Annotated in this window: 52 protein-coding genes and 1 tRNA gene (2 of these 53 only partly in view); 26 read left to right on the plus strand and 27 right to left on the minus strand. The window is 68.0% G+C overall.

The genetic code is table 11. The features are described 5' to 3' along the window. On the plus strand, positions 1 to 334 hold the final stretch of the coding sequence (locus CHB86_RS05310; RefSeq protein ID WP_089231970.1) for a DUF4386 domain-containing protein. 347 nt of this gene lie to the left of the window's left edge; only the last 334 of its 681 coding nucleotides appear in the window; the start codon falls outside the window, past its left edge; it ends in the stop codon at positions 332 to 334. 3 nt (positions 335 to 337) lie between these two features. Here CHB86_RS05310 and CHB86_RS05315 read toward each other — a convergent pair whose 3' ends face one another. The 3 genes from CHB86_RS05315 to CHB86_RS05325 all read right to left on the minus strand — a co-directional run bounded on the left by CHB86_RS05315 (position 338) and on the right by CHB86_RS05325 (position 5,476). Further along, positions 338 to 3,490, minus strand: a complete 3,153-nt coding sequence (locus CHB86_RS05315; RefSeq protein ID WP_089231972.1) for an efflux RND transporter permease subunit — start codon at positions 3,488 to 3,490, stop codon at positions 338 to 340. Positions 3,491 to 3,494: 4 nt separating this feature from the next. After that, positions 3,495 to 4,652, minus strand: coding sequence for an efflux RND transporter periplasmic adaptor subunit (locus CHB86_RS05320; protein WP_089231973.1), 1,158 nt, complete (start codon positions 4,650 to 4,652; stop codon positions 3,495 to 3,497). A 170-nt stretch (positions 4,653 to 4,822) separates the two neighbouring features. Continuing rightward, positions 4,823 to 5,476 (minus strand): Hint domain-containing protein, encoded by a 654-nt coding sequence (locus tag CHB86_RS05325; RefSeq protein ID WP_089231975.1) that lies wholly within the window; start codon positions 5,474 to 5,476, stop codon positions 4,823 to 4,825. Positions 5,477 to 5,731: 255 nt separating this feature from the next. Between CHB86_RS05325 and CHB86_RS05330 the strand changes: the two genes are divergently transcribed. Continuing rightward, positions 5,732 to 5,983 carry a hypothetical protein gene (locus CHB86_RS05330; RefSeq protein ID WP_089231976.1) on the plus strand — a complete coding sequence of 84 codons (252 nt, stop codon included), beginning with the start codon at positions 5,732 to 5,734 and terminating at the stop codon, positions 5,981 to 5,983. Here CHB86_RS05330 and CHB86_RS05335 read toward each other — a convergent pair whose 3' ends face one another. Beyond that, a complete protein-coding gene (locus tag CHB86_RS05335; protein WP_089231977.1) occupies positions 5,984 to 6,718 on the minus strand; it encodes an RlmE family RNA methyltransferase in 735 nt (244 codons plus the stop codon). 118 nt (positions 6,719 to 6,836) lie between these two features. Then, the gene (locus tag CHB86_RS05340; RefSeq protein WP_089231978.1) at positions 6,837 to 7,949 is read right to left on the minus strand and encodes a Ppx/GppA phosphatase family protein; all 1,113 of its coding nucleotides are present in this window, start codon (positions 7,947 to 7,949) and stop codon (positions 6,837 to 6,839) included. A gap of 247 nt (positions 7,950 to 8,196) precedes the next feature. Between CHB86_RS05340 and CHB86_RS05345 the strand changes: the two genes are divergently transcribed. From CHB86_RS05345 to CHB86_RS05380, 8 genes are all read left to right on the plus strand, one after another. After that, the gene (locus CHB86_RS05345; protein WP_089231979.1) at positions 8,197 to 8,493 is read left to right on the plus strand and encodes a virulence factor; all 297 of its coding nucleotides are present in this window, start codon (positions 8,197 to 8,199) and stop codon (positions 8,491 to 8,493) included. Positions 8,494 to 8,519: 26 nt separating this feature from the next. Then, entirely contained in the window at positions 8,520 to 9,446 is a 927-nt protein-coding gene (locus CHB86_RS05350; RefSeq protein WP_089231981.1) for a methylenetetrahydrofolate reductase, read from the plus strand. An 8-nt stretch (positions 9,447 to 9,454) separates the two neighbouring features. Beyond that, the gene (locus CHB86_RS05355) at positions 9,455 to 10,114 is read left to right on the plus strand and encodes an HAD family hydrolase (protein ID WP_089231983.1); all 660 of its coding nucleotides are present in this window, start codon (positions 9,455 to 9,457) and stop codon (positions 10,112 to 10,114) included. Beyond that, positions 10,111 to 11,091 (plus strand): methyltetrahydrofolate cobalamin methyltransferase, encoded by a 981-nt coding sequence (locus CHB86_RS05360; protein WP_089231985.1) that lies wholly within the window; start codon positions 10,111 to 10,113, stop codon positions 11,089 to 11,091. Before CHB86_RS05355 ends, CHB86_RS05360 begins: the two co-directional genes overlap by 4 nt. Positions 11,092 to 11,126: 35 nt before the next feature. Continuing rightward, positions 11,127 to 11,360 carry an N-(5'-phosphoribosyl)anthranilate isomerase gene (locus CHB86_RS05365; RefSeq protein ID WP_089231986.1) on the plus strand — a complete coding sequence of 78 codons (234 nt, stop codon included), beginning with the start codon at positions 11,127 to 11,129 and terminating at the stop codon, positions 11,358 to 11,360. A gap of 67 nt (positions 11,361 to 11,427) precedes the next feature. Next, positions 11,428 to 13,461 (plus strand): ASKHA domain-containing protein, encoded by a 2,034-nt coding sequence (locus CHB86_RS05370; RefSeq protein ID WP_089231988.1) that lies wholly within the window; start codon positions 11,428 to 11,430, stop codon positions 13,459 to 13,461. Between the two features lie 58 nt (positions 13,462 to 13,519). Beyond that, a tRNA-Gly gene (locus CHB86_RS05375) sits at positions 13,520 to 13,593 on the plus strand. Positions 13,594 to 13,674: 81 nt separating this feature from the next. Next, positions 13,675 to 14,148 carry an acyl-CoA thioesterase gene (locus CHB86_RS05380; RefSeq protein ID WP_089231989.1) on the plus strand — a complete coding sequence of 158 codons (474 nt, stop codon included), beginning with the start codon at positions 13,675 to 13,677 and terminating at the stop codon, positions 14,146 to 14,148. 93 nt (positions 14,149 to 14,241) lie between these two features. On the opposite strand, the gene pgi is transcribed toward CHB86_RS05380, so the two are convergent. The 3 genes from pgi to zwf are packed head-to-tail and all read right to left on the minus strand — an operon-like array spanning position 14,242 to position 17,975. Further along, positions 14,242 to 15,843 carry a glucose-6-phosphate isomerase gene (gene pgi / locus CHB86_RS05385; protein ID WP_089231991.1) on the minus strand — a complete coding sequence of 534 codons (1,602 nt, stop codon included), beginning with the start codon at positions 15,841 to 15,843 and terminating at the stop codon, positions 14,242 to 14,244. 9 nt (positions 15,844 to 15,852) lie between these two features. Continuing rightward, positions 15,853 to 16,524, minus strand: coding sequence for a 6-phosphogluconolactonase (gene pgl / locus CHB86_RS05390; protein WP_089231993.1), 672 nt, complete (start codon positions 16,522 to 16,524; stop codon positions 15,853 to 15,855). Next, on the minus strand, positions 16,521 to 17,975 hold the full coding sequence (zwf, locus tag CHB86_RS05395; RefSeq protein WP_089231995.1) for a glucose-6-phosphate dehydrogenase: 1,455 nt from the start codon (positions 17,973 to 17,975) through the stop codon (positions 16,521 to 16,523). The genes pgl and zwf overlap by 4 nt, the downstream gene beginning before the upstream one ends. A 364-nt stretch (positions 17,976 to 18,339) precedes the next feature. Between zwf and CHB86_RS05400 the strand changes: the two genes are divergently transcribed. Both CHB86_RS05400 and CHB86_RS05405 read left to right on the plus strand, forming a co-directional pair. Then, complete coding sequence (locus CHB86_RS05400) at positions 18,340 to 18,825, plus strand: lytic transglycosylase domain-containing protein (protein ID WP_089231996.1); 486 nt, start codon at positions 18,340 to 18,342, stop codon at positions 18,823 to 18,825. Between the two features lie 38 nt (positions 18,826 to 18,863). Beyond that, positions 18,864 to 19,340, plus strand: a complete 477-nt coding sequence (locus CHB86_RS05405) for a GNAT family N-acetyltransferase (protein ID WP_089231998.1) — start codon at positions 18,864 to 18,866, stop codon at positions 19,338 to 19,340. Between the two features lie 61 nt (positions 19,341 to 19,401). Here the strand turns inward: CHB86_RS05405 and CHB86_RS05410 are convergent, their stop codons facing one another. From CHB86_RS05410 to CHB86_RS05420, 3 genes are all read right to left on the minus strand, one after another. Further along, on the minus strand, positions 19,402 to 20,007 hold the full coding sequence (locus CHB86_RS05410) for a biotin transporter BioY (protein WP_089231999.1): 606 nt from the start codon (positions 20,005 to 20,007) through the stop codon (positions 19,402 to 19,404). A 69-nt stretch (positions 20,008 to 20,076) separates the two neighbouring features. Beyond that, positions 20,077 to 20,502 carry a DUF6314 family protein gene (locus CHB86_RS05415; protein ID WP_089232000.1) on the minus strand — a complete coding sequence of 142 codons (426 nt, stop codon included), beginning with the start codon at positions 20,500 to 20,502 and terminating at the stop codon, positions 20,077 to 20,079. A 116-nt stretch (positions 20,503 to 20,618) separates the two neighbouring features. Then, positions 20,619 to 21,722 carry an alkene reductase gene (locus CHB86_RS05420; protein ID WP_089232001.1) on the minus strand — a complete coding sequence of 368 codons (1,104 nt, stop codon included), beginning with the start codon at positions 21,720 to 21,722 and terminating at the stop codon, positions 20,619 to 20,621. A 223-nt stretch (positions 21,723 to 21,945) separates the two neighbouring features. Between CHB86_RS05420 and purB the strand changes: the two genes are divergently transcribed. The 3 genes from purB to CHB86_RS05435 all read left to right on the plus strand — a co-directional run bounded on the left by purB (position 21,946) and on the right by CHB86_RS05435 (position 25,013). Next, entirely contained in the window at positions 21,946 to 23,253 is a 1,308-nt protein-coding gene (gene purB / locus CHB86_RS05425) for an adenylosuccinate lyase (protein ID WP_089232569.1), read from the plus strand. Positions 23,254 to 23,547: 294 nt separating this feature from the next. Next, complete coding sequence (locus CHB86_RS05430) at positions 23,548 to 24,756, plus strand: DMP19 family protein (protein ID WP_176442782.1); 1,209 nt, start codon at positions 23,548 to 23,550, stop codon at positions 24,754 to 24,756. A 68-nt stretch (positions 24,757 to 24,824) separates the two neighbouring features. Then, complete coding sequence (locus tag CHB86_RS05435; protein WP_089232003.1) at positions 24,825 to 25,013, plus strand: hypothetical protein; 189 nt, start codon at positions 24,825 to 24,827, stop codon at positions 25,011 to 25,013. 3 nt (positions 25,014 to 25,016) lie between these two features. Here CHB86_RS05435 and CHB86_RS05440 read toward each other — a convergent pair whose 3' ends face one another. Beyond that, the gene (locus CHB86_RS05440) at positions 25,017 to 25,247 is read right to left on the minus strand and encodes a (Na+)-NQR maturation NqrM (protein WP_089232004.1); all 231 of its coding nucleotides are present in this window, start codon (positions 25,245 to 25,247) and stop codon (positions 25,017 to 25,019) included. A 33-nt stretch (positions 25,248 to 25,280) separates the two neighbouring features. Next, positions 25,281 to 26,306 carry an FAD:protein FMN transferase gene (locus tag CHB86_RS05445; protein ID WP_089232005.1) on the minus strand — a complete coding sequence of 342 codons (1,026 nt, stop codon included), beginning with the start codon at positions 26,304 to 26,306 and terminating at the stop codon, positions 25,281 to 25,283. Positions 26,307 to 26,583: 277 nt separating this feature from the next. On the opposite strand from CHB86_RS05445, the gene CHB86_RS05450 reads away from it, so the two are divergent. The 7 genes from CHB86_RS05450 (at position 26,584) to CHB86_RS05480 (ending at position 33,187) form a co-directional block, all read left to right on the plus strand. Continuing rightward, a complete protein-coding gene (locus tag CHB86_RS05450) occupies positions 26,584 to 27,933 on the plus strand; it encodes a Na(+)-translocating NADH-quinone reductase subunit A (RefSeq protein WP_089232570.1) in 1,350 nt (449 codons plus the stop codon). Between the two features lie 3 nt (positions 27,934 to 27,936). Continuing rightward, positions 27,937 to 29,148 carry an NADH:ubiquinone reductase (Na(+)-transporting) subunit B gene (locus CHB86_RS05455; protein ID WP_089232006.1) on the plus strand — a complete coding sequence of 404 codons (1,212 nt, stop codon included), beginning with the start codon at positions 27,937 to 27,939 and terminating at the stop codon, positions 29,146 to 29,148. Then, positions 29,141 to 29,950 carry a Na(+)-translocating NADH-quinone reductase subunit C gene (locus CHB86_RS05460; protein WP_089232007.1) on the plus strand — a complete coding sequence of 270 codons (810 nt, stop codon included), beginning with the start codon at positions 29,141 to 29,143 and terminating at the stop codon, positions 29,948 to 29,950. Before CHB86_RS05455 ends, CHB86_RS05460 begins: the two co-directional genes overlap by 8 nt. Next, positions 29,950 to 30,603 (plus strand): NADH:ubiquinone reductase (Na(+)-transporting) subunit D, encoded by a 654-nt coding sequence (locus CHB86_RS05465; RefSeq protein WP_089232008.1) that lies wholly within the window; start codon positions 29,950 to 29,952, stop codon positions 30,601 to 30,603. The genes CHB86_RS05460 and CHB86_RS05465 overlap by 1 nt, the downstream gene beginning before the upstream one ends. After that, entirely contained in the window at positions 30,603 to 31,211 is a 609-nt protein-coding gene (gene nqrE, locus CHB86_RS05470; protein WP_089232009.1) for an NADH:ubiquinone reductase (Na(+)-transporting) subunit E, read from the plus strand. The genes CHB86_RS05465 and nqrE overlap by 1 nt, the downstream gene beginning before the upstream one ends. Positions 31,212 to 31,224: 13 nt before the next feature. Continuing rightward, on the plus strand, positions 31,225 to 32,445 hold the full coding sequence (gene nqrF, locus CHB86_RS05475; protein ID WP_089232010.1) for an NADH:ubiquinone reductase (Na(+)-transporting) subunit F: 1,221 nt from the start codon (positions 31,225 to 31,227) through the stop codon (positions 32,443 to 32,445). A 220-nt stretch (positions 32,446 to 32,665) separates the two neighbouring features. After that, entirely contained in the window at positions 32,666 to 33,187 is a 522-nt protein-coding gene (locus CHB86_RS05480) for a CBS domain-containing protein (protein WP_089232011.1), read from the plus strand. 203 nt (positions 33,188 to 33,390) lie between these two features. Here CHB86_RS05480 and CHB86_RS05485 read toward each other — a convergent pair whose 3' ends face one another. The 9 genes from CHB86_RS05485 to CHB86_RS05525 all read right to left on the minus strand — a co-directional run bounded on the left by CHB86_RS05485 (position 33,391) and on the right by CHB86_RS05525 (position 42,940). Beyond that, positions 33,391 to 34,437, minus strand: coding sequence for a Gfo/Idh/MocA family protein (locus CHB86_RS05485; RefSeq protein WP_089232012.1), 1,047 nt, complete (start codon positions 34,435 to 34,437; stop codon positions 33,391 to 33,393). Positions 34,438 to 34,528: 91 nt separating this feature from the next. Then, complete coding sequence (locus CHB86_RS05490; protein WP_089232013.1) at positions 34,529 to 35,563, minus strand: trans-3-hydroxy-L-proline dehydratase; 1,035 nt, start codon at positions 35,561 to 35,563, stop codon at positions 34,529 to 34,531. After that, positions 35,563 to 37,608: an NADH:flavin oxidoreductase gene (locus tag CHB86_RS05495; protein WP_089232014.1), complete on the minus strand. Its 2,046-nt coding sequence runs from the start codon at positions 37,606 to 37,608 to the stop codon at positions 35,563 to 35,565. The genes CHB86_RS05490 and CHB86_RS05495 overlap by 1 nt, the downstream gene beginning before the upstream one ends. A gap of 94 nt (positions 37,609 to 37,702) precedes the next feature. Next, complete coding sequence (locus CHB86_RS05500; protein ID WP_089232015.1) at positions 37,703 to 38,836, minus strand: ABC transporter permease; 1,134 nt, start codon at positions 38,834 to 38,836, stop codon at positions 37,703 to 37,705. Next, positions 38,833 to 39,765: an ABC transporter ATP-binding protein gene (locus CHB86_RS05505; RefSeq protein WP_245837756.1), complete on the minus strand. Its 933-nt coding sequence runs from the start codon at positions 39,763 to 39,765 to the stop codon at positions 38,833 to 38,835. The genes CHB86_RS05500 and CHB86_RS05505 overlap by 4 nt, the downstream gene beginning before the upstream one ends. Next, a complete protein-coding gene (locus CHB86_RS05510) occupies positions 39,762 to 40,718 on the minus strand; it encodes an HlyD family secretion protein (protein ID WP_089232016.1) in 957 nt (318 codons plus the stop codon). Before CHB86_RS05510 ends, CHB86_RS05505 begins: the two co-directional genes overlap by 4 nt. Further along, a complete protein-coding gene (locus CHB86_RS05515; RefSeq protein WP_089232017.1) occupies positions 40,715 to 41,377 on the minus strand; it encodes a CerR family C-terminal domain-containing protein in 663 nt (220 codons plus the stop codon). The genes CHB86_RS05510 and CHB86_RS05515 overlap by 4 nt, the downstream gene beginning before the upstream one ends. A 118-nt stretch (positions 41,378 to 41,495) precedes the next feature. After that, positions 41,496 to 41,813, minus strand: a complete 318-nt coding sequence (locus tag CHB86_RS05520; protein WP_176442783.1) for a c-type cytochrome — start codon at positions 41,811 to 41,813, stop codon at positions 41,496 to 41,498. Between the two features lie 284 nt (positions 41,814 to 42,097). Then, positions 42,098 to 42,940: a c-type cytochrome gene (locus CHB86_RS05525; RefSeq protein WP_245837758.1), complete on the minus strand. Its 843-nt coding sequence runs from the start codon at positions 42,938 to 42,940 to the stop codon at positions 42,098 to 42,100. Between the two features lie 235 nt (positions 42,941 to 43,175). Between CHB86_RS05525 and CHB86_RS05530 the strand changes: the two genes are divergently transcribed. Continuing rightward, a complete protein-coding gene (locus CHB86_RS05530) occupies positions 43,176 to 44,468 on the plus strand; it encodes an O-acetylhomoserine aminocarboxypropyltransferase/cysteine synthase family protein (RefSeq protein ID WP_089232019.1) in 1,293 nt (430 codons plus the stop codon). 39 nt (positions 44,469 to 44,507) lie between these two features. Here the strand turns inward: CHB86_RS05530 and CHB86_RS05535 are convergent, their stop codons facing one another. The 3 genes from CHB86_RS05535 to CHB86_RS05545 all read right to left on the minus strand — a co-directional run bounded on the left by CHB86_RS05535 (position 44,508) and on the right by CHB86_RS05545 (position 47,191). Next, positions 44,508 to 45,122 (minus strand): hypothetical protein, encoded by a 615-nt coding sequence (locus tag CHB86_RS05535; RefSeq protein ID WP_089232020.1) that lies wholly within the window; start codon positions 45,120 to 45,122, stop codon positions 44,508 to 44,510. 11 nt (positions 45,123 to 45,133) lie between these two features. Then, a complete protein-coding gene (locus tag CHB86_RS05540) occupies positions 45,134 to 46,360 on the minus strand; it encodes a hypothetical protein (RefSeq protein WP_089232021.1) in 1,227 nt (408 codons plus the stop codon). Between the two features lie 96 nt (positions 46,361 to 46,456). Next, complete coding sequence (locus tag CHB86_RS05545) at positions 46,457 to 47,191, minus strand: SIMPL domain-containing protein (RefSeq protein WP_281251210.1); 735 nt, start codon at positions 47,189 to 47,191, stop codon at positions 46,457 to 46,459. A 164-nt stretch (positions 47,192 to 47,355) separates the two neighbouring features. Between CHB86_RS05545 and CHB86_RS05550 the strand changes: the two genes are divergently transcribed. Further along, a complete protein-coding gene (locus CHB86_RS05550; protein ID WP_089232022.1) occupies positions 47,356 to 50,475 on the plus strand; it encodes a hypothetical protein in 3,120 nt (1,039 codons plus the stop codon). A 262-nt stretch (positions 50,476 to 50,737) separates the two neighbouring features. Next, a complete protein-coding gene (locus CHB86_RS05555; RefSeq protein ID WP_089232023.1) occupies positions 50,738 to 52,672 on the plus strand; it encodes a cation:proton antiporter domain-containing protein in 1,935 nt (644 codons plus the stop codon). 136 nt (positions 52,673 to 52,808) lie between these two features. On the opposite strand, the gene cobT is transcribed toward CHB86_RS05555, so the two are convergent. Continuing rightward, a complete protein-coding gene (cobT, locus tag CHB86_RS05560; RefSeq protein ID WP_089232024.1) occupies positions 52,809 to 53,837 on the minus strand; it encodes a nicotinate-nucleotide--dimethylbenzimidazole phosphoribosyltransferase in 1,029 nt (342 codons plus the stop codon). A 71-nt stretch (positions 53,838 to 53,908) separates the two neighbouring features. Between cobT and CHB86_RS05565 the strand changes: the two genes are divergently transcribed. After that, the gene (locus CHB86_RS05565; protein ID WP_089232025.1) at positions 53,909 to 54,664 is read left to right on the plus strand and encodes an adenosylcobinamide-GDP ribazoletransferase; all 756 of its coding nucleotides are present in this window, start codon (positions 53,909 to 53,911) and stop codon (positions 54,662 to 54,664) included. A 91-nt stretch (positions 54,665 to 54,755) separates the two neighbouring features. Here CHB86_RS05565 and CHB86_RS05570 read toward each other — a convergent pair whose 3' ends face one another. Further along, positions 54,756 to 55,066 carry the 3' portion of a CarD family transcriptional regulator gene (locus CHB86_RS05570; protein ID WP_089232026.1) on the minus strand. Its footprint extends 199 nt past the window's final position, so 311 of the gene's 510 nt are visible here — the last part of the coding sequence; its start codon lies beyond the right edge, outside the window; it ends in the stop codon at positions 54,756 to 54,758.

Below are 55,066 nucleotides of genomic sequence, written 5' to 3' on the forward strand. Positions count from 1 at the left end.
TCTGGCGACCACGACGCCCGGCGCGCCGCAGCCCCTCGCCGGCACGCTGCTGGCGCTGCACGGGGTCAGCTACGATGTCGGGCTGGCGTTCTTCGGGGGGAACTGCCTGCTGACCAGCGTGCTGCTCCGGCGCAGCCCGGCCTTTCCGGGATGGCTCGGCTGGCTGATCGGGGCAGCGGGCGTGGTCTATCTCACCGGGACGGCGCTGCGGCTCGTCGCACCGTCGATGGTGGCCCCCTTCGTCCCGGCCTACATTGTCCCGGCCGTGGCGGAGCTTGCCTTCTGCCTGTGGCTGCTGGCCGGCGGGCGGCGTGAGGTCGCCGCCCGGGCCTGAACCTCAGCCCTGTTCGGGTTCCGGCGCCGGTTCGGCCGGGGGCCGCCCCCCGAACAGGCGCTTCACCCGTTCGCGCATGTTCTGCAGCACCACGTAGAGCACCGGCACGAGGATCACGCCGATCAGCGTCGCCGCCAGCATGCCGCCGAACACGGCGATCCCGATGGCGCGCTGGCTTGCCGCGCCGGCGCCGGAGGCGGTAAGCAGCGGCACCACCCCGAGCAGGAACGACAGCGCCGTCATCATCACCGCCCGGAAACGCTGGTGCGCGGCCTCCGCAGCGGCTTCCAGCACCGAGAGCCCGGCGTCGCGCCGCTCCATGGCGAATTCCACGATCAGGATCGCGTTCTTCGCCCCGAGACCGATCAGCATGATCATTCCGATCTGGGTGTAGAGGTTGATGTCGCTCCCCGCGACCGCCACCGCCGCCACGGCCCCGAACAGTGCCACCGTCACGGAGAGCAGGATCGCCACCGGCATCGTCCAGCTCTCGTATTGCGCCACGAGGAAAAGGTAGCCGAAGAGGATCGCCATCATCAGGATCACCGTCACCAGCCCCGAGGAGGCAAGCTGCTGCTGCGCCGTGCCGGTCCACTCGTAGCTGTAGCCCGGCGGCAGCGCGGTGGCGGCCTCCTCCTGTAGCACGCGGATCGCATCGCCCGTCGACAGCCCTTCCGCCGGCACCGCCGTCACCGTGGCGGAGCGGAACAGGTTGTAGCGGTTGAGCAGCACCGGCCCGAGGATGTTCTCCACGTCGACCAGCGTCCCGAGCGGCACCATCTCGCCGGTGGTGGAGCGCACGTAGAGACGCGAGATGTCCTCGATCTGCGCGCGCTGATCGCCCTCGGCCTGGATCAGCACCTTGTAGACCCGTCCGAAGAGGTTGAAGTCGTTCACGTAGTAGGAGCCGAGATAAGCCTGCAGGGTCTGGAACACCTCGCTGATCGGCACGTCGAGCGACTTGGCCTTCTCGCGGTCGAGATCGACGAAGACCTGGGGCACGTTGGCCCGGAAGGTGGTGTAGGCCTGCGAGATCTCCGGCCGCTGGTTGACCGCATAGACGAGCCCGCCAAGCGCCGAGGAAAGATCCTGCGCCGAGCCGCCGCCGGTCTGCTGCACCTTCATCTCTACCCCGGCCGAGAGGCCGAGGCCGGAGATCGGCGGCGGGTTGAAGGCGATGACGCTGGCCGCGGCCTCCTGGTTCGCGATGCCGAAGATCTTCTGCAGGATCGCGTCGGCGTGGAGGTCCGACTCGGTCCGCTCGCCCCAGGGATCGAGGTTGACGATGATCATCGCGCCGTTGGAGCCGGACCCCGAGAGCATGCTGAAGCCGTTCACCAGCACGGTATTGGCCACGCCCGGGATCGCCTCGAGCTGGGTGTTGACCCGATCGGTCACGACCTCGGTCCGCGCCAGCGATGCGGCGTCGGGAAGCTGGACGTCGACGAAGAGCACGCCGTTGTCCTCGGACGGGATGAACCCCTTGGGCGTCGCCATGAAAAGCGATCCGGTCAGCGCGATCACCGCGCCGATCGCCACCAGGCTCAGAAGCGAGACCCGGACGAAGCGCCGCACGATACTGGAATATCCGTCCCGCACGCCGCCGATCCCCCGCTCGAAAACGGCGAAGATCCCCTTGGGGGGACCGCTGCGGGGCTTGAGCACGAGGGCGCAGAGCGCGGGCGACAGCGTCAGCGCGTTGATCGAGGAGATCACCACCGCGGTCGAGATCGTCACGGCGAACTGCGAATAGAGCCGCCCCGTGATGCCGGGCATGAAGGTCACCGGGACGAAGACGGCCAGCAGCACGAGCGTTGTCGCGATCACCGGGCCGGTGATCTGGCCCATCGCCTTGGCCGTGGCCTCGGGCGGAGACAGCCCCTCCTCCGCTATGATGCGCTCGACGTTCTCGACCACAACGATGGCGTCGTCCACCACGATGCCGATGGCCAGCACCAGCGCGAAGAGCGAGACGGTGTTCAGCGTCATCCCGAAGGCCAGCAGGAAGGCGAAGGTTCCGATCAGCGAGACCGGGATCGCCACCATCGGGATGATCGTCGCCCGCCACGACCCGAGGAAGACGAAAACCACCGACATCACGAGGATGAAGGTCAGGATCAGCGTGGAAACCACGTCCTCGAGCGATTTCTCCACGAAGTCGGTGGAGTTGTAGGGCACCTCGTAGGCGATATCGTCGGGAAACAGCGTCGAGAGGCGCTCGAGTTCGGCCAGCACGCCCTCCGACACCGCGAGCGCGTTCTCGCCCGGCGCCTGGTAGACGGCGAGCACCGTCGACGGCAGCCCGCTGAAGCGGCCCGAGGCGTTGTAGTAATTCGCCCCGAGCTCCACCCGCGCCACGTCCTTGATCCGCACGATGGCCCCCGCGCCGCCGGTGCGCACGATGATGTCCTCGAATTCATCGACCGTCGCGAGCCGGCCCTTGGACTTGATCGTGTACTGGAACTGCTGCCCCTCCGGCGCCGGAGGCGAGCCGATCTGGCCGGCCGAGACCTCGAGGTTCTGCTCCCGGATCGCGGAAATAAGGTCGCCGGGGGTGATGCCGAGGCTCGCCATCCGGTCCGGGTCCATCCACATCCGCATGGAATATTCGAAGTTGGTCAGCACGTCGGCCTGCCCAACCCCTTTCACCCGCGCCAGCGCGTCCTTGAGGTTGATTGAGGCGTAGTTCGACAGGAAGACCTCGTCGTAGGTGCCGTTCGGCGAATAGAGCGTGGCCACCAGCAGCATGTTGGTGGAGGCCTTCTGGGTGACGACGCCACGGCTCGTCACCTCGGTCGGCAGCGCCGCCGTCGCCTGCGCGACCCGGTTCTGCACGTTGACCGAGGCGATATCCGGGTCGGTGCCGACCTCGAAGGTGATCGCCAGCGAATAGGAGCCGGTATCGGAGCTGTCCGACGACATGTAGAGCATGTCGTCGACGCCATTGACCTGCGCCTCGATCGGGGCTGCCACGGTGTTCTCCACCGTCTCGGCATTGGCCCCGGTGTAGTTGGCGCTGACACGCACCACCGGCGGGGTGATCTCGGGGAATTGCTCCACCGGCAGCACCGAATAGGCGATCGAGCCCATCACGGTCAGTACCAGCGAGATCACGAGCGCCGTCTTGGGGCGCCGGATGAAGATCGCGGAGAACATCAGCTCATTCCTCCGACGGCGCCGTGCCGGCGAGGATCGGCTCGACCTGAACGCCCGGGCGCACCCGCTGCAGCCCCTCGACGATCACGGTCTCGCCCTCGCGCAACCCGTCCTGCACGACAAAGGCCGCCTCGTGGGTCCGCCCGAGGGTGACATAGCGCTGCTCGACCCGTTGGTCGGGTGTCACCACAAGCACGAAATCCCCGCGCTGGTCGCGCTGCACCGCCGCCTGCGGGATCAGCAGTCGCGTTTCGGGGCGGAGCGCCTGGATGCTGACATCGACGAAGGCGCCGTCCACGATCAACCGGCGTTCATTGGCAAATTGCGCCCGGAGCGCGATGGTGCCGGTCGTCGGATCGATCCGGTTGTCGACGAAGACGATCCGGCCAGGCTCTTCCAGCCGCGATCCATTCGGCAGGGTGACAAAGACGTCCGGGGTCTTGTCGGTGCCCGCGAGTTCCGGAAGCCCGGCCTGCAGCCGCTCCAGCACGTCGAGCAGCTGCCGCTCCGACAGGGTGAAGGCAACCTGGATCGGCTGCTCCCGAACCAGCGTCACGAGCGGCGTGGTGGTGGGCCCGACAAGATCGCCGACGCTGCTGGAAATCGTGCCGATCCGTCCGGGGAACGGCGCATGGATCTCGGTATAGCTGACATCGAGCTCGGCGGCTCGGATCGCCGCCTTCGCGGAGGCGACTTCCGCCTCGGCCACCTTCTCGTTGGCGAGGGCGACATCCGCCTCGCTCTGCGGCGAGGCCTGCCGGCTCACCAGCTCCTGCCGGCGCGCCAGCTCGATCTGGGCGAGTTCCAGGTTGGCCTCTGCGCGCGACAGATCGGCCTGCCGGGAGGCCAGCGCCGCCTCGTAGGCGTCGGGTTCGATGCGGAACAGCAGGTCGCCCTCCGCCACCTCGGCCCCCTCCGCCACCAGCCGCTCGTCGAGAAACCCGCTGACCCGGGCGACGATTTCGACCTTGTCGAGCGCCACACCCTTGCCGATGAACGACGCCTCGTCGGTCAGTTCTTCGGTATAGGCCGCCGCGACCGATACCCGTGCGGCCGGCGCATCGTCCTGCGCCATGGCGCCGGAGCCGATCGAGCTCACTGCCAGAAGGAATCCCGTGAGGAACGCGGCCGAATGACCGCTGCGTCTGTGCGTCGTTGGCATGGTGGCTGTCTCTCCCTGCTGCCCCGGGCCATCCGACGAGTCCCGCCTCGCCCGAACCCTTCTGTCTCAAGAAGTAGACCAGCAAACGCTTCAAAGCAAAGAAAGCTCAGGCCCTTGCGCCGCGCGCCCCCTTCCCGATGCCCGACGCCCCGCGGGGACGCCGAAGCCCGTCAAGCAAAAATCGACCGTGCCGCCCCCCTGTCCGGCACGCCCGGAAGCTCCTCCGGAAGCCCGAGGCGCCTGCGGGCAGCGTCCGTCGTGAGTTCGGCAAAGAAGCCGGAGAGCGGCGCCATGTCGCCCCCGTCGCGGCCTTGCCCGGCGGTCGGGCAATGGACCAGCGCGCCGGTGTTGGCAAAGACGACCTCCTCCTCATCGAATCGCAGCGCCACGGCGAGCGCGCCCGCCCGGGCACGGCGCATCGTCACGCCGCGCCAGCCAACCAATGCTCCCGCGGGAACCAGCACCGGGCCACCGGCCGCCTGGTCCGGCAGGGCCAGTTCCGGCAAATCCAGCAGCAGCCGCGTGCCTGGCAACACAGCTAGGCCGAGACAGGTGTTCAAGGTGCCCCCCGGCACATGGATCAACCCCAGGGGCCGCTCCGACGTGACCGGCGCCCGCGCGACCGAGGCAAGGCGCCGTAGCCCGCCGTCAAAAGTCTGCACCAAGTCGCCCGCCCGCAACTCTTCGACCGGTCGCCAGCCCATGGGCGTCTCGACCAGCGTTCCGGCCAACATTGCGTGTAATGTTTCGGAGGTCACGGAGGCGCCCTCCACCTCGCGGTTCCGGCCGCGTGCCGCGAATCGCGCTCCGGCTGACATGGTCATGGCATCTCTCCTGCGAATCCGGTCCGGGCCATCCGGCCCATTTCCACCGAATGAATGCCGGAACCTTGCCCTGCGAAGGACACATCAGCGGCAACAATGAGGCATCTTTTCAAGCGAACTGCTCGTTGCTATCCTCTCGATGCGAACGTAAATCATTTGGAAACAATGCATTAAAGCTTGAGAAACCCAAGTCTGGGTAGAAACGATTTGTGCCCCTCGCAGCTGATTGAACGAGTTTACCAGGATGTTCTCACGATGATGACCTGTACCGTCACCTATCCCTACCGCCTCTGTCGCGCTCTCGTACTCCGGATTCTTACCGGACTGATTGTCGAGCTCCCGGCCGAGGATCTGCGGGCCCGGATTTCCGCGCTCCCGCTCCATGCCCAGATCCCGCTGATCGGGAATTTCATTGTCACGCTGGGGCTCGCCACGCTGGTCTTTGCCCATGCCGGCTGGGGCGGGCCGATCGCCTTCTGGTTGGCGCTGGCGCTCGTGGTGCGCTAATCAGGCCTCCGGCTCGGCGGGGAGGTCGCTCTCCGCCGGGCGAAACCCGGTCGCCACCACGAATTTCTCCGACGAATCGGAGCGGCTTGCCGGGGGTTTCACATTCGCCACCTTGGTGAATCGCTGCTTGAGCAGCTTCTGCAATTCCCCCTCCGCACCGCCCGCAAGCACCTTGGCCACGAAGGTTCCCCCCGGCGCCAGTACGTCAAAGGCGAAATGCGCCGCGGTTTCGCACAGGGCGATGATCCGCAGGTGGTCGGTCTGCTTGTGTCCCGAAGAGGCCGCGGCCATGTCGGACATCACCACATCCGCCTCCCCGCCGAGCCAGGCCTTCACCTTGTCGTCGGCGCCGTCCTCCATGAAGTCGAGCACATGGGTCTCGGCCCCGGCAATCGGCTCCACCTCCTTGAGATCGACCCCGAGAACGGTGCCCACCGCCTTGCCGGATTTCTCGCCCAGGGCATTGACGCGGGCCACGGCCACCTGGCACCAGCCGCCGGGCGCGCAGCCAAGGTCGACCACCCGCGCCCCCGGCACGAGGAAGCGGAACTTGTCGTCCAGCTCGAGGATCTTGAACGCCGCCCGCCCGCGATACCCCTCGCGCCTGGCGCGCGCCACATAGGGATCGTTGAGCTGCCGCTCCAGCCAGCGGGTCGAGCTGAGCTTCCGCCCGCGCGCTGTCTTCACCTTTACCTTGAGATCGCGCTGGCCGCGCCCGCTGGTCTTCTTTGTCATCCCGTTTCTCCGGCGTGGCCGTGCAGAATTTCGCCTCCGGCGGGGATATTTGGGAACAGATGATGATGCCACCCCCCGATGCATCATCTGTTCGAAAATATCCGCGCTGCAGGCGGCTTCAGAACGGCCCGTCTTCCAGAACTCCGTCCGAGGACATCTGCGCATAGAGCAGCCCCTCGCGCAGGCCGCGATCCGCCACCGAGAGCCGATCCGTCGGCCAGACCCGCATCAGCGCCTGCAGGATCGCCGAGCCGGACATGATGAGCGACTGACGGTCCTTGCCGATGCGCGGATCGGCGCGGCGGCCCTCCTCGCCCAGTTCCAGGTAGCCGCGGATCACAGCGTCGATCTGGTCGGAGCTCATCCTCAGACCATCGACCTTGGTGCGATCATACCGGCGCAGGCCGAGATGGCTGGCGGCGACCGTGGTGACCGTTCCGGAGGTGCCGATGATCTGGAAGCCCTCGCGCGCCTGTTCGTGGGCATAGGGCGAGAAATCGGCCAGTTGCTCCTCGAAATACCAGCTCATCAGGGCAAAGCGTCCGGCGTCGTCCTCGACGTCGCGGAACAGGTCTTTGAGAGTCGCGACCCCAAGCGGCACCGAGATCCAGTCCACGACCTTGGCGGTGGGGAACGGATGGTCGCCGGTGTCGAAGCCCTTGTGCAGCCGCATGATCGCACGGGCGCGGTCCGGCCCGGGCACGCGGCTCAGGTCGATCCAGACAAGCTCCGTCGAACCGCCGCCGATATCGACCACGAGCAACTGCTCGGTCTTCACGGAAACCAGCGGCGCACAGGAGACGACGGCGAGCCGCGCCTCCTCCTCCGGGGCGATGATGTCGAGCTGCAGCCCGGTCTCGCGTTTCACGAACCGAATGAAATCGCGGGCGTTCTTGGCACGCCGGCAGGCCTCGGTGGCGACAAGGCGCATGCGCTGCACCTTGTGCTTCTGGAACTTCGCCTTGCAGATCCGAAGCGCCTGCACGGTCCGCGCCATCGAGGCGCGCGACAGCCGTCCGCTGGCCTCCAGCCCGCTGCCGAGTTGCACCGATTTCGAGAAACTGTCCACGACGTGAAACTGGCTGCCCTTGGGCTGGGCGACCAGCATTCTGCAAGAATTCGTTCCCAGATCCAGAGCCGCATAGGGGGCCACCGGATCGGGCGGTTCGGGTGCGAGGGTTACGACCGGTTTCGGGAACGCGCCCGCACCTATGGGACGCTTGGGCGCCATCTCACGCCCTCCATATCAAGTTGTCCCCAAGGTAGCGATCCAACCTGTCTCGTGCAAGCCCGTCCCCTCGTCCGGCACCCCATGCCGCAGGGCCTATCGCGCCCCTGCAACGCCTGCTCAGGGCGCGCTCGGCATCCCTGAGACGCCATGACGTCGCCCGCGCCCTCTCTGATGTCGAAAAACGCACGCGACACCGGGGACCGGCGTCGTAAACCGGAAGAAACGCACGAACGGAACCACGGATCCCATGCCCGACGTCACAATCGTTTTCTGGCGCGACATACCGGCCCAGGTCATCGTCGGCCGCGGCCGCGGCGGAGCCAAGGCGCCCCTGTCCGAGCGTTTCGAGAAGGCGATAGACCGTTGCGCCATGGCAATCGGCGCAAAGGACAGCGACGCCTATCTTGCGGAATGGCGCAAGGTCGCCTCCGGCAACATCGACGGTGACGCCGAGGCGGTACTGCGGTCGGAAGTCGAGCGGCTCGAGGCGGCATATGATGACACCCGCCTCAAGCACCTGATCACACATGCCGGATGGGATTGACCCCGGCACATATCTGGGAGACCGCGATGGCCCTGCTACCGTTTCGCAAGGCGAAGTCCTCCAAGGCCAGCGCCTCGGATCTCGAAGCCTTTCTCAAGGGATTCTCGATCGAGGTGATGCCGCGCACCGCGGCCAAGATCGAGGATTTCCGCAGCCTGCTGCCCGACGGGACTCGCATCTACATCGCCCATATCGACGGCACCCCGATCGACGAGATGGTGGCCACGGCAAAGCGCCTCGCGGCCGAAGGATTTCCGGTGATGCCGCACTTCCCGGCCCGGATCATCGCCGACCGCGCCATGCTGGCCGACTGGATCGCCCGCTACCAGGGCGAGGCCGGCGTGACCCAGGCGCTGCTGCTCGCAGGCGGCGTCGATGCCCCGCGCGGGGACTTCCACTGTTCCATGCAACTGCTTGAAACCGAAGAGTTCGACAAGGCCGGCTTCACCCGCCTGCACGTCGCCGGCCATCCGGAGGGCAACAGGGACATCGACCCGGACGGATCCTTGAAAAACGTCATGGAAGCCCTTCGCTGGAAACAGGAATTCTCGAAGCGTACCGATGCAGACATGGCCATCGCCACGCAGTTCGCCTTCGAGCCCGAACCGGTGATCGCCTGGGCCGAAGGGTTGCGCGCGGCCGGGATCGACCTGCCGATCCACATCGGCATCGCGGGGCCGGCCAAGCTGCAGACGATGATCAAGTTCGCCGTCGCCTGCGGCGTGGGGCCCAGCCTCCGGGTCTTGCAGCGGCGCGCCCGCGACGTAACCAAGCTGGTCACCCCGTTCGAACCGACGGAGATCCTCGCCGACCTCGCGCGCCACAAGGCCGCGAACCCGGATTTCGCCATCGAACAGGTGCACTTCTTCCCGCTGGGGGGTATCAAGGCGACGGCCGACTGGACGGCCGAACATGGCGGCGCGGTCCCCCGCGCGGCCGCAGCCACAGCCTGAGTGACCCTATGACCACAGCCCTGCTCTTCGATCTGGACGGAACCCTGATCGAGTCCGATCACCTCCATGCGGAGGTCTTTGCCGACATGTTCGCCGAGCGCGGCAAGCAGATCGATTTCGCGTTCTATCGCAGCAACATACATGGACGCCTTAACGCGGACATCTTCGGCGAGCTGTTCCCGGGAGAGGACGCGAACGTGCTGGCTGTCCAGAAGGAGGCCGAGTACCGCAGGCGGCTCGGCCCCGGCCATCCGCCGGTGAAGGGCACCGTCGCCCTGCTGGACCTCGCGGACCGTATGGGCTGGCCAAAGGCCGTGGTGACCAATGCGCCGCGCGACAATGGCGAGGCGGTGCTCGAGGCGCTCGGGATCGCGGCGCGGATCGATACGCTGGTCATCGCTGACGAATGCGTCCGCGGCAAGCCCGACCCGGCCCCCTATGCCGAAGGGCTTCGCCGGCTCGGCGCAGATCCCGCGACCTCGCTCGCCTTCGAGGACAGCCCGTCCGGCATCCGGTCCGCCGTCGGAGCCGGGCTCAAGACGATCGGCATCCGCTCCCTGCTCGACGACGCCACCCTGCGCGCCGCCGGCGCCTCCGCCAGCATCGCCGATTACGACGACCCCGCCCTTCAGCCCCATCTTGCGCAACTCACAGGAGCCGCCGCATGACCCGCACCGTCATCGAGAGCAAGTCACGCACCGTCACCATCGGCTTCGACGAGCCGTTCTGCGTGATCGGCGAGCGGATCAACCCAACCGGCCGCAAGAAGCTCGCCGCAGAGCTCGAAGCCGGCGACTTCTCGACCGTGGAGAAGGACGCACTGGAGCAGGTCGCCTGCGGGGCGATGGTGCTCGACGTGAACTCCGGCGCCGTCTTCACCAACAAGATGGCCGAGGACCCGCGCTACGCGGACAACAATTTCGTCGAGCCGATGCTGATGAAGGAGCTGATCGCCCGCATCCAGGCGGTGACCGATGTGCCGCTCTGCATCGACAGCTCGGTGCCCGGCGCGCTGGAGAACGGCCTCGCGATGGCCGAGGGCCGCCCGCTGCTCAACTCGGTGACCGGCGAGGAGGAACGGCTCGAGCTGGTTCTGCCGCTGGTGAAGAAATACAACGTGCCCGTCGTGGCGATCTCCAACGACGACACCGGGATTTCCGAGAATCCGGACGTGCGCTTTGCCGTCGCGAAGAAGATCGTCGAGCGCGCGGCCGATTTCGGCATACCCGCCCATGACATCGTGGTCGATCCGCTGGTGATGCCGGTGGGCGCGATGGCGTCGGCCGGACGGCAGGTCTTTACCCTGGTGCGGCGGCTGCGCGACGAACTGGGCGTGAACACCACCTGCGGTGCGTCCAACATCTCCTTCGGCCTGCCCCACCGGCACGGCGTCAACGCCGCCTTCTTGCCGATGGCGATCGGGGCCGGCATGACTTCCGCGATCATGAACCCGGTCCGCTCGGTCGAGATGGAGGCGATCCGCGCCGCCAACCTGCTGATGGATCACGACGCGAACGGCAGCGCCTGGATCGGCTTCTCCCGGGTGCTGGACGCGGTCAAGGAGGGCGCGACCTTTGCCGAGGCCAGCAAGGCCGCGGCCGAGGCAGGCACAGGGCGCGGAGGGCGCCGCCGGCGCCGGGCGTAACGCGGTGTTAACCGAGATGCCGCAGTGTCCACGCGATGCACAGCGATGGATTCAGACAGAGGACAGCGGAGGCCTGGCTGTCCCAGATTTTCTCCGCGAAGGCGGTGGCGCGCGGCGGCGTGATCCGTCGCGCCTCCCGTTGGGTGGAATGCGAGATCGGGCGGGACCGCTTCATCGCGGAGGTGCAGGCGCGCGGGTTCCACATGATCGAATGCGGCGGCCAGCTGGTGGTGATCTGCAACTCCGGTGGCATCCGCGTGATCTGCTGAAACGAATTTTCATCCGAAAATTCGCCACGATCTTTCGGACGAAAGATCGTTTGTCGCGAGGCCTGTCATGAGCGATCCGCTGGTCATCTTCACGCCCTCCGGAAAGCGGGGCCGTTTTCCGGTCGGCACGCCGGTTCTCACCGCCGCCCGCCAGCTCGGCGTCGACCTCGATTCCGTCTGTGGCGGGCGTGGCATCTGTTCCCGCTGCCAGGTAACCCCCGCATTCGGCGAGTTTCCCAAGCACGGGGTGAGCGTGGCCGGGGACGCCCTCTCCGACTGGAACGCGGTCGAGGCGCGGTACGACGAGAAGCGCGGGTTGCCGGCAGGCCGGCGGCTCGGTTGCCAGGCGACGATCCAGTCAGACGTCGTGATCGATGTGCCTCCTGAAAGCCAGGTGCACCGCCAGGTCGTGCGCAAGGCCGCCACCGAGCGCGCAATCGAGATGGATCCTGCGACCCATCGCTATCTCGTCGATGTCGCCGAGCCGGACATGCACGACCCATCCGGCGATCTGCAGCGGCTCGAGACAGCCCTCGGCGAGACCTGGGGCATCCAGGGGGCCGAGGTTCCGCTGCCTGTTCTCGCCAAGCTGCAGCCTGCCCTGCGCAAAGGCAACTGGCAGGTTACCGTCACGGTGCACCACCCGCACGACGGCCCGCCCCGGCTCCTCGACGTATCCCCTGGATTCGACGAGCGGCCGTTGCTGGGCCTGGCCATCGACCTCGGCTCCACCACCATCGCCGGCCACCTGTGCAACCTCCGCTCCGGCGAAGTTCTTGCCTCCGCCGGCATCATGAACCCGCAGATCCGTTTCGGCGAAGACCTGATGAGCCGGGTCTCCTATGCCATGCTGAACCCGGGCGGCGACGCCGAGATGACCAAGGCCGTGCGCGTCGCGCTTGACCAGCTCGCCCGCGAGATCGCGGCGGAGGCGGCGGTCGAGACCGGCGGCATCGTCGAGAGTGTGATCGTCTGCAACCCGGTGATGCACCACCTCGTGCTCGGCCTCGACCCGGTGGAGCTGGGCCAGGCGCCCTTCGCGCTCGCCACCTCGGATTCGCTCAGCCTCGCCGCCGCCGACCTCGGCCTCACCTCGCTGCACCCGCAGGCCCGCACCTACCTGCTGCCCTGCATCGCGGGCCACGTCGGCGCCGACGCCGCAGCCGTCGCGCTCTCCGAGGAACCCGGCAATCAGGAGGCGCTGACCCTCGTTATCGACGTCGGGACCAACGCCGAGATCCTGCTGGGCAACCGCGATCGGGTGCTTGCCTGTTCCTCCCCCACCGGCCCGGCCTTCGAGGGCGCGCAGATCAGTTCCGGCCAGCGCGCGGCACCCGGCGCCATCGAGCGCATCGAGATCGACCCGACAACCAAGGAACCGCGTTTCCGCGTGATTGGCTGCGACCTGTGGTCGGACGACCCGGGTTTCGCCGCCGCCACCGCGGTCACCGGCGTCACGGGGATCTGCGGCTCGGGCATCATCGAGGCCGTGGCCGAGATGCGCATGGCCGGCCTGCTCGACGCCTCGGGCCTTATCGGCTCGGCCGAGCAGACGGGCACCTCCCGGTGCGAGCCCGAAGGCCGCACCCACGCCTACCTGGTCCACGACGGCACGCCTGACGGTGGCCCCCGCATCACCGTGACACAGGGCGATATCCGCGCCATCCAGCTCGCCAAGTCAGCGCTCTACGCCGGCGCGCGCCTGCTGATGGACGAGATGGGTGTGGACAGCGTCGACCGGATCGTCCTCGCCGGCGCCTTCGGCGCCCATATCAGCCCGAAGCACGCGATGGTCCTCGGCATGATCCCCGACGCCCCGCTCGCAGCCGTCACCTCGGCCGGCAACGCCGCGGGTACCGGCGCACGCATCGCCCTTTTGAACCGCGCCTCCCGCGGCCGCATCGAACAGGTCGTGCGGCAGATCACCAAGGTCGAGACGGCCATCGAGCCGCGCTTCCAGGAACATTTCGTCGCCGCCAACGCCCTGCCCCACGCCACCGCCCCCTTCCCCGAGCTGCGCCGCGTCGTGACCCTGCCCGAGGTCGCCTTCAACGCCGGCGGCGGAGATGGCGGCGGCCGGCGCCGCAGGCGTCGCGCCTGAGGCACATGCAGTTCCCATCTTGACGACGGCGCACGGGCTGCGTAATTCGAAGACCTTCGCGGGTGTAGCTCAATGGTAGAGCAGGAGCTTCCCAAGCTTAAGACGAGGGTTCGATTCCCTTCACCCGCTCCAGTCTCTCCCCGAACGTCTCCTCGCGCTCTTGACCTTCGGTTGCGCTCGGGTTTCACCGGTCCAGATGCACCGGAGACGCGCATGCCCCTGCCCTTTCTCACGCCCCTCGGACCGGACGACCTGACCCGCCACGGCATCCCCGACACCTGGCGCTACGGCATGGCGGACCGCGTACGCTTCTCCGAACTCGACGCGCTGAACCACGTGAACCACACCGCCTACCTGCGCTGGTTCGAGAGCCTCCGACTGCCCTATTGCCGCGACTATGGCATCAGCAACTACGATGCGGACTCGCCGGAGCTCGTGCTGAAGTCGGTCGAGGCGCGGTATCACGCGCCGATGTTTTCGGGCGAGGACTACATCGTCACCGCGCGAACGGTCTCCTTCCGGACAACCAGCTTCCGCATGGAATACGCGGTCTTCGCACCGGACTGCCGGGTCGAGGGCTCGGCGCTGGTCGTGCTGCTGCAACGCGACGGCAGCGGGAAGTTTCCGCTCACCGACGCGATGAAGGCAGCGCTCCGGGAACGCGACAACGCACGCCCCGAAACCTGACACGCCAAACGAAACGGACGGCCGTTTCCGGCCGCCCTCCATTCTTCTTGGCAAAAATACCCGATGGCGACCGCCCGGCCACAGGTGCGCCGCTCAGGCGTGGCGCTGAATGAACTCCACCAGCGCGGCCGTGGACCCGTCCTTGCCCTCGGTCCCCTGCTCGCCCGCGACGATCGGTTCGAGCGCCTTGGCCAGTTCCTTGCCAAGCTCCACGCCCCATTGATCGAAGGAATTGATGCCGAGGATCACGCCCTCGACGAACACCCTGTGCTCGTAGAGCGCCACGATCTGCCCCAGCACCTCGGGCGTCAGCAGCGGATAGACCAGGGTCGTCGAAGGCCGGTTGCCCGGGAAGACGCGGTGGCGGGCCTGCCGCTCCAGCTCTGCCCCTTCCAGCCCCTTGGCCTTCATGATCGCCGTGGCTTCCTCGAGCGAGCGGCCACGCAGCAGCGCCTCGGACTGCGCGAGGCAGTTGGCGACCAGCAGCCGGTGCATGTGGGCGAGGTCGTTCTCATGCCCCGTCGCACCGACGAGGAACTCGCAGGGCACGACGCCCGTGCCCTGATGGATGAGCTGGTAGAAGGCGTGCTGGCCGTTCGTGCCCGGCTCGCCCCAGACGATCGGTCCGGAGACGATCTCCAGGTCCTTGCCGTCCATCGACACCCGCTTGCCGTTGCTCTCCATCTCGAGCTGCTGGAGGTAGGCCGGCAGGCGGATCAGCCGCTGCTCGTAGGGCAGTACGGCGCGGGTCGGATAGCCACAGACCTGATGATGCCAGATGCCGACCAGCGCCAGCAGAACCGGCAGGTTCTCCCGCAACGCGGCGGCGCGGAAATGGGTGTCCATCGCCTGCGCCCCGCGCAGGAAGGCGCGGAAGGCCGGCCCGCCGATGGCGATCATCAGCGACAGCCCGATCGGCCCCCACATCGAATAGCGCCCGCCCACCCAGTCGGCAAAACCGAAGACGCGGGAGGCGTCGATGCCGAAGGCCGCCGTCAGGTCGGCATTCGTCGAGAGCGCAGCGAACTGGCCCGCCGGGTTGTCGACCTTTTCCGACATCCAGGCCTTGGCCACGTTGGCATTGGTGATGGTCTCGATCGTGGTAAAGGTCTTCGACGCCACGATCACCAATGTCGTGCGCGGGTCGAGCGGGCGCAGCACGTCGGCGATATGGGCGCCGTCGACATTGGAGACGAAATGCGTGCGCGGCCCGTCGGCATAGGGCGCGAGCGCCAGCGTCGCCATCACCGGCCCGAGGTCGGAGCCGCCGATGCCGATATTCACCACGTCGGTGATCTTGCCGCCCTGCCCGAGGAAAAGCCCGGTGCGCACGTCGGTGGCGAAAGCCTCCATCCGGTCGAGCGTGCCACGGACCTCGGGCATCACGTCCTGACCGTCGACCATGACCGGCCCGCCGTCGAGGTTGCGCAGCGCCGTGTGCAGAACCGCCCGCCCCTCGGTCTCGTTGATCTTCGCGCCCTCGAACATCGCGTCGCGGCGGCCCGCCACGTCGGCCGCCTCGGCCAGCCGGATCAGAAGATCGAGACCGGTCTCGTCGATATTGGTCTTGGAAAAGTCGAAGAGCATGTCGCCGAAGGTGGCGGAGAACTTCGACGCACGTTCGGCATCGTCGAACAACGACAGGATGGAGCGCTCCGAGACCGAAGCGCCGTGTGATTTCAGCTCATTCCACATCGGAAATACCTATTCTGCCCAGTGAACGGTTGCGTCACCCAATACCGCCTTCACCGGCGCTTCGCGAGGCGACAAGCTGCGCGCCTTTTCCAGCGCCGCGCGCTTTTCCGGCCCGGTGATCAGGATATGGGTCGAGAGCGCGCCCTGCAGCACCGGCGCGGTCAGGGTCATGCGCGGCTCGCCCGCCGCCTCGGCGCGCAGCGCCATCACCGGCGGCGCGTCGTCCGACAGCGCCTCTTCCAGCCGGTCCGCGCCCGGGAAGAGCGAGGCGGTGTGCATGTCGCCGCCCATCCCCAGCAGCAGCACGGTGATCGGCAGCACCGCCTCCACCTGCTGACCGAGTTCCTCCAGCGCGTCTTCGGGCGTGGGCGCATCCATGTAGAGCGACTGCAGCCTGGCCGATGCCGCCTGGTTCACCAGGAGCCGCTTGCGCACCAGCCGCGTGTTGGAGCGCGGATGATCCTCCGGCACCCAGCGTTCGTCGCCCAGGAGCACCGTCACCCGGCTCCAGTCCAGCTTGGACGCCGAGAGCGAGTCGAAGGCCGGCCCAGGGGTGGTGCCGCCGGGCACACAGAGCGTGGCGCGGTCCTGGGTCAGCAGCGTGTTCTTCAGCTCGCTCGACAGCCGGTCGGCGAGGTTGATCATCATCAGGTCGCGGTCGGGGTATTCGATGAACTTCATGGCCGGATCTCCCTCCATCGCCTGCCGTCCCGGTGCAGCAGCATGAGCGCGTCGTCCGGGCCCGAGCTGCCCTGCTCGTAGGGGCTCGGCACGTGGCCGCGGGCCTCCCAGTCGGCGATCACCGGATCGGTCCAGGCCCAGGCGGCCTCGACCTCGTCGCCGCGCATGAACAATGTCTGGTTGCCCCGGATCACGTCCATGATCAAGCGTTCGTAGGCATCGGGAATGTCCGCCGCCTGCTCGCCGAGCGCCTCGGCAAAGGACATGTCGAGCGGCACGTCGATCAACCGCATGCCGCCCGGCCCCGGTTCCTTGATGGTTACGGTCATCTGCATCCCCTCGTTGGGCTGTAGCCGGATCGTGAGCACGTTTGAGTGACGCCCCTGCGGCACGTCAAAGATCGAATGCGGCGCGTCCTTGAAGACGATGGCGATCTCGGAGGCCCGCGCCTTCAGCCGCTTGCCGGTGCGGATGTAGAAGGGTGTGCCCGCCCACCGCCAGTTCGACACCGACATGCGCATGGCGATGAAGCACTCGGTCCGACTGCGCGGGTCGCCCACGTCCTCGAGGTAGCTCGGCCCGTCCGGCCCCTCCCGGTACTGACCGCGCACGAGATCGTCGGGCCGCACCGGCTCGAGCGCGCGGATCACCTTGAGCTTCTCGTCGCGCACCGCGTCGGGATCGTAGCGCGACGGCGGTTCCATCGCGATCAGGCAGAGCAGTTGCAGCAGGTGGTTCTGCACCATGTCCCGCATCGCGCCGGAGCGGTCGTAATACTCGCCGCGCCCGCCCACACCCACCGTCTCGGCGACGGTGATCTGGATGTGATCCACGTATTGGCTGTTCCACAGCGGCTCGAACAGCATGTTGCCGAAGCGGACGGCCATAAGGTTCTGGACCGTCTCCTTCCCGAGGTAATGGTCGATCCGGTAGATCTGCGTCTCGTCGAAATGGCAGGCCAGGCTCTGGTTGAGCGCCTTGGCCGAGGCGAGGTCGTGGCCGAAAGGCTTCTCGACCACGATCCGGGCATTGTCGTCGGCGATGCCGTGATCCTTCAGCCGCTCCGCGATCGGTCCGAACAGCGAGGGCGCGACCGAGAAATAGAAGGCATGCACCACGTCGGGGCGAATATGTTCTTTCAGCTCGGCCCAGCCGCCGTCGCCCTTGGCATCCACCTGCACATAGCTCAGCAGCGACAGGAATTCCTCCACCCGCTCCTTGTCCAGCGCGCTGGCCGGCATGAATTCCTCCAGCGACTCGCGGGTCAGCTTCCGGAAGCCCTCGTCATCCATCTCGCTGCGGGCGGCGCCGATGACCCGCGCCTCGGGCGGCATCTGTCCATCGGCAAGGCGCCGGTAGAGCCCGGGAAGGATCTTGCGGCGGGCCAGGTCCCCGGTGCCGCCGAAGATTACCAGATCGAAGGGCTCTACGGGGATGATGCGTGCGACCATGTTCATGCTCCTGCCATGCGCCATCCTCTCAGGCGCCGCGCCACTGTTAGCGCAAACAGCGGCATTCTCCAAGCCATCTCGACGGCCTCCAGGACCATGCCGCCCCGTCGCCCCCCCGATAACAGGAAACGACACCCGGCGGAACAGAACGCTGTGATTGATCGGGAAAAAATGCGACACGATCGCCCTCGCCGAATGGAGAGCGCCCGGTTTGGCGCGGTCTGCCCCGCGTTCAGTCGGCGCGCGCACGGATTGGCGGAAAATCGCGTATCGGGCGGTGCAGGCTCCCCGGGGTCACTCGCCCCCTCTTGCCGGGTTCGGAGCCGCTGGCTATCGGAAATGAAACAACGGCTGGAGCCCCTCGATGCGTTGCAAGACTCCCGGTAAGTCGCTGGCCCCGCTGGCCTGTCTCTGCGCCCTTGTCTTTTCGGCCTGCGGAGATGGCGGCGGCGGCGCCGATCGCCGCCAGAGCTTCAACACCCCGCTTCATCCCAACGAAACCCCGGAACTCCGGGTACTGATCAACAAATACGCCGCCGAATACGATCTGCCGCCCGAGTTGATCCACCGGCTCGCGATCCGCGAAAGCACCCACCGCCCGGCAGCCCGCAACGGCCCCTACTACGGCCTGCTCCAGATCCTGCCCCAAACCGCCCGCACCATGGGCCACGACGGCCCGCCCACCGAACTGCTCGATCCCGAAACCAACCTGAAATACGCCGGCAAGTACCTGCGCGGCGCCTGGCTGGTCTCGGACGGCGACCCGGACGAGGCGATCTCCTGGTACGCGCGCGGCTATTACTACGAGGCCAAGCGGCTCGGGATGCTGGAGGAAACCGGGTTGCGGTGAGCCGGCGCAGGGCTGCGCCGCACGAGGAAATGCCCGGCATGACCGACCCCGCCATCACCTGGGTGTGCCTGACCGAGATCGCCCCTGAGGAGATCGCGGCGCACATGTCCGACCCGCGGGTGGCGGAACACCTGCCCTTGCTCACGCTTCCTTTTGACAGGTCCGCGGCCGAGGCGTTCGTCGCCGCCAAGGAGGCCTGCTGGCGGCGAGACGGGCTCGGCCACTGGGCCTTCCTGCGCGAGGGCGCCTATGTCGGATGGGGCGGGTTCCAGAAGGAAGGGGACGAGTGGGATTTCGGGCTGGTGCTGCGGCCTGACTGCTTCGGGCTCGGTCTGCCCATCGCGCGCAAGGCGCTCGCATTCGCCCGGCAGGATCCGCGGATCCCCTTCGTCACCTTCCTGCTTCCGCCATCCCGGCGCCATCTCGGCGCGCTGTCACGGCTTGGCGCAGCCCCTGTCGGACAGGTCGAACTGGCCGGCGCGACCTTTCTGAAGTTCCGGCTGGAAACCTCCTGAAACAAACGAAAAAGGCGCTGCCGAAGCAGCGCCTTTCCGTAAAGCGTCGATATCTCGCCGATCAGCCGCGGGCCTTGCCCACCAGCTTCCAGACGGCCGGCAGCAGCATCGCAGCCAGCGCCAGCTTCAGCGCGTCGCCGACGAGGAACGGGGTCAGGCCCCAGGCCAGAATCGGCTGGTCCCAGCCGTAGAGCTGGCCGAGCCACAGCAGGCCGGGCACGTAGATCAGCGCGTTGCCGACCAGCATGGCGACGGCCATCTTGGGCGCCGAGCGGTCCCAGCCGAAGCGGGCGAACCAGCCGAGCGCGACGGTGGCCAGCACGTAGCCCACGAGGTAGCCGCCGGTGCCGCCCATCATGTACTCAAGGCCATTCATTTCCGCCGAGGTGCCTGCGAAGACGTCGAAGCCGAGTGCACCGATCAGCATCCAGCCGAGCATGGTGGTCAGGCCGAGGCGCGGGCCATAGGCGGCGGCGATGGTCAGCACGCCGAATGTGCCGAGGCTGACCGGCACCGGCGAGCCGGGAACCGGGAACTTGATCTGCGCCGAAATCGCCAGCAGGGCGATGCCCAGCACCACCAGCACCGCCTGCTTGATGCGCAGCGCGGTTCCCTCGCTGGGGCCGATCGCCTCCACAAGGGCCTTGTCGAAAGTTGCCTGGGCCATATCCCCGATCTCCTCGTACGTATGGATTGTCCTCGCCAGATGTGCCGCAAAGCAGCGCGCACCGCAAGATCACGTAGGGTGATACCAGCTTTGCATCGTGTAATTCTTCCGCGGCCCGTCGACGCTCCAGCGGCTCGACCATGCCGGCCATGCCGAGAACTCATAGGCGACGCGATAGCTGTCGGGGTCGCACCAATGCGAAGCGGAAGGGGCGCCGCCGGGCCGGAAGGTATGAAAGGGCCGTCCATCCTCGAAAAAGACTTCGATATCTGCGCCTTGCGCCATCCAGCGATAGCGGCGCGTGGCCTGCAGGGGCGGCGCGCCGGGGGCGATCAGGGTGCCGGTTTCGCTGTAGTCGAGGCCCGCGTCCCGGGGCGTGAAACGCGCCTCGCCCTCCAGCCGCATCACAACGCCGGCGCGGTGATCGTCGATCCGCCGTTCCAGCCGCCAGAGCCCGGCGAAATCCTCAAGCTGCGGCGCTTTGACCTCGTCCATGCGTCTCCCCTGCCCGGTTCGTCCCGTCCCGGGACGCATCCGTTGATCGCAGGGCGGCGCGGCGGAGGCAAGACGCAGACGCCCCGCGGGATCTCCGCGGGGCGTTGTCAGGACGGTCAGGCCGCCGTGCGGTCGCTGTCGAGGAAGGGATAGTCCACGTAGCCCTCCGCGCCGCCGCCGTAGAAGGTGGACTGGTCCGGCGCGTTCAGCGCAGCTCCCCGGCGCAGGCGCTCCGGCAGGTCGGGATTGGCGATGAAGGCGCGCCCGATGCTGACGGCGTCCGCGTGGCCGCTCGCCACGGCTTCCGCCGCACCCTCGCCGTCATAGCCGCCGTTGGCCATGTAGAAACCATCGTAGCGGGCCCGCAGGCGTCCGAGCAGCGCGCGGTCCGCCTCGCTGGCGTCCGACCCCGGGAAGGCCTCGACGACGTGGAGATAGGCCAGCCCCTTGCCGCCGATCATCTCGTAGACCGGGCCGAACAGCCCCTCGGGATCGCTGTCGCGGATGTCGTTGGCCTGGCCCAGCGGCGACAGGCGCACGCCGATCCGGTCGCGGTCCCACACCTCCGACACCACGTCGATGACCTCGGACAGAAGACGCATCCGGTTCTCGACCGAGCCGCCATAGGCATCCTCGCGCCGGTTGACGCCATCCTGCAGGAACTGGTCGAGCAGGTAACCGTTGGCGGCGTGGATCTCGACCCCGTCGAACCCGGCCTGTTTCGCCATCTCGGCAGCGTGGCGATAATCGGCGATCACCTCGGCGATGCCCTCCGCGCTCAGCGCCTCCGGCTCGGAGACCGGCTCGAACCCCTTGGCGGTGAAGGTCTGCGCCTCGGCCCGAACGGCGGAGGACGAGACCGGCGCGCGCCCGTCGGGCAGCAGCGAGGAATGGCTGATCCGGCCGACATGCCAGAGCTGGACAAAGATCCGCCCGCCCGCGGCATGGACCGCATCGGTGATGGTCTTCCAGGCGGCGACATGCTCCGGCGCGTAGATGCCCGGCGTGTCCAGATAGCCCTTGCCCATCGCCGAGATCTGCGTCGCCTCCGTCAGCAGCAGCCCGGCGCTGGCGCGCTGCGCGTAATAGGTCGCGGCCAGCTCCTTCGGCGTTCCGTCCGGGTGTGCGCGGTTGCGGGTGAGCGGCGCCATCAGGATCCTGTTGGGCAGTTCCACCGCCCCCATCCTGACCGGTTCGAACAATTTGCTGCTATCCGTCATCTTGCGTCTCCTAAGAATGTCTCTTCGCTTCAGGGGATGTAGGCCCGCGCCGGCCGAATTGTTCCGTGCCCGGCCGCAGGGCGCCTGTGCGGAAATGCGCGCCCCGCCTCCGCGCCGATCGGCCGCTGCCCCCGCCCCGCAGACCGCTTGCCGAGCCATGCCGAAGCCTCTATGCCCGGACGCGTTCGACAATCGCGCCAACAATCACGCCGAGGGCCCGCCGATGATCCCCCGTTATTCCCGCCCCGAGATGGTCGCCATCTGGTCGCCCGAGACGAAATTCCGCATCTGGTACGAGATCGAGGCCCATGCCTGCGACGCCCAGGCCGAGCTCGGCGTGATCCCCAAGGCGAATGCCGAAGCCGTCTGGAAGGCGAAGGACGTCGAGTTCGACGTCGCCCGGATCGACGAGATCGAAGCCGTCACCAAGCACGACGTCATCGCCTTTCTCACCCACCTGGCCGAGATCATCGGCAACGATGAGGCGCGGTTCGTCCACCAGGGCATGACCTCCTCCGACGTGCTCGACACCTGCTTCAACGTGCAGCTGGTGCGCGCCGCCGACATCCTGATCGAGGACATGAAGGGGCTGCTCGCCGCGCTCAAGCGCCGCGCCTACGAGCACAAGGACACCGTCCGCATCGGCCGCTCCCACGGCATCCACGCCGAGCCCACGACCATGGGCCTGACCTTCGCGCGCTTCTACGCCGAGATGGACCGCAACCTCTCCCGCCTGCGCGACGCCCGGGCCGAGATCGCCACCGGCGCGATCTCCGGCGCGGTCGGCACTTTCGCCAACATCGACCCGGCGGTCGAGGAGCATGTCTGCGCCAAGCTGGGCCTCGTGCCCGAGCCGATCTCGACGCAGGTGATCCCGCGCGACCGGCACGCCGCCTTCTTTGCCACGCTCGGCGTCGTTGCCAGCTCGGTCGAGAACATCGCCATCGAGATCCGCCACATGCAGCGCACCGAGGTGCTGGAAGCGGCGGAGTTCTTCTCGATGGGCCAGAAGGGCTCCAGCGCGATGCCGCACAAGAAGAACCCGGTGCTGACCGAGAACCTCACCGGCCTTGCCCGGCTGGTGCGGATGGCGGTGATCCCGGCAATGGAGAACGTGGCGCTCTGGCACGAGCGCGACATCTCCCATTCCTCGGTCGAGCGGAACATCGGCCCGGACACCACGATCACGCTCGACTTCGCGCTGGCGCGGCTGACCAGCGTCATCGACAAGCTGCTGGTCTACCCGGAGAACATGCTCGACAACATGAACAAGTTCCCCGGCCTGGTCATGTCGCAGCGCGTCCTGCTGGCGCTGACCCAGGCGGGCGTGAGCCGCGAGGACGCCTATCGGCTGGTCCAGCGCAACGCGATGAAGGTCTGGGACCACCGCACCGATTTCCGCGAGGAACTTCTGGCCGACGAGGAAGTGCGCGCGGCACTCTCCGAGGAGGAGATCAACGAGAAATTCGACCTCGGCTACCACACCAAGCACGTCGATACGATCTTCGGCCGGGTCTTCGCCGAGGAGTGACCATTCCCCGACGGGCCGGCCCACCCGGCCCGTCGTCCACCGAATTTCCACGATTTTTTCGCGCCATGGTTGCGCATACGGCACCAAACACGGCCTTTCCGGGCGACTGTTCGGAATGAGGCCACCCGCCGACCACAAATTCGCCAACCTCAGGGCGTTAGATGCGGAGACGGCCCAGCCCGCACGATTCTTGAGGTTCCCATGTTCCAGAAGCTCTTCGCCCGACTCCGACCGGCGAGTTCGGGGAGACACTCCAGCCAACAGAGCGGCAGCCGCCGTCTGGACAGCATCGTCGTGCCCCGTTCCGCCATCGAAGCCCTGGAAGACGAGCCGCATCGCCTCGTCGCGGCCGTGGTCGACTACGTCAATCACCTGGTGTCGGGCGGTCTCTATTCCCGGAACGACATCCCGCAGGAGGCCATCCAGCTCTATCACTGCGACTATTATTTCGCGCAGGTGATGGACGGCGGCCATTCCCAGTTCGTCGGCAACAGCCTCGCCAATCTCGATTTCATCCTGTCCGACGTCTCCAAGGGGCTGCGCGCTGCCGGTGCGGGCGAATACCGCAAGATCTTCGACGACATGCGGCGTTGGGTATCTCGCCACCCCCGCAAGGCCCAGAAGCTGACCGGGTTCGAGGGCGGCATCGCCCCGGAGATGGAGGCGCTCGACGCCCGGTTCTTCGAACTCGAGGATTCTTCGGACCTGACGACCTACCTGGCGCAGTGGATCGCCGCCCTGCCCGCTCTCGAAGTGGTCGATGACGACGCGATCACGGAGATCATGGCGGAACTGACCGCGCCGATGGACGCGGCGGACGACCTCGCCGTGACCCGCGACATCGCCCGGATCTCCCTGCAGCTCTCGGACCCGACCCATCTCGGCTTCGGCCTCGCCGCCGCCTCCCGGATGCCCCCCGAGGCCATGGTCCAGCTCGGCGGCGCCTCCAGCATGAAGATCTCCGAGGGGCGCGAGGATTACGCCTTCCTGGTCCGGACCATCGTCGACACCCGCTTCGGCGTGCAGAGCGCCAAGGGCTTCGAGCTGTTCGAGCGGATCGAGGGCGGCTCGGCCGACGCGGCCGCGCGCCGCAAGCCGGCCGAAGGTAACGAGCTGTCGCTCGAAGGCGTTCTCGACTTCAAGGCGCCGGAGGTCGGCAAGCGGATCGCCTACGTGCCGCGCAAGCTGGTCGACATCGCTGCGCTGGTCGCCGAGCGCTACCGCGCCGCGGCGGCCGTCGACCTGATGCTGCGCCGCCTGCCCCGCACGCCGGAGGTCGACTACGTCTCCGTCCGCAGCGTCGGCAAGGGCGACACCGGCAAGCTGGGCATGACGCTGCTGATCGTCACCGACAAGGCGAACCGCGCCTTCTGCGCCGCGGTCGAGGCCGATGGCGCCCGGCTGCTCTCCGAGCCCGACCACGACGTGCTGATCACCGCGACGCGGGCCGAGATCGCCGCCCACGCGGAGAAGTTCGCGGAGGAAGAGTCCGACGAGGACTGACGCCAGGCACTGGAATCCGGGTGGCATCTGTGCCATCCGGGCGACGTTCCGCGCTTCCGAAGGTCCCGATGCCCGACACGCTCACCCTCACGCCGCTGACGGCGACGCTGCTCCTGCTGGTCATGGTCTTTGCCGGAAGGGCATTTCGCCAGAACTGGAAAGCCCAGGGTCCGCGGTGGGTGGCCAAGGCGTGGCTCTACGGCGTGCCGGCGCTGATCGCCTTCGCCGCCCTGGCCTTCATCCCGCTGGAAATGTGATCGTCACATCTCTTCGACGATCTTCTGCGCCCGCTTGCACTGAAGCTTGTCGCGCAGCGGGCTGTCGGGGTCGATGTCCTTCTGGCAGACCACGCATTTGTCGGCGCCCGAGATCGCGTTGAGCCCGCCGCAGCTTCCCTTGATGCGCATCCGGGGCCCCACCAGCATGACGCCGATGGACATGCCGCCGATGACGAGGGCGAGCAGGACGAAGGCGAGCGCGAAAGTGGCCATGGTCAGGGATCCTTGTGTCGGGCTGCGTCGAACTTATTCGCCTGCGCGCAGCTTTTCAAACGCCGGGCTGGCCTGTTTCACGTATTCCTGATCGGCGCCGGCCTCGGCGCGCGAGATGAAGAACACCGCGAGATCGTTGGCCTCGGCCACCGCCATGCCCTCTTCCTCGCCCAGCACCATCATCGCCGTCGCGAGCGCATCGGCCATCATGCCGCTCTCCGCCAGCACCGTGACCGAGGTGGCGCGGTGGGTGACGGGCCGGCCCGTGGTCGGGTCGATCAGGTGGGAATAGCGCACGCCGTCCTGCTCGAAGAAGTTGCGGTAATCGCCGCTCGTCGCCATGCCGAGATCGGAGACCGGCAGCACCATCTCGACCGCGTTGGAGGAAGCGTCGGGCGTCTCGATGCCGATCTTCCAGGGCTCGCCCTTGTCGTTGACGCCCGCGGCCACCAGGTCGCCGCCGATTTCCACCAGGTAGTTTTCCACCCCGAAGCCGCGCAGGGCCTCCGCCACCGCGTCGTTGCCGTAGCCCTTGGCGATGGCCGACAGGTTCACCGAAACCGCCGGGTCCGACTTGGCAAGCGTGCCCTCGTCCAGCGTCAGGAACCGCGCCTGCCCGACATGCTCCAGCGCCGCGGCGATCTCCGCGTCGGAGGGAATCGGGTCGCCCGGTTTCTTGGCGCCGAAGCCCCAGAGCTCGATCAGCGGGAACAGCGTCACGTCGAACTTGCCGTTCGACATGGCGTGTATGTCGTTGGCGGCGGCCATCACATGGGCGAACTCGGCCGAAATCTCCACCGGGGCGGTCCCGGTATCGGCGTTGAACAGTGAGACCTCCGAATTCGGGTCCCAGTTCGACATCGAGGCGTTGACCGCCTCCAGCGTCTCCTCGACGGCGACGGCGAGCTGGGTTTCGGTCACGTCCTCGGGCACGTCCACGGCGACGACATGATAGGTCGTGCCCATGGTTTCGCCTTCCAGGCGGTAGGTTTCCCCTGTCTCCTCGTCGAAACACCCCGTCAGCAACAGGCCCAGGGGAAGCACGTAGAGAAGCCGCATGGCGATAGTCCCGCATCTGTTCAATTCATGTCGCCGGGGGTCTGGCACCTTTTCCACCGGTCTGTCAACGCGACCGCCGCGCCCATGACTGCGGCAGATGCCCCGGTTGAGGCAATTGGCCCACGTGCAGCTTGTTGCACCGCAGCGTGAGCGCCGCTAAGAGGGTCGGAACTCATCCGCATGCCCATGCATGGCGTGACGCCAGACCCTGGCGCAGGTAATGTCGGACGCGGATCGGGAGTATGATCGTACCGAAATGGACAGCGCAGCGGAACACATGGCCGAATTCACCTTCAAGAAGGGCCTGGACCTGCCGATCAGCGGGGAACCAGACCAGCAGATACACGACGGGCCGGAGATCGCTTCCGTCGCCGTGATCGGCGCCGACACGCTCGGGCTCAAGCCCGGGATGATCGTCGCCGAGGGCGACAGCGTGCGCCGCGGCGACCCGCTCTACCGGCACAAGGACACTCCCGACGTGGTCTTCACCGCGCCGGCGACGGGGCGCGTGCGGGCGATCAACCGCGGCGCTCGCCGGGTCCTGCAGAGCGTCGTGATCGACGTAGACGACATCTTTGACCAGGGTGTCGATTTCGGCGCCCTGCCGGCCGACGCGGAGCCGCAGGCAATCGTCGACAAGCTCTGCCGTTCGGGCCTCTGGACCTCGTTCCGCACCCGCCCCTATTCGCACATCCCCGATCCCGCGACCCGGCCCGCCGCGATCTACGTGACCGCGATGGACACCGAGCCGCTCGCCTCCGATCCGGCGGTCGTGATCGCGGAATCGCCGGACGCCTTCAGCGCCGGCCTTGCGGCCATCGCGCAGCTCTCCGAGGGCAAGACCTGGCTCTGCCACGCGCCGGGGGCCGCGATTCCCGGCGGCGACGTGCCCGGTGTCGAGGTCGCGACCTTCGCCGGCCCGCATCCCGCCGGGCTTGCCGGCACCCACATGCACTACCTCGACACGCCGTCGTCCAGCCGCACGGTCTGGACCATCGGCTGGCAGGACGTGATCGCCGTCGGCCGGCTGATGCAGACCGGCTTTCTCGATTGCGCGCGCGTCATCGCTCTAGCCGGCCCCCGCGCCGCCAATCCGCGGCTGGTGCGCACCAACGTCGGCGCCAACCTCTCCGACCTGACCGCCGGCGAAGTGACCGGCGACGGGCCGGTGCGTGTCATCTCCGGCTCGGTCCTGACGGGCCGGATGTCGGACGGTGGCCCGTTCGACTTCCTCGGCCGCTACGCCCGCGGCGTGACGCTGATCACCGAGGACAAGAAGCAGACCTTCATGGGCTGGATCGCCCCGCGTCGGGACCAGTTCGCCTTCCTGCCGGTGCTGGCCTCGGCCTTCAACCGGGCCGGGAAGTTCGACATGGGCTCGAACCTTCACGGCGGCCGCCGCGCCATGGTGCCGATCGGCATCTTCGAGGAGCTGATGCCGCAGGATTTCCTGCCAACGCAGCTCCTGCGGTCGCTTCTGGTGATGGACACCGACACCGCGCAGGCGCTCGGTGCGCTGGAGCTCGACGAGGAAGACCTCGCGCTCTGCACCTTCGCCTGTCCGGCCAAGTACGAATACGGGATGGCGCTTCGCGACAGCCTGACCAAGATCGAGAAGGAGGGCTGAGCGATGAAGTTCGTTCGTGGGGTCTTCGACAAGATCGAACCGCATTTCGAGAAGGGAGGGCAGTACGAGAAGTACTTCCCGCTCTACGAGGCGGTCGAGAGTTTCTTCTATTCGCCCAAGACGGTCTCCACCGTCGCGCCGCATGCCCGGACCTATTCGGACATGAAGCGCATCATGATCTACGTCTTCCTGGCGACCATGCCCTGCCTGTTCTTCGGCATGTGGAACACCGGTCACCAGGCCAACGTGGCACTCGCCGCGATCGGCGAGGAGGCGATGACCGGCTGGCGCATCGGGCTCATGCAGGCGATCGGTTTCGGGCTGAACCCCGACAACATCCTCTCCAGCATGTTCCACGGCTTCCTGTATTTCCTGCCGATCTACGTCGTCACGATGGTCGTCGGCCTGTTCTGGGAAATCCTTTTCGCCGTGATCCGCGGCCATGAGGTCAACGAGGGCTTCTTCGTCACCTCGATCCTCTACGTGCTGATCCTGCCCGCCTCCGCGCCGCTCTGGCAGGTCGCGCTCGGCATCTCCTTCGGTGTCGTGATCGGCAAGGAAGTCTTTGGCGGCACGGGGAAAAACTTCCTCAACCCCGCGCTCGTGGCCCGCGCCTTCCTCTACTTCGCCTACCCCGCGCAGATGTCGGGCGACGCGATCTGGACCCCGGTCGACGGATTCTCCGGCGCCACCGCGCTCGGCATCACCGCCGCCGAGGGCGTTCCGGGCCTCGCCAACTACGACATCACCTTCTGGAGCGCCTTCTGGGGCACCATCCAGGGCTGCCTGGGGGAAACCTCCTTCGTGATGTGCATGATCGGCCTCGCCTTCCTGCTGGTCACCAAGATCGCCAACTGGCGCCTGGTTGTGGGCTGCACCGCCGGCACCATCGGCTTCAGCCTGCTGCTGAACCTGATCGGATCGGACACCAACCCGATGTTCGGCATGCCCTTCTGGTGGCACATGGTGCTGGGCGGCTGGGCCTTCGGCCTCGCCTTCATGGTCACCGAGCCGGTGACCGCCTCGCACACCAACGTGGGCCGCTTCTGGTACGGCGTGCTGATCGGCTTCATGGTCGTCATGATCCGCGTCATCAACCCGGCCTTCCCGGAAGGCATGATGCTGGCCATCCTGTTCGCAAACATCTTCGCCCCGCTGATCGACTGGTTCGTCGTGCGGGCCAACATCACGCGGAGGGCAAAGCGCAATGCCTGAGCAAGACGAGAACCAGGGCTTCCTCGCCCGCTGGAAGGCGCTCCCCGTGGACTCGGTGCCCAAGACGATCTTCGTCGCCGCGGCGCTCTGCCTGTTCTGCTCCATGGTCGTGGCCTTCGCCGCAGTGAACCTGCGCCCGCTGCAGGAAGCCAACAAACTCAACGACAAGCGGATCAACATTCTGCAGGTCGCCGGCCTCTACGACGCCGGCGAAGACATCGAGGAGGCCTTCGCGGCCTTCGAACCGCGCGTCGTCGACCTGCGGTCCGGCACCTTCACCGACGAGTTCGACGCAACCCAGTTCGACGACCGCGCTGCGGCATCGGATCCGGAGCTGTCGCGTGCGCTGGACGAGGACCCCGCGGGCATCGGCCGGCAGACCAACTTCGCCACGGTCTACCTGCTTAACGACGAGGCCGGTAACCTCGACAAGATCATCCTGCCGATCCACGGCTACGGCCTGTGGTCCACGCTCTACGGCTTCATCGCGCTGGAAGACGACGGCAACCAGATCTACGGCCTGCAGTTCTACGACCATGCCGAAACCCCCGGCCTTGGCGCCGAGGTCGACAACCCGGCCTGGAAGGCGCAATGGCGCGCCAAGGAACTGCGTGACGACAGCGGGGCGCTGAAGATCACCGTGTCCAAGGGCCTGCCCTCGCCTGACATGGAGAACCACCAGGTCGACGCGCTGGCCGGCGCCACGCTGACTTCCGTCGGCGTCGACAACCTCGTTCGCTTCTGGATGGGCGAAAACGGCTTCGCCCCCTTCCTCGAAAACCTCAAGGCGGGAGACGTGTGATGGCGCAGACCCGACGCACCTACCTGGTCGACCCGCTGGTCGACAACAACCCGATCACGCTGCAGGTGCTGGGCATCTGCTCGGCCCTCGCGGTGACATCCTCTCTCAAGGTCTCCTTCGTCATGGCGCTCGCCGTGATCTTCGTGACGGCCTTCTCCTCGATGTTCATCTCGATGCTGCGGAACCACATCCCCGGCTCGATCCGGATCATCGTGCAGATGGTGATCATCGCCAGCCTCGTGATCCTGGTGGACCAGATCCTCAAGGCCTATCTCTACGAGATCTCCAAGACCCTCTCGGTCTTCGTGGGCCTGATCATCACCAACTGCATCGTGATGGGCCGCGCCGAAGCCTTCGCCATGAAAAACCCGCCGATCGACAGCTTCATCGACGGTGTCGGCAACGGGCTCGGCTACGGCCTGATCCTGATGCTGGTGGGTTTTGTCCGCGAGCTCTTCGGCGCCGGCACGCTCTTCGGCATCACCGTCCTGCCGACCGTCAACAACGGCGGCTGGTACGTTCCGAACGGCATGCTGCTGCTGCCGCCCTCGGCCTTCTTCATCATCGGCCTCATCATCTGGGCCTTCCGCACCTGGAAGCCCGAGCAGGTCGAAGACCGTGAATTCAAGATCCAGACCGTGGAGGCGCACTGATGGAGGGACTGATCTCCCTTGCCGTTAAGGCCATCTTCGTCGAGAACCTTGCGCTCTCCTTCTTCCTCGGCATGTGCACCTTCATCGCCGTGTCCAAGAAGATCTCCACCGCGCTCGGCCTCGGCATCTCCGTCATGGTGGTGCAGACCATCACCGTGCCGGCCAACAACCTGATCCTGAACGGCCTGCTCAAGCCCGGCGCGCTCGAATGGGCCGGCTTCGGCGACGTCGACCTCACCTTCCTCGGCCTGATCTCCTACATCGGCGTCATCGCCGCCATGGTGCAGATCCTCGAGATGGTGCTCGATAAGTACTTCCCGCCGCTCTACAACGCGCTCGGCATCTTCCTGCCGCTGATCACCGTGAACTGCGCCATCCTCGGCGGCTCGCTCTTCATGGTGGAGCGTGACTACGGCTTCGCCGAGTCGGTCACCTACGGCGCCTCCTCCGGCTTCGGCTGGGCGCTGGCGATCACCGCCATGGCCGGCGTGCGCGAGAAGCTGAAGTACTCCGACATCCCCGACGGGCTGCAGGGCCTCGGCATCACCTTCATCACCGCGGGCCTGATGGCCATGGGCTTCATGTCCTTCAGCGGCGTGAAACTTTGACGGGAGGCGCAAGATGACCACTTTCATCCTGGGCGTTGCCCTCTTCACCCTGATCGTGCTGGCGCTGGTCACCGTGATCATGCTCGCCCGCTCGCGTCTGGTCTCCAGCGGCAACGTGGCGATCACGATCAACGGCGAAAAGACGATCCACGTGCCCGCCGGCGGCAAGCTGCTGCAGACGCTGGCCGAGCAGAAGCTCTTCGTCCCCTCCGCCTGCGGCGGCGGCGGCACCTGTGCCCAGTGCCGGGTGCGCGTCCACTCCGGCGGCGGCTCCATCCTGCCCACCGAAGAGACCCACATCACCAAGCGCGAGGCCGCCTGCGGCGACCGCCTCTCGTGCCAGGTGGCGGTCAAACAGGACATGGACATCGAGGTCCCCGAAGAGGTCTTCGGCGTCAAGAAGTGGGAGTGCACCGTGCGCTCCAACGAGAACGTCGCGACCTTCATCAAGGCGCTCGTGCTCGAGCTGCCCGAGGGTGAGAACGTCAACTTCCGCGCCGGCGGCTATATCCAGATCGAGGCCCCGGCCCACGAGCTGAAGTACACCGACTTCGACGTCGAGGAGGAATACCGGGAGGACTGGGACCGCTTCAACCTCTGGCAGTACGAATCCAAGGTCGACGAGCCGGTGGAGCGCGCCTACTCCATGGCCAACTACCCCGAGGAAAAGGGCATCATCATGCTCAACGTCCGCGTGGCCTCGCCGCCGCCGGGCAGCCAGGGGATCCCGCCGGGCAAGATGTCGAGCTACATCTTCAACCTCAAGCCGGGCGACAAGGTCACCATCTCCGGCCCGTTCGGCGAGTTCTTCGCCCGCGACACCAAGAAGGAGATGGTCTTCATCGGCGGCGGCGCCGGCATGGCGCCGATGCGCAGCCACATCTTCGACCAGCTCAAGCGGCTCAAGACCGACCGCAAGATCACCTTCTGGTACGGCGCGCGGTCCAAGCGGGAGATGTTCTTCGTCGAGGATTTCGACCAGCTCGCGGCCGAGAACCCGAACTTCACCTGGCACGTCGCGCTGTCCGACGCCCTGCCCGAAGACAACTGGGGCGGCTACACCGGCTTCATCCACAACGTGCTCTTCGAGGAATACCTCAAGAACCACCCGGCGCCGGAGGATTGCGAATACTACATGTGCGGTCCCCCGATCATGAACCAGTCGGTGATCAACATGCTGCTGGACCTGGGCGTGGACCGCGAGGACATCATGCTCGACGATTTCGGCGGCTGAGCCGACCTGCATCGCACCATCGCGGGCCGGGGCATTCCCCGGCCCGTTTTCGTTTGCCCCCGCGCCGTCCGGCGCCAGCCTAGACAGCGCGACATGGCGGACCCGCGAAAAATCTTCTGTGGGATGGGCCGGAACTGGGTCTAAGATACCTCGGAGGGAGCAGAGCGCCCTTCCCCGTCCCGCTCAAGATCGGACGCTGAAACGAAAAAGTGAGAAAGCGATGGTATCCAAGAAAAACGCCCCCCACTTCGGCCACGAGAACCCTCACACGCACAGCCAGTCGGTCGAGGCGGCGGTGACAGGCCCGTCCAAGGCGACCGCAGAGACCATCCTGGCCTCCAAGGGGCATGACGTCATTGCCGTCCGTCCCACCGATTCCATCCATCGCGTCACCGAGGTGATGAAGGAACACGGGATCGGCTCGGTGGTGGTGAAGGATCAGAACGGCCACATGGTCGGCATCCTGACGGAACGCGACATCGTTCGCGGGTTCGCGGACGAGCCGGACAACACCTTCGACGAGACCGCAGGCGACCTGATGACAACCAAGGTCGTCACGGCCTCGCCCGACACGCCGCTGCTGGAGCTGCTGCACCGCATGACCGAGGGCCGCTTCCGTCACATCCCGGTGCTCGATGGCGATCATATCGCCGGGATGATCTCCATCGGCGACGTCGTGAAATTCCGCCTGCGCGAGCTCGAATACGAGACCTTGAAGCTCAAGCAGATGATCGTCGGCTGATCCCAATCCCGCCGCCGGCCTGTCTTGCGTCGCGCTCGACATCGAAGGCATGACACTTGGCACGCGGGGACCATGGGTATTTGGACCAGGAAGAGTAGGAGGACACGTCTTCTTGGCTCAAATACCCATTTCCGACATATCACTGGCAAACCGACAGGCGGTCACATTGCTGGCCGCCTGTCGGTGCGCCTGAACCACCGGGCCTAGGCCAGGTCTTCAAGCCGCAGCGCGCGCTTCTGGCGCGAGGATTCGACCACCGCGTCGATCAGCCGATGGACGTCGAGCGCCTCGCGGCCGGTGACCTTGGGCGGACGCCCCGCGGCGAGCGCCTCGGCGAAATCCTCGATGACGGCCTGGTGCCACCCGTGGGTAAAGGCCATCGGGTTGGCGCCGCCACCCGAGCCGCCGTTGGTGCCCGTGTCGATGACCTCCTGCCGGCCGTCCTGCCAATCGAGCACGATCTGCCGCGAGGTGAGGCGCAGGCTGCCGTCCCGGCCATGCAGGACGATGGATTCCGCCCCGCCCGGGTAGCTCGCGGTGGACGCCACCAGCGATCCCACGGCCCCGGAGGCGAACTCGAGCCCCGCGGTGACAAAATCCTCCGCTTCCATCTTGTGCATCCCGGTGGTGCGGGTCATCGCCTGCACCGTCGTCACCGGGCCGGTGAGCGACAGCATCAGGTTCATCGTATGGATGCCCTGGGTCATCATCACGCCACCGCCATCGCGGGCATAGGTGCCGCGGCCGGGCTCGTCGTAGTAGCTCTGCGGCCGCCACCAGGGGATCGTGGTCTCGACCAGCGCGATCGGGCCGAGCACCCCGCTCTCGACGATCTCCGCGGCCTTCTGCGAGCTCTCCCGCATCCGGTGCTGGAACACCACGCCGAGCGGCACGCCCGCCGCCTCGCAGATCTCGACAACCTGCAGCGCGGCGGCGCTGTCGCGTTCCAGCGGCTTCTCGAGCAGGATCGGCTTCCCGGCCGCCGCGAGCGTCTTCATGATCTCGATCCGCGCGTCCGGCGGCGTGCAGACCAGCACGAAGTCGACGCCGTCGTCAGCGGCCAGCTCCGCCAGGTCGGCATAGACCTTCGGCGCGGCCCCGAGCGTCTCCGTCACCGAGGCGGCGAAGGCCTCGGCGCGCTCCTGCCGTGCGGAAAGCACCCCGCGGAGGCTCAGGCGGCCGGACGTGGCGGCGATGGCGTCGGCATGCGTGCGGGCCACCATCCCGACGCCGATCATGGCAATATGCATTTGAAATACTCGCTCTGTTCCTGGGTTCGGCCCTCGGCCGCGCGAAACCTTGCATGTTCCCCGCGAGTTGACCAGAGCGCGGGCCGCCGTCTCAGCCGGTCGCCTGCCCCCAGGTGTCGCCCAGCCGATAGCCGCCCGGCCAGGGATCGGACGGATCGAGCATGTGCTGGTGGGTGCCGGTGACCCAGCCGCGGCCGCTGATCTCGGGCTGGATCGCGGGAAGAGACCCGACCTTCGTATCGCCGGCGTGCCGCCCGACGAAGAGCGAGTCGATGATCGAGCGCACACTCAGGCACTGCCCCTCGCGCAAATGCCCGCGCGCCGCCAGAACCGCCATGCGGGCCGACACCCCCGTCCCGGTCGGCGAGCGGTCGATCTTGCCCGGCTGGATCCAGACCGCCGAGCGGCTGGCGAACCCGTCGGTCACCGCCTCCAGCGGCGCGGCGAAGTTGCAGAAGGAGATATGGCGCCAGTCCGGGTTCAGCGGGTGATGAAAGCCGAGCTGCGCATTGGCCGCTGCGGTGATCCGCACGCCGAGCTGCGCCAGGTCGCGGGCCTCGTCGGGCCGGATCGCGAAGCCAAGGGCGCGGGCATCGACGATGACGAAGCTGTCGCCGCCAAAGGCGGTATCGACCGTCAGCGTCCCCAGCCCCTCCACCTCCAGCGGCACGTCCAGACGGGCGGCAAAGGACGGCAGGTTGCGCAGGGTGATCCGCTCCGCCTTGCCGTCCCGGCACTCGGCGCGCACCTTCACCAGCCCGCCGGGAGCCTCCAGAAGCAGTTCGGTCACCGGCTCCGTCATCGGCAGGATACCGGTGTCGAGCAGCACCGTGGCCACGCAGATCGTGTTCGAGCCCGACATCGGCGGCGTGTCCTCCGGCTCCATGATCAGGAAGGCGGCATCGGCCTCGGTATGTTTCGGCGGCACCAGCAGGTTCACATGGCGGAACACCCCGCCCCGCGGCTCGTTCAGCACGAAATTCCGCAGCGCGCCGTCCTCGGCCAGGAAGCGTCGCTGCTCCCAGAGCGTCGCGCCCGGGGGCGGCGCGACACCGCCCACGATCACGTCGCCTACCTCGCCCTCGGCATGGGCCGACACCACATGGATCACCTTGGAGCTTCGCATCAGAGGTCCTTCACCAGCCGCAGAGCATCGTAGATCGCGGCATGGGTATTGCGCGGCGCGACCGCGTCGCCAATACGGAAAAGCTGGAACGCGCCCTCCGGGTTGCGGCGCACCTCCTGCGGGCGGCCCGCGATCAGCGCCTCGTAGTCGACCTCGCCAAGGTTCGACGACAGCGGCCGGAGCGCGAAGTAGAGCTCGTCGAGCGGGCGCGTGCCGTAGTTCACCACGACCTGATCCACTTCGATCTCCCGCCGCATCCCGCCGTAATCCGACCCGACGGTCGCCCGGAGGCGGTTGCCCGCGCGGGCAACCCCAACGAGCCGCTGCGCCACGGTGAAGGTGGCCCCCTTCGCCTGCAATGCATCGACGTAAGGCGCGAGGTTCATCCCCATGATATCGGGCGCGAAACTCCGATGCGGTGTCATGACCTCGACGGCAGCCCCGGCCTCGGCCGCAACCTGAGCCGCCTGAAGCCCGGGATGATCGCCGGATTCGTCGTAGAGCAGCACAGATTTCGCAGGCTTCACGTCGCCGGCGATCAGGTCCCAGGTCGTGGTCAGCAAGTCGTTCTCGCCCGCGGTCTCGAACAGCTCCGTGTTCGGCAGGCCACCCGTGGCGACGATTACCACATCCGGATTTTCCGACGCGACATCATCGACTTCCGCCCAGGTATTGAACCGAAAGGTGACATCCCGCGCGGCGCATTGCGCCATCCGCCAGTCGATGATCGAGATCATCTCGCGCCGCCGCGCCGATTGCGCCGTCAGCCGCACCTGCCCGCCCGGATCGCCCGCCGCCTCGAAGACGGTGACGGCATGCCCCCGCTCCGCCGCCACCCGCGCCGCTTCCAGCCCGCCGGGGCCCGCGCCGACGATCACCACCTTGCGGGGCGAGGCCGCCGGCGCGATCTCGTGCGGCATCGTCAGCTCCCGCCCTGTCGCCGCGTTGTGCATGCAGAGCGCCTCGCCGCCCTGGTAGATCCGGTCGAGGCAGTAGTTCGCGCCGACGCAGGGGCGGATGTCGTCTTCCTTCCCGGCCATGATCTTGCGCACGATATGCGGCTCCGCGATGTGGGCGCGGGTCATGCCGACCATGTCGAGCAGCCCCGCCTGCACCGCGTGCCGCGCGGTCGCCACGTCGGGAATGCGCGCGGCGTGGAAGGTCGGCAGGCCGGTCGCGGCCCGCACGGTGCCGGCGAAATCCACATGCGGCGCGCTGCGCATCCCCTGCAGCGGAATGACCTCGGTCAGCGCCGGGTCGGTGTGGATGCGCCCGCGGATCACGTTGAGGAAATCCACCTGCCCCGTCGCCTTCAGCCGCCGGGCGATCTCCAGCCCCATCTCCGGGTCGATCCCGCCGGGGGCGTTCTCGTCGGCGGTGAAACGGACGCCGACAATGAACTCCGGCCCGACGCGTTTGCGGATCGCCTCCAGCACGTCGAGGCCGAACTGCATCCGGCTCTCCAGCGAGCCGCCTCCGTAGGCGCCCTCCAGCGCATTGGTCAGCGGCGACCAGAAATTGTCGATCAGGTGCCCGTAGGCCTCCAGCTCGATCCCGTCCATCCCGCCGTCCTGCATCCGGGCCGCCGCGTCAGCAAAATCCGCGATAATGCGGGCGATATCCCAATCCTCGAGCACCTTCGGGAAGAAGCCGTGCGCCGGCTCGTAATGCGGCCCCGGCGCGACCGAGGGCAGCCAGTCGCCCTTCGACCAGCCGGTGCGCCGCCCGAGGTGCGTGAGCTGGATCATCGCCGCGCAGCCGTGCTCGTGCAGCGCATCGGTCAGGCGCCGGATCCAGGGCACCACCTCGTCCTTCCAAGCCAGCACGTTGTTGAAGGCAGGCGGGCTGTCGCGCGAGACCACGGCGGAGCCCGCCGTCATCGCCAGCGCCACCCCGCCCTTGGCCCGCTCGGCGTGATAGGCGATGTAGCGCTCCTTGGGCATGCCCTCCTCGGGATAGGCCGGTTCGTGGCTGGTCGTCATGATCCGGTTGCGGAGCACCAGGTGCTTCAGGCGGTAGGGTTGCAGCAGCGGATCGTTCGACATCGGGGCCTCGGGGTCGGGAATGCCCGGCCAGAATGACCCGGCGCGGGCCCGTCGCATAGCCCGCCAGCGACAGGATCTGGCCGGGCAGCGCCGCTCAGTCCAGCGTCCGCCGGAACCTGGTGAGCGCCAGCAGCGCATAGGCCAGCACGAAGACGACCAGCGCCGCCATCGGCGCGGAGACGTTCGTCAGGTCCGCCCCCTTGAGCATCACCGCCCGGATCATCCGCAGGAAATGGGTGAGCGGGAAGAACTCGCCCAGAACCTGAGCCCATCCCGGCATCCCGCGGTAGGGAAACATGAAACCCGAGAGCAGCAGCGACGGCAGGAAGAAGAAGAAGGTGAGCTGCATCGCCTGCATCTGAGTGCGCGCGACGGTGGAGATCGTGTAGCCCAGCAGCACCAGCGACAGCACGAAGATGAAGACGCCGACCAGCAGCAGCCACAGCGAGCCCACAAACGGCACACCGAACAGCGCCTTGGCCGCCCCCAGAACCAGCGCCACCTGCACCGCGCCGACGCCGAGATAGGGCAGGATCTTGCCGAGCATGATCTCCAGCCCCGTCGCCGGCATGGCGAGCAGGTTCTCCATCGTGCCGCGCTCCACTTCGCGGGTGAGCGCCATGGAGGTCATCATCACCATGGTCATCTGCAGGATCACGCCCAGCAGCCCCGGCACGATGTTGTACTGCGTGATCCCCTCGGGGTTGTAGCGCCGGTGAACCACCACCTCGAGCTGTCCGCGCGCCGCGTCCTCGGCCATCACGTCCTGCCCGCTCTCGTGAAGCAGCGCCTCGGAGGCCACCTGCCCCAGCGTCGAGATCGCGCCGGAGGCCACGGCGGGGTCGGTGGCGTCGGCCTCGATCAGGATCTGCGGGTTGTCGCCCCGGTCCACCCGGCGGTCGAAATCCGACGGGATGGTCACAACGAAGGACACCGCGCCGCGCTCGATCAGCGCCTCGGCCTCGGCGGCGGAGCTGGTGATGTGGTCGAACCGGTAATAGCCGGTCAGCTCCAGCGCGGTGACGATGGCGCGGGAGTAGCGGTCCTGCGTGGGCGCCACCAGCGCGGCCGGCAGGTCCTTGGGGTCGTTGTTGATCGCGAAGCCGAACAGGATGAGCTGCATCAGCGGCACGCCGATCATCATGGCAAACGTGATCCGGTCGCGCCGCATCTGGATCACTTCCTTGCGGAGCAGCGCACTCAGGCGGCGGAGGGAGAACCAGCTCATGACATGTTGTCCGTCGACTGGTTCATGAAGCGGATGAAGGCATCCTCCAGGCTCGTTTCGGTGGCGCTCATCCGGGTGCCCGTCTCGGCCGCGGCATGCTGCACCGCCGCCTTGAGCGCCTCCGCGTCCCGCCCGACAACGTGCAGCGAGGTGCCGAAGGGCGCGGTCTCGTCGACGCCTGTCATGCCGCGCAGCATCCGCTCGGCGGCAGTGACCTTGTCCATCGGCCCTTCCAGCAGGAAGGTCGTGAGCCCGGCATGGGCGATCACCTCCTCCACGGTGCCCGACGCGACAAGCCGGCCATAGGAGATGTAATTGACGAAATGGCAGCGCTCCGCCTCGTCCATGTAATGGGTCGAGACCAGCACGGTCATGCCGCCCGCCGCGAGGTGGTGGATCTCCTCCCAGAAATCCCGCCGCGCCTTGGGGTCGACACCGGCGGTCGGCTCGTCGAGCAGCAGGAGCTGCGGCTTGTGCATCACGCAGGAGGCGAGCGCCAGCCGCTGTTTCCAGCCGCCCGAGAGCGTGCCAGCGAGCTGGTGCTGGCGGCTGGTCAGCCCCAGCCCCTCCAGCACCTCGTCCACCACCCGCTGCACCGGGCGCAGCGCGTAGAGCCCCGCGACGAAGGCAAGGTTCTCGCGGATCGTCAGGTCCTCGTAGAGCGAGAAGCGCTGCGTCATGTAACCGATCTCGCGCTTGATCCGCCGTGTGTCGCGCCCGAGCCTGTAGCCCAGCACCTCGCCCGAGCCCTCGTCGGCGGTCAGCAGCCCGCACATCACCCGGATCATCGTCGTCTTGCCGGAGCCGTTTGGACCGAGAAACCCGGTGATCTGCCCGCGGTTCACGCTCATCGAGACGTGGTCGACCACCGCCCGCCCGCCGAACCGCTTGACCAGCCCCTCGACGCGGATGGCCGGCTCCGCGCTCACGACGGCGCCTCCGAAAGGCGCACGTCGACGATCTGCCCCGGCTTCAGCTGCGCCGCGCTGGCGTCCGGCCGGGCTTCCACCAGGTAGACCAGCTTCTGGCGGTTATCGAGCGAGTAGATCACCGGCGGGGTGAACTCCGGCGCATCGGCCACATAGGTCACCTGCGCGGTCTGGCCCTCCGGGCAGCCGTCGCAATTGACGTCCAGCACCGACCCGATGGAAAGTTGCGAGACCTCGGATTGCGGCACGTAGAGCCGCAGCAGGACCGCGCCGTCGGGCAGCATCGTCAGCACCGGCGCCTGCGGCCCGGCGATTTCCCCGGCCGTGCGAAGCACCTCGAAGACGGCCCCGTCGGCCGGCGCGGTCAGGGTGCGGCGCTCCAGTTGCCACTCGGCCGAGGCCACCCGCGCCTGCGCCTGTGCGACCGCCGCCTCGGCGGCCTCGATCTCGTGCGGGCGGGCGGGAAGTCGGGCCACCGCGAGATTGGCCTCCACCTCGGCGGCCCGGGCGAGCGCGACGTCGAGCGTGGTCGTCGCATCGTCGAGCTCGGTCTGCGGCGTGATCTGGCGCGCGACCAGCCCCTCGATGCGGGTGACCTCCCGCTCCGCCTCGCGCACCAGCGCCTGGGCCGAGGCCAGCGTCGCCTCGATCACCTCGATCTCCTCCTGACGCCGGCCCTCGCGGAGGTTGGACAGCTCGCTTTCCGCCGCCTCCAACGCCGCCGTCGCCTCGGCAAGGGCGATCGAGGCGTCGCGGGTTTCCATCACCGCCAGCACGTCGCCCGCGGCCATCCTGTCGCCGCGCGCCACCCGCAACTCCTCCACCTGCGCCGTGGTGATCGGCGCGATCAGCCGGTACTCGCCCTCCACGTAGCCCGTCGCCAGCGGGGGCAACCCGGTGCAGGCGGCAAAGAACGTGGCAATCAGCGGGATCGAACAGACGACATCGCTCATGACCCGGGTCTCCTGTTGGCCGCGAAGCTGGCGCGCAGGTTGGCCACCAGCACCTCCGTGATCTGGCGCACCCGCGCCTCGTCCATCCCGTCCCAGTCCATCCGCCGCTGCACGACGTTCTGGCCGATCCGGAAATAGAGCACCTGCCCGATCAGCGAAAAGACCGTGAGCCGGGTGCGCTCGCTCTCCGCCGGCCAGCCGGTCGCAACCTCCCACATCCGGCAGAACGCCCGGTGCCGCGGCTCGATTGCTGCGCGATAGACCTCCTCGACCGCCGGGCCGTCCTCGGCCAACTCGCGCATCATGAAGGCGACGAAATCGGATCTGCCCTGCTCCAGCAGCAGGAAATGCACGAAGGCGGCAATCACCGCCTCGAACACCTTCAGCGCCTGCTCCGGCGTCTCCACCTCCGGCACCCCTGCCCGCCCGACCACCTCGGCGATCCGCTCGGCGATGGCGGCGCCACAGGCGATGCGCAGCCCCTCCTTGCTGCCGAAGTGATAGGCGATGGAGGCGACGTTGGTCTCCGCTGCCTGCGCGATCGCCCGCGTGCTAGTCCCGCGAAAGCCTTCGCGGCCGAAGAGCGTGATGGCGGCATCCAGAAGCGCCTTGCGCGTCTGCTCCGAGGGGCTGGTGCTGTCTTCCGGGCTTTGCGGCATGACGACTCAAAATTCAATCAAACGTTTGATTGAATTTTGCACGGCGCGCAGGAAATGACAACTCCCTTGTGCCCGGCAACGAGGACGCGAGGCGACAGGCCTTCACATGACCGAACGGCTATTTGTCCAGCGTTTCAATGTATCCGACGATGTTGTCGATGTTCTCGGTGAACATGAACGTATGGAACTGCGGCATCAGGACCGCATGGTCGGGGTACATGATCTTCATGCGCATGACCTGCGGGTCCATGTAGATCGCGATGGCCTGGAAGCTTGGCGGATAGAGCTTGAAGTCACCGCCGGGCTCGATGTTGTGGCAGTTTGCGCAGTTCGCCTCCGCCATCCGTTTGCCGGCCTCGATGTAAGGCTCGGCCGCGGTCAGGGTGGCAGCACCAACCGAGGTCGCAAGAACGGCCAACCATAGTATCGTCTTCATTGTTTCCTCCCCCTGTTGCTCTTCGCTTTTCCTCATTCATCCTCTCACAGGAGCCACGTCCCCTCGTTGATTTGCCTCAAGCCATGGCCGGGAGCAGATGGGGAAAGCCGAAGGCACCCGGGCCGTCCGGAACGGACGGAAAGGGCCAATGCCCCAATGCGCAGGTCGCGGACAGGTCAGCGAAAAGGGCGGACGCTCCCCCCTTCGACACGGGGCGACGCACAGGAAAGACCCCGGGCGCGATGGCTCGCACCCGGGGCGCCCTTCCCCGTCAAGGGAATGGATCAGGACTTGTCGGGCAGCGGCGGCACGCTCCGCAGGTAGAGGATAATCGCCTGCAGGTCCTCCTCCGTCATCTGCGCGAGGTAGCCATACGGCATCGGCGGCAGCATCGGCGAGCCGTCGGGCCGGGTCCCCTTGGTGATCATGGTCGCGATCTCCTCGTCCGAGTACCCGGCCAGCCCGTCCTCGTGGCTGGTGATGTTCGGCGCGACCGAGACACCCCAGGGGCCGTGGAACTCGAAGCCGCCGCGGCCGAAATCGGTTTCCAGCATCGGTCCGGCGGGGCCGAAGGTCGTATGGCATTCCATGCAATGCGCCACCGGCCCGGCGAGGTATTCGCCGTATTCCACCGTCACCCCGCGCGGAATGTCGGCGACGCTCTCCACCGGCGGTCCGTAGGCGGGCGGCAGCGGGACATTGTAGACGGACGTGCCCGGATCATGCTCCACGGCCGGGATCGTCCGCAGGAACGCGACAATCGCTGCGACGTCGGTATCCGAGAGGTTGCGGTAGAAGCTGAACGGCATCGGCGGGCCGATCACCGATCCGTCGGGCCGGATCCCCTCGCGGATGGCGCGGCCGAGGTCCTCGTCGCTCCACTCCGCGATGCGGCCGGCCGGCGTGATGTTGGGCGCGATGGCCGTGAAGGCCTCGTTCTGCTCGACCAGCCGGCCGGCAAGCTCCTGCTCCGCGATCGGCCCCTCCGGTCCCATCGGGCTATGGCAATTGCCGCACCCGGCCGGACCGCGCACCAGGTACTCGCCGCGCTCCTCCGGCGTCTCCGCCAGAGCAGGCGCCATGCACAGCGCCAGAAGCGCGGCGCCGGCAAACACATTCTTCGTCATGGTGTCCCCCATTTCTGTTCGCATCACCACCTTAGCACAGTTCCGCAGGGTCAAGATCGCCGGATTTCGACAACCGCCCCGTCGCCGCCGGGCGCGCCGCGAAATAAACATTCCGTTTTATGCATTTTAAACACGGACTTGCCGCCCCCCGCCCGCGTCGCCCCCGTTGCTCCCGCCACGGGCATCGCCTAGTGTGCGCGCCACATCGCAGGGAACCCAACGGGAGGACAGCCCCATGACCGAAGGCCGCCAGCTTGGCTTCGACACTCTCCAGATCCACGCGGGCGCCGCGCCCGATCCGGCAACCGGCGCCCGCCAGGTGCCGATCTACCAGACCACGGCCTATGTGTTCCGAGATGCCGAACACGCCGCCGCGCTCTTCAACCTGCAGGAAGTGGGCTACATCTATTCGCGGCTGACCAACCCCACCGTCTCGGCGCTGGCCGAGCGGATCTGCCACCTCGAAGGCGGCGCGGGCGCGATCTGCTGCTCCTCCGGCCACGCGGCGCAGATCATGGCGCTGTTCCCGCTGATGGGTCCGGGGCTCAACATCGTCGCCTCGACCAAGCTCTACGGCGGCACGATCACTCAGTTCAGCCAGACCATCAAACGCTTCGGCTGGTCCTGCACCTTCGTCGACATGGATGACGAGGACGCAGTCCGCGCCGCCATCGACGAGAACACCCGCGCCATCTTCTGCGAATCCATCGCGAACCCGGGCGGCTACATCACCGACATCCCGGCGATGGCGAAGATCGCCGACGAGGCCGGCGTGCCGCTGATCGTGGACAACACCTCGGCCACGCCGTACCTGTGCAACCCGATCGCGCTCGGCGCGACGCTGGTGGTGCATTCGACGACCAAGTACCTGACCGGCAATGGCACCGTCACCGGCGGCTGCGTGGTGGATTCGGGCAAGTTCGACTGGTCGGCCTCCGACAAGTTCCCCTCGCTCAGCCAGCCCGAGCCCGCCTACCACGGCCTCGCCTTCCACCCGGCGCTTGGCGCGATGGCCTTTACCTTCCACTCCATCGCCGTCGGCCTGCGCGACCTCGGCATGACGATGAACCCGCAGGGCGCCCATTACACGCTGATGGGGATCGAGACCCTGTCGCTGCGGATGGAGAAGCACGTCGCCAACGCAAGGAAGGTCGCCGAGTGGCTCGAGAACGATCCGCGGATCGAAAAGGTCACCTATGCCGGTTTGCCCTCCTCGCCCTATCACCACCGGGTGTCGACGGTCTGCCCGAAGGGCGCGGGCGCGCTCTTCACCTGCGCGGTCAAGGGCGGCTACGACGCTTGCGTCAAGCTGGTGGATTCGCTGGAGCTGTTCAGCCACGTGGCCAACCTCGGCGACGCGCGCTCGCTGATCATCCACTCCGCCTCCACCACCCACCGCCAGCTCTCGCCGGAGCAGCAGGAGGCCGCAGGCGCCGCGCCCAACATGGTGCGGCTGTCCATCGGCATCGAGGATGCGGACGACCTGATCGCGGATCTCGACCAGGCGCTGACCAAGGCCACAGCCTGACCTGACCGGCCCGGGGTCAGGCGCCCCGGGCGACCGGCCTCAGGGCCGCGCCGCCAGCGCCGCCCGGCTCAACTCGTAGGGCGTCTCGGCCCCGGGGTGCCACCCGAACTCAGCAAAGAGCCGCTCGCCCTCGGTCCGGGGGCGGGCCGTCGCGGCGGCCTCGGCCTGTTCCCGCGCGGCGCGGGCCTCGTCGCCCTCCGCCTTGTTCATCTCGTACATCATCGCCCCGAAGGCCGAGGCGCGCTCCAGCGCCTTGTCGCGCTCCTCTTCGATCAGCGCCAGGTTCTCCGGCAGATCCCGCAGCGCCGTGGCGAGGTCCGTCGCGGCCGCCGGGTCCAGCCCGCCCTCGCCGAGCGCCTCCAGAGCCCCGGCCTCGATCTCCGGGACGCCCGCGTCCATCGGCAGGGTGTCGTCCCCAAGGAAACGCCCGAGGAACCCCGAGACCATTCCGCCGATACCGCCGCTCTCCGTCTCCGTGACCGCGGGCGCCGCGGGCGTCACGGTGATCCGGCGCGCGCCGGAGGTGTCGATCCGCCCGGAGTTGAGCAGGCTTTCCTGCGCCCCGACCAGACCGGGCCAGCCCAGCAGCCCGGTGCCGAGACAGCCCAGGACGAAGAGCGTCCGCCGCAGAACATACTTCAGATAGGCCCGCATCCCGCTCTCCCTCAGTTCGTCGTGCCGGTCAGAGCCGCGGCCTGGGCCGTCAGCACCTCGGCCCGCTCGATCGCCAGCCTGCCCACCCGGGTCTCCGCCGCGCCCGGATCCTTGGCAAAGACCTCCTCCGCCGGCGCCATTGCCACCGAGGCACGGCGCAGGGTGTGATGCACCACGCGCGCCTCGGGCGTTTCGGGCAAGGGCCCGACCACGGCCATGATCGCGGCCTCCTCGAAGCCGATCCGGCTCTGGTCCGAGCGCAGGCCGAACTGCCCCTCGAACCAGCCGTTCCAGGCCTCTGCCTGTTGCCGCATGTCCTCCAGCCCGGCCCGCGCCCGATCGAGCGTCAGCGCGCCCTCGTCGACGGCGGCAAAGATCGGATCGCTGGCCAGCGGCAGGCGCACCCGGGTTACGCCGCAGGCGGCGAGCCCCGCATCGTCCAGCACCTCCACCGGAACGCGCTTCGGGACATTGGCCACCGCCGGAAGATGCCCGCCGAGAAGTGACACACCGCTGACCTCGGCGCCCTCGGCCAGGTGCAGGTTCCACAACACGCGCCCTGCGCCGGCCTGGAGCACCAGGTGCACCGGCATCTCCGTCTCGGTCACCACGACCTCGGTCACCTTGTATTGAAATCCGCCGGACTTGGTCAGGCTCGGCAAGGACTGCATCTCGGTCGCCTTCTCGGCGATCTTGGCAGCAATCGACAGCATGCCCGACGGCGGCGTCTCGCCCTGCTCGCTCTGGGTCTCGAGGTAGCGCAGCGCCAGCGGGTCGAGCTCCGGCATGTCGAAGGCATAGAAGGACGCGCCGTGCAGCGAGGCGTTGGAAAACACATTGGCCACCCGCGCGCCCGCCGCCGGGGCGGTGAAGCGGCACTCCTCGATCACCCGGGCCTCGGTGACCTTGCCGGGCGCCTCGGAAACCACGGGGCGGTGGTAGCCCGCCATGACGCTCTCGATGAACACGGGTCGGCCATGCTCCGTCGCCGCGACCGGCCCGCCGACGACGCGGCTGCCGTCCCGCTGGCGCACGTAGCTCGCCGGGTCGTCGAGGTCGTAGCCCTCGCGGAGCAGCGTCTGCCGGATCTCGTTGTGGCGCAGGTCGACGACATGCGAGCTGGCCTCGACCCGCGTGCTCGGACCACCGCTCGGGCCCAGCGTGATCTCCTCCGATCCCAGCAGCCAGGCGCCGCCGAGAATCCCCACGCAGCCCACCAGCAGGAGCCGTCCGTCCATTTCGCGTCCACCCTGAAATTCATTCGAACCGGGTCAAGGATGGCGCGCGAAGATGGCAAGGTTTGGGCGACAATCCGACGATTGCCGCCCGGATTGTCACGGCTGCGACGACAGGGCGAAGGTGATCGTCACCCCGGCGTTCAGCGCGACCTCGCCGGAGACCACCGGCACCGCGGCATCGGCAAAGCCGCTCGCCTCCGCCCGCATCATGCGTGGCTCGACCGCGCCGCCGGACTCCTCGATGCGCAGGATCGGCCCGAGCTCGACCCCGGCCGCCTCGGCATAGAGCGCAGCCTTGCGAAGCGCGTCGGCCACCGCGTCGTTGCGCGCCTGGTCCTGCAACGCGCCCGGCTCCTGCAGGCCGAAGCTGAGCCCGTGAAACAGGTTGGCCCCGTCCTGCGCCACCGCGTCGAGCAATTGCCCCAGCCCGTCGAGGTCGCGCAGCCGGACAGTGACCTCCGTGCTCGCCTCGAAGGCCTCCACCCTCGGCGCGCCCCCCTCGGACGGGCCGCGATTGTCCCACCTCGGGTGCACCGACAGCCCGCTGGTCTGCATGTCGCGCGGCGCGATCCCCGCCGCCGCGAGACGATCCATCACCTCGGCCATCCGCGCGCTCATCGCCCGCACCGCGGCCGCCGCCTCCGGGTCGCTGGCCGTCACGCCAAGCTGCAGCGTCGCCATGTCCGGCGCCGCCGTCGCCCGGCCCTCGCCGCTCACCGTGATCTGCGGCACCGGCCCCGGCTCGGATGCCTGCGCCAGCGCGCTGCCTGCCGCCAGCGCCAGCCCCATGCCGATCGCCAGCGCCTGCCCGCCAAAACCTCTCAATCTCATTCTTCCGCTCCTGGTCGTGCGTTTCATGTCAGTTCCTCTAGGACGCGGCTCATGGGCGGATCCTTGGCCGCAATCCTGTTTCTTTCAGCAAAAAGCTGCTATAGAAATACGTCACGGCCGCCACCGGGTTGCGCTGCATCCCGATCCCACTCCAGATAGGTGTGATGACCCCGACCTTCGCCCTGACTCTGAGCCCAGAGGGAATCTCGCTTTACCAGAGCGATCCATCGGGTGCGTCCGCGCACCTGCTTGGCAACGTGTCGCTCGAAGACCCCGAATTCGCGGCCCGGCTGGCCGATCTGCGCGCGCTTGGCGAGAGTGCCGCCGGAGAGGAGCCCTTCGCCACGGCGCTGGTGCTGCCCAATTCGCAGGTGCTCTACAAGGATCTGCCCGACGCCCCCGGCACCGACCCCCGCGCCCGCGCGGCCGAGGCGCTGATCGGCGCCACGCCCTACGAGCTGGACGAGCTGGTCTATGATTGCAAGGTCGAGGGCGGGCGGCTCTGGATCGCCGCCGTTGCCCGCGAAACCCTCGAGGAAGCCGAGGATTTCGCCAGCCTGCACCGGTTCAACCCGGTCTCCTTCAACGCCGAGCCATCCGACGAGGATTTCCCCGACGCCGCCTTCTTCGGCGCGACCGGCCAGGCCGCGCAATGGCTGCCGCTGGGCGAGACGCCGGAGCCGGAGCACCGCCACCTGACGGATGCAGCGGCCGAGGACGACATGCCCGTCGCGGAGGCCGAGGGCCCCGAAGAGCCTGCCGGCGCGCCGATCCTGCCGGACGAGCCAGAACACCCCGCCGCCGCTCCGGAGCCGGAAACGGCCTCCGAGGAGGAGCCCGCGGCCGAGCCGGAGGCGGCGGAGGACGTCGCCGCCGATGCCGCGGTCGGAGACCTCTTCAGCGAGGACACCGAGGCGCATCCCGAAGAGGCGGAGGCGGAAGAGGCCCCGTTCGAGGAAATCCTCGACGAGGACACGCCGGACGACGTCGCCGAACCCGCCCGCGCCGAGGCGCCGGACCCCGTCGAGACAGCCGAGACGGTCGAGGACCAGCCCGAAGATATCACCGCCGAGGAGGACATTCCCGCCCCGATGATCGAGGTCGAGGACGCGGATGCGCCCGTCGCGGAGGCCGAAGCTCCGGCAGACGAAGCCGAGCCCTCCGCGGAGGCCAAGGTTCCGGCGGACGAAGCCGAGCCGCCCGCAGCGGCAACGGCCCCGGACGACGAGGGCGAGGACGAGGACGACGACGAGGACGACGACCTCGCCCCGCCACCGACCTTCGCCTCGATCCGCACGCAGGCAGCGAAGCCCCCGCTGGCGGCTCCGCCTCGCGGCGCCAAGCCCGCGGCAGGCCCCAAGCCGGCCCGATCGGACGCCCCCAAGACCGCCGCAGGCATCGCCGCCAGCATCGCCGGCTCGGCCGCTGCCAGCCGCGCGCCCGCCAAATCCCCTGCCGCCCCGCCGCGCAGCCCGGCCAAGGCCCGCACAGGCAGGGACGATCTCAGCGTTTTCGGCGCGCAGCAGCCGGCCCGCAAGCGCAAGGCGCGCCTGCTGGTCGGCGTCGCGATCGGCGCCGTGGTTCTGCTCGGCCTCGCGGGCCTCTGGGCGCAGGTGCTCGATGGCTCCGACGACACCCCCTCCATGCAGCTCGCCGACAGCACCCCGGCGCCGCTGATCGAGCCCGAAACACCCGACATCGCGCCGGAGGCCACCGACAGCGCCGCCCTGCAGCCCGGCCAGCCCGCGGAGCAGGAGACAGCCGCGCTCGCCGCCCCCGCTCCGGATGCGGCCCCCGAGACGGACGAGCCGCAACAGCCGGACCTCGCGGAAGCCGAGGCCGACATCCCCGCAGAACCCCTGGTCGACGACCTCTCCGCGGCGGTCACCACCGAAACCGTCGGCGCGCCGGCAGAGGCCACAACCTCGCCAACCGTCGCCGACACGCTGGCACTTCTGACCGACACGCCCGCCGGGTCCGCACCGGCCGAGGGCGCCGCGGACGATCCGCTGACCACGCGCGCGATATATGCCGCCACCGGCATCTGGCAACGCGCGCCGGAACAGGGATACCTGCCGCAGGAAGACGACCTCGAGAACCTCGAGATCGCCTCGATCGACCCCAACCGGATCGACCAGGACGCCTTCGCCCTGCCCGACCTCGCGGCCCTCCCCGAGACCCGGCCCCGCCTGCCCGTCGCACCGCGCCACCCCGACGACGAGCGCAGCTTCGACGAGAACGGGCTGGTGGTGCCGACCGAGGAAGGCGTGGTCTCGCCCGGTGGCGTCCTGATCCGCTCCGGCCGTCCCTTCATCGTCCCGCCAAAGCGGGTGGCGCCGCTGGATGCGCCCGCCGACGTGGCCACGGCCGATGCCGACGACCCGCTCGCCGGCTTCCGCCCGCGCGGCCGGCCCGGCGACCTTGTGGAGACCACCGAACGCGCCACGCTCGGCGGCCGCACCCTCTCGGAACTTGCCGAGGTCCGCCCGCTCCGGCGCCCGGTCTCGGAGCAGCAGGAAGCCGAGCAGCTCGACGAAGTGCTTCGCCTGGCCGCCACCGACGCCGCCACGCTCGAGGAGCTCGCCGATGCCGAAGGCGAGCCCGACGACACCGGAGCCGAGCTTTCGCCCGAGGAGGCCGCGCTCGCCGCCGACCTCGCCACGGCCACCGGCCGCGCCGTCCCCGCCTCGCCGGTCCCACGCCTGCGGCCGGCCAACATCGCGCAGATCGCCGACCGGGCGCAGCGCGTTGCCGAGGCGGAAGCGCAACGGCTGCAGGAAGCTGCCGACGTGGCCGTCATGGAAGCCGAGGCGGCGCGCGTGCTGGAGACCCAGCAGGCGGCGCTTGCCCAGTCGCAGGCCCAGGCCCGCGCCGAGGCCGAAGCGGCCGCCAAGGCCCGCGCCGAGGCAGAGGCCCGCGCCCAGGCCGAGGCCGCCGCCCGCGCCAAGGAAGCCGCCGAAGCCGCAGCGGCCGCCTCCGCGGCCCGCGCCACCGGCCCGGCGGTGCCCAACCGCAACAAGGCCAAGCCCACCGGCCCGATCAACGCCGCCGTCGCCAAGCAGGCGACGGTGAAGAACGCGCTGGCCCTGAACAAGGTCTCGCTGATCGGCGTCTACGGCACGTCGAACCAGCGCCGCGCGCTGGTCCGCCTGCCCTCCGGCAAGTACCTCAAGGTTCAGGTCGGCGACCGGCTCGACGGCGGACGGGTGGCGGCAATCGGCACCAGCGAACTGCTCTACTCCAAGAGCGGGCGCAACATCACCCTGACCATGCCCAAGCGCTGACAGGGCGCCTCCAGCGCCGGCGATCCCGGGCACGCCGCGGCGCGGCGGCCGGGCGCCGCGCACCACACCCTCCAGGAAAAGGTTTGCGCTCCGACCACGGCCACAAAGCCGTTGCGCATCCTCTGCCAGCCCCTAATCTTTGGGTGAAACGCAACGGATCCGGCGCCGACCCGCCGGACCACTTCCGCCGCAGACAGGGCCGGCCGGCACGGCCCGTCGCGCGGCCGATCAGACGCCCGCGCGGCGTGAAAAGGACAGGCACATGGAAGGCTTTTTCGATGACGCGACGATCCTCCTGGGCGCCGCGATCATCGGTGTGCCCATCGCCGCACGGCTGGGCCTCGGTTCCGTGCTCGGCTACCTGCTCGCCGGCATCCTGGTCGCCCCCCTGCTCCATTCCACCGGTGTCGAGGCCGAGGCGCTGCGCCACTACGCCGAATTCGGCGTGGTGATGATGCTGTTCCTCATCGGGCTGGAACTGGAACCCCGAATCCTCTGGGAGATGCGCGACAAGCTGGTCGGGATGGGCGGCATGCAGATCGGCCTGACGACCGCCGCGGTGACCGTGCTGTCGATGCTGATGGGCGAGACCTTCAACATGTCGCTCGCCATCGGCCTGATCCTGGCGCTCTCCTCCACCGCCATCGTGCTGCAGACGCTCTCGGAAAAGGGGCTGATGAAGACCCCGGGCGGCAAGGCGACCTTCTCCGTGCTGCTGACCCAGGACATCGCGGTGATCCCGATGCTGGCACTGCTGCCGCTGCTGGCGATGCCCGCGGTGCCGCACCTCGACCCGACCGGTGCGATCCAGCGTCCCGGCGGGCACGAAGCGACGGACGCGGCCCACGGCGCGCACATGTCGCTGATCGAGGGACTCGCCGGCTGGCAGGCGACGCTGGTGATCCTCGCCGTGATCGCGGCGGTGATCATCGGCGGCATCTACCTCTCGCCCCGCCTCTTCCGCTTCGTCGACATGGCCAAGCTGCGCGAGATCCACACCGCGACCGCCCTGCTGCTGGTCTTCGGGATCGCCTATATCATGACGCTGATCGGCCTCTCGCCGGCGCTCGGCGCCTTCCTCGGCGGCGTCGTCCTCGCGACCTCGGAGTTCCGCCACGAGCTCGAAGCCAATATCGAGCCCTTCAAGGGGCTGCTGCTGGGCCTCTTTTTCATGTCGGTGGGCGCCGGGATCGATTTCGAGATCATGCTCGCCAACATCGGCACGGTGATCGGGCTGACCCTGCTGCTGGTGGTGACCAAGGGCGCGATCCTGCTGCTGCTGGCGCGGCTCTTCGGGCTGCGCAAACGCGACCGCTGGCTCTTCACGCTGGGGCTGGCGCAGGCCGGCGAATTCGGCTTCGTGCTGATCTCCTTCTGCCTGCAGGAGAACGTGCTGCCGAACCGGTTGGCGCAGACCCTGCTGCTGGTGGTGGCCCTGTCGATGCTGCTGACGCCGCTGCTGTTCATCCTTTACGACTTCATATCGCACCGGCTGGGCGAACACACGGAGGCCACCGACCGCCACCGCAAGCACGACGAGATCGACGAGCAGGCCCCGATCATCATCGCCGGCATCGGCCGCTTCGGCCAGGTGGTGAACCGCATGGTGCAGATGGCGGGCCTGCGCTGCACCGTGCTCGACCACGACCTCGCGGCGATCGAACTGATGCGGCACTTCGGGTTCAAGTCGTTCTACGGCGATCCGACGCGGCCGGTGCTGCTGCATGCCGCGGGGCTCAAGACGGCGCGGGTTCTGGTCGCCGCGCTCGACGACAAGAACGCCACCACCCGGCTCGTGCGCTATGCCCGCTCGCAGCGGCCGGACCTGCACATCGTGGCCCGCGCCCATGACCGGGTGCATGTCTACGAGCTCTACCAGGCCGGCGCCGACGACATCGTCCGCGAGATGTTCGACAGCTCGCTGAGGGCGGCACGCTATGTTCTGGAGAACATGGATTTCTCCGAGTTCGAAGCCAGCGAGGTCGAACGGGCCTTCTACAAGCACGACCGGATGACGCTTCGGGAGCTGGCACCGCTCTGGGAGCCCGGGAAATCGCTCAAGGACAACCCCGCCTACCTTGCCCGGGCGCGCGATCTCAACAAGGTGCTGGAGACGGCACTGGTGACCGCGCTGGAGGTGCAGGAACTGGAAGCACGGGATACCCAGGATCCCGCCGGCGGACGCATGGTCGACTGATGCCGCCGGGACCCGGAGGGCTCCCGCCCGTCGTCACGGCATCCTGCGGATGCCGCTCCTCCGGTTGGGCCGGGCCGCGCGCGCAAGGCGCGCGCGGACGATCTTTCGCACGAAAGATCGGGCAACGAATGGCACGTCAGGCGCCGCTGTCCGAAACGCCCGCCTCTCCGAAGGTCGCCATGCCGGAATGACAGGCGATGGCCCCCTTGAGCACGCCGATCGCCAGCGCCGCGCCGGACCCTTCGCCGAGCCGCAGCCCGAGGCTCAGGAGCGGCGCCTTGCCGAGACGTTCGAGCATGGCCGAATGGGCGCCCTCGGCGGAGACATGGCCGGCGACCGCATGGTCCAGCGCGCCCGGCGCCGCGGCGGCCAGGACCGCCGCGGCGGAACAGCAGATGAAACCGTCGAGGATGACCGGGATGCGATGATGGCGCGCGGCGAGGATCGCCCCCGCCATGGCCGCGATCTCCCGGCCGCCGAGCCGCCGCAGGATCTCCAGCGGATCGCCATTGGCCTCGGCATGACGCGCCAGCCCGGCATCGACGACCTCCCGCTTGCGCGCGAGCCCGGCGTCGTCGACACCGGTGCCCCGGCCGACCCAGGCCTCCGCGCCGCCACCGTAAAGCCCGGCCGCGATCGCCGCCGCGGCGGTGGTGTTGCCGATCCCCATCTCGCCGGTGACCAGAAGGTCAGCCTGCGGATCGACCGCCTGCCAGCCCGCCGCCATCGCCGCCACCAGATCCGCCTCGCTCATCGCCGGGCCTTCGGTGAAATCCCCGGTCGAGCGGTCGAGTTCCAGCGACACCACGTCCATCGTCGCGCCGAAGGCCTTGGCGAGCTGGTTGATCGCCGCCCCGCCGGCTTCGAAATTGGCCACCATCTGCACCGTGACCTCGACCGGAAAGGCCGAGACGCCGCGCGCCGCCACCCCGTGGTTGCCGGCAAAGACGACCACCTGCGGCGCTTCCAGCCGCGGCCGCGCGTCGCCGCGCCAGCCGGCGTACCAGAGCGCCAGCTCTTCCAGCCGCCCGAGCGCCGCCGGCGGCTTGGTCAGCATGGCGTTGCGCCCGGCGGCAGCCTCGGCCGCCGTGGTGTCCGGCTGCGGCAGGTCGGCGAGGGCCGTGCGGAGTCCTTGGATGTCGGTGAAGGGAGGGGTTCGTGTCATCTTGCGCCTCGGTCTTGTTTCCGCGCTTCTGCGCCCATATGGCTTTGGCGACAAGTGCTTGCGGAGCGAAGATGACCATTCGTCCTACCCCCCTTGCCGACGTGGCCCTGGCGACCGCGCTTCTCACCCGCCTGCCGGTGCCCGTGCCCGCCGAGCACGCCAGCACCCGCGGCGCCGCTGCCGCCTGGGCCTATCCGCTGGCCGGGCTGCCCGTGGCGCTCGCCGCCGGTGGCCTTGCGCTCGGGCTGATGGCGCTCGGGCTGCCCCCGGCCTTTGCCGCCGGGATGGCGCTCGCCGTGCAGGTGGTGCTGACCGGGGCGATGCATGAGGACGGGCTCGCCGACAGCGCCGACGGGCTCTGGGGCGGCTGGACCCGCGAACGGCGGCTGGAGATCATGAAGGACAGCCGGATCGGCAGCTACGGGGTGCTGGCGCTTGTGCTGGCCATCGGCCTGCGCTGGTCGCTGCTCGCGGCGCTCGGGCCGCTGCTGCTGGCCCCGCTGCTGGGCGCGGCGCTGCTCAGCCGGGCCGCGATGACCGGGGTGATGGCCGCGCTGCCCAACGCCCGGACGGACGGGCTGTCGCGCAGCATCGGGCGGCCCGGTGCGGGCGCGGCGGTACTGGCCATGGCGCTCGCGCTCGGGCTGTCGCTGGCGCTTCTGGGGCCGCAGGCGCTGCTGCTGGCGGCACTGGCCGGGCTGGCGTCGCTCGCCTGCGCGGCACTCGCCCGGGCCAAGCTCGGCGGCCAGACCGGCGACATCCTCGGTGCGACCCAGCAGGTCGCCGAGATCGTCACCCTCGCCACGGCGGCGGCACTGCTCGCCTGACCCCACCCGACAGCTCGCCCCCGTTCGACCCCGACACGAAAAAGGGGCCGCGAAGGCCCCTCTTCCAGTCTCGCATGATGGGGTCGCCGGATCAGGCGGCGCGGCCCACCAGAACCGCGTCCACCGTCTTCTGCGCGTCGGTCTCGCCGACACCGGAAACGGCGGCCACCTCGCGGGTCAGACGCTCCAGCGCGGCTTCATAGAGCTGACGCTCGGAATAGGACTGCTCCCGCTGATCGTCGGTGCGGTGCAGGTCGCGCACCACTTCGGCGATGGCGATCAGGTCGCCCGAGTTGATCTTCTGTTCGTATTCCTGGGCCCGGCGCGACCACATGGCCCGCTTGACCTTTGCCTTGCCCTTGAGCGTGGTCATCGCCTTGGAGACCACGTCGGGCGAGCTCA

Origin of the sequence: Tropicimonas sediminicola (assembly GCF_900188335.1) — a bacterium.
Classification (GTDB): domain Bacteria; phylum Pseudomonadota; class Alphaproteobacteria; order Rhodobacterales; family Rhodobacteraceae; genus Tropicimonas; species Tropicimonas sediminicola.

Excerpts from the sequence above, each read along its gene's own strand:
- purB (WP_089232569.1), top strand. The coding sequence starts at position 21,946 with ATGATCCCCCGTTATTCCCGCCCCGAGATGGTCGCCATCTGGTCGCCC.
- CHB86_RS05365 (WP_089231986.1), top strand. The coding sequence starts at position 11,127 with ATGCACAGCGATGGATTCAGACAGAGGACAGCGGAGGCCTGGCTGTCC.
- cobT (WP_089232024.1), bottom strand. The coding sequence starts at position 53,837 with ATGACACGAACCCCTCCCTTCACCGACATCCAAGGACTCCGCACGGCC.
- CHB86_RS05485 (WP_089232012.1), bottom strand. The coding sequence starts at position 34,437 with ATGCATATTGCCATGATCGGCGTCGGGATGGTGGCCCGCACGCATGCC.
- CHB86_RS05515 (WP_089232017.1), bottom strand. The coding sequence starts at position 41,377 with ATGCCGCAAAGCCCGGAAGACAGCACCAGCCCCTCGGAGCAGACGCGC.
- CHB86_RS05415 (WP_089232000.1), bottom strand. The coding sequence starts at position 20,502 with ATGGACGAGGTCAAAGCGCCGCAGCTTGAGGATTTCGCCGGGCTCTGG.
- CHB86_RS05325 (WP_089231975.1), bottom strand. The coding sequence starts at position 5,476 with ATGACCATGTCAGCCGGAGCGCGATTCGCGGCACGCGGCCGGAACCGC.
- CHB86_RS05455 (WP_089232006.1), top strand. The coding sequence starts at position 27,937 with ATGAAGTTCGTTCGTGGGGTCTTCGACAAGATCGAACCGCATTTCGAG.
- CHB86_RS05460 (WP_089232007.1), top strand. The coding sequence starts at position 29,141 with ATGCCTGAGCAAGACGAGAACCAGGGCTTCCTCGCCCGCTGGAAGGCG.
- CHB86_RS05465 (WP_089232008.1), top strand. The coding sequence starts at position 29,950 with ATGGCGCAGACCCGACGCACCTACCTGGTCGACCCGCTGGTCGACAAC.
- CHB86_RS05520 (WP_176442783.1), bottom strand. The coding sequence starts at position 41,813 with ATGAAGACGATACTATGGTTGGCCGTTCTTGCGACCTCGGTTGGTGCT.
- CHB86_RS05420 (WP_089232001.1), bottom strand. The coding sequence starts at position 21,722 with ATGACGGATAGCAGCAAATTGTTCGAACCGGTCAGGATGGGGGCGGTG.
- CHB86_RS05490 (WP_089232013.1), bottom strand. The coding sequence starts at position 35,563 with ATGCGAAGCTCCAAGGTGATCCATGTGGTGTCGGCCCATGCCGAGGGC.
- nqrE (WP_089232009.1), top strand. The coding sequence starts at position 30,603 with ATGGAGGGACTGATCTCCCTTGCCGTTAAGGCCATCTTCGTCGAGAAC.
- CHB86_RS05360 (WP_089231985.1), top strand. The coding sequence starts at position 10,111 with ATGACCCGCACCGTCATCGAGAGCAAGTCACGCACCGTCACCATCGGC.
- CHB86_RS05565 (WP_089232025.1), top strand. The coding sequence starts at position 53,909 with ATGACCATTCGTCCTACCCCCCTTGCCGACGTGGCCCTGGCGACCGCG.
- CHB86_RS05410 (WP_089231999.1), bottom strand. The coding sequence starts at position 20,007 with ATGGCCCAGGCAACTTTCGACAAGGCCCTTGTGGAGGCGATCGGCCCC.
- CHB86_RS05355 (WP_089231983.1), top strand. The coding sequence starts at position 9,455 with ATGACCACAGCCCTGCTCTTCGATCTGGACGGAACCCTGATCGAGTCC.
- CHB86_RS05345 (WP_089231979.1), top strand. The coding sequence starts at position 8,197 with ATGCCCGACGTCACAATCGTTTTCTGGCGCGACATACCGGCCCAGGTC.
- zwf (WP_089231995.1), bottom strand. The coding sequence starts at position 17,975 with ATGGTCGCACGCATCATCCCCGTAGAGCCCTTCGATCTGGTAATCTTC.
- CHB86_RS05480 (WP_089232011.1), top strand. The coding sequence starts at position 32,666 with ATGGTATCCAAGAAAAACGCCCCCCACTTCGGCCACGAGAACCCTCAC.
- CHB86_RS05335 (WP_089231977.1), bottom strand. The coding sequence starts at position 6,718 with ATGACAAAGAAGACCAGCGGGCGCGGCCAGCGCGATCTCAAGGTAAAG.
- CHB86_RS05350 (WP_089231981.1), top strand. The coding sequence starts at position 8,520 with ATGGCCCTGCTACCGTTTCGCAAGGCGAAGTCCTCCAAGGCCAGCGCC.
- pgi (WP_089231991.1), bottom strand. The coding sequence starts at position 15,843 with ATGTGGAATGAGCTGAAATCACACGGCGCTTCGGTCTCGGAGCGCTCC.
- CHB86_RS05340 (WP_089231978.1), bottom strand. The coding sequence starts at position 7,949 with ATGGCGCCCAAGCGTCCCATAGGTGCGGGCGCGTTCCCGAAACCGGTC.
- pgl (WP_089231993.1), bottom strand. The coding sequence starts at position 16,524 with ATGAAGTTCATCGAATACCCCGACCGCGACCTGATGATGATCAACCTC.
- CHB86_RS05445 (WP_089232005.1), bottom strand. The coding sequence starts at position 26,306 with ATGCGGCTTCTCTACGTGCTTCCCCTGGGCCTGTTGCTGACGGGGTGT.
- CHB86_RS05540 (WP_089232021.1), bottom strand. The coding sequence starts at position 46,360 with ATGGACGGACGGCTCCTGCTGGTGGGCTGCGTGGGGATTCTCGGCGGC.
- CHB86_RS05550 (WP_089232022.1), top strand. The coding sequence starts at position 47,356 with ATGACCCCGACCTTCGCCCTGACTCTGAGCCCAGAGGGAATCTCGCTT.
- nqrF (WP_089232010.1), top strand. The coding sequence starts at position 31,225 with ATGACCACTTTCATCCTGGGCGTTGCCCTCTTCACCCTGATCGTGCTG.
- CHB86_RS05535 (WP_089232020.1), bottom strand. The coding sequence starts at position 45,122 with ATGCGGGCCTATCTGAAGTATGTTCTGCGGCGGACGCTCTTCGTCCTG.
- CHB86_RS05435 (WP_089232003.1), top strand. The coding sequence starts at position 24,825 with ATGCCCGACACGCTCACCCTCACGCCGCTGACGGCGACGCTGCTCCTG.
- CHB86_RS05510 (WP_089232016.1), bottom strand. The coding sequence starts at position 40,718 with ATGAGCGATGTCGTCTGTTCGATCCCGCTGATTGCCACGTTCTTTGCC.
- CHB86_RS05370 (WP_089231988.1), top strand. The coding sequence starts at position 11,428 with ATGAGCGATCCGCTGGTCATCTTCACGCCCTCCGGAAAGCGGGGCCGT.
- CHB86_RS05330 (WP_089231976.1), top strand. The coding sequence starts at position 5,732 with ATGATGACCTGTACCGTCACCTATCCCTACCGCCTCTGTCGCGCTCTC.
- CHB86_RS05320 (WP_089231973.1), bottom strand. The coding sequence starts at position 4,652 with ATGCCAACGACGCACAGACGCAGCGGTCATTCGGCCGCGTTCCTCACG.
- CHB86_RS05530 (WP_089232019.1), top strand. The coding sequence starts at position 43,176 with ATGACCGAAGGCCGCCAGCTTGGCTTCGACACTCTCCAGATCCACGCG.
- CHB86_RS05440 (WP_089232004.1), bottom strand. The coding sequence starts at position 25,247 with ATGGCCACTTTCGCGCTCGCCTTCGTCCTGCTCGCCCTCGTCATCGGC.
- CHB86_RS05525 (WP_245837758.1), bottom strand. The coding sequence starts at position 42,940 with ATGACGAAGAATGTGTTTGCCGGCGCCGCGCTTCTGGCGCTGTGCATG.
- CHB86_RS05405 (WP_089231998.1), top strand. The coding sequence starts at position 18,864 with ATGACCGACCCCGCCATCACCTGGGTGTGCCTGACCGAGATCGCCCCT.
- CHB86_RS05450 (WP_089232570.1), top strand. The coding sequence starts at position 26,584 with ATGGCCGAATTCACCTTCAAGAAGGGCCTGGACCTGCCGATCAGCGGG.
- CHB86_RS05555 (WP_089232023.1), top strand. The coding sequence starts at position 50,738 with ATGGAAGGCTTTTTCGATGACGCGACGATCCTCCTGGGCGCCGCGATC.
- CHB86_RS05500 (WP_089232015.1), bottom strand. The coding sequence starts at position 38,836 with ATGAGCTGGTTCTCCCTCCGCCGCCTGAGTGCGCTGCTCCGCAAGGAA.
- CHB86_RS05380 (WP_089231989.1), top strand. The coding sequence starts at position 13,675 with ATGCCCCTGCCCTTTCTCACGCCCCTCGGACCGGACGACCTGACCCGC.
- CHB86_RS05315 (WP_089231972.1), bottom strand. The coding sequence starts at position 3,490 with ATGTTCTCCGCGATCTTCATCCGGCGCCCCAAGACGGCGCTCGTGATC.
- CHB86_RS05545 (WP_281251210.1), bottom strand. The coding sequence starts at position 47,191 with ATGAGATTGAGAGGTTTTGGCGGGCAGGCGCTGGCGATCGGCATGGGG.
- CHB86_RS05400 (WP_089231996.1), top strand. The coding sequence starts at position 18,340 with ATGCGTTGCAAGACTCCCGGTAAGTCGCTGGCCCCGCTGGCCTGTCTC.
- CHB86_RS05495 (WP_089232014.1), bottom strand. The coding sequence starts at position 37,608 with ATGTCGAACGATCCGCTGCTGCAACCCTACCGCCTGAAGCACCTGGTG.